Source organism: Terriglobales bacterium (assembly GCA_035764005.1).
Lineage (GTDB): Bacteria > Acidobacteriota > Terriglobia > Terriglobales > Acidobacteriaceae > Gp1-AA112.
Genome location: DASTZZ010000099.1, coordinates 1 through 57671, shown reverse-complemented (window position 1 = coordinate 57671; position 57671 = coordinate 1). Strand labels below are relative to the sequence as shown.

The following is a 57671-nucleotide window of genomic DNA, read 5'->3' as shown; positions in this document are numbered from 1 at the left end:
AGGCTTTTCAGTTCTGGCGCGATTTCGAAAACCTTCCAAAATTCATGCGCAACTTGGAATCGGTGAAAGTTCTGAGCAATGGCCGTTCGGAATGGACGGCGCTCGGGCGCATGGGAATGAACGTCCGCTGGACGGCGGAGATCGTCGATCAGCGTGAGAACGAATGGATCGTCTGGCGCTCGCTCGAAGGTTCTGACATCGATTGCCGCGGCTCGGTTCACTTCCGTACTGCCGTCGGAGATCGCGGCACGATCGTGACGGCATCGATGCAGTGTCGTCCGGTGGCCGGCGCTCTCGGCAAAGCAGTGGCGCTCGCCTTCGGCAAAGATCCTGAGTTCATGATGCGCGAGGATCTGCGCCGCTTCAAAGCATTGATGGAAGCTGGCGAGATCCCCAACATCGAAGGCCAGACGCACGGCCCGCGCTCGCGGCTCGACAAAGCCATTCATGCCGCCTATCCCGAGAAGCGCAAGCCCGCCGAGTTCGAAGCCAATCTCCAACAACTGCAAACGCAAAGGAGCGCGTCATGAAAGCACTGTGCTGGATGGGAATCGAAAAATTAAGCGTCGAAGACGTTGCCGATCCGAAGATTCTGAATCCTCGCGACGCGATCATCCGCGTCACGCGCACCTGCATCTGCGGCTCCGATCTGCATCTTTATGACGGTTACATGCCCACTTTGGAACAAGGCGACATTCTCGGGCACGAATTTATGGGCGAAGTCGTCGAAGTTGGACCTGGAGTTGATCGTGCGAAATTGAAAGTCGGAGATCGGGTTGTGGTGCCGTTCACCATCGCCTGCGGCAAGTGCTTTTTCTGCCAGCAGGAGCTCTGGTCGCTTTGTGACAACACTAATCCGAACGCCTGGATTGCCGAAAAAATGATGGGCTACTCGCCCTCTGGGCTATTTGGCTACACCCACATGCTGGGCGGATACGCAGGAGGACAGGCACAGTACGCGCGTGTACCTTGCGCGGACGTTGGTCCAATCAAAGTTCCTGACGGACTTGATGATGAGAAGGTCGTCTTCCTCTCGGATATATTCCCTACCGGCTACATGGGAGCGGAGAACTGCAACATTCGTCCTGGTGACACGGTTGCCATCTGGGGATGTGGACCTGTGGGCCAGTTCGCGATCCGCAGCGCGTTCATGCTCGGAGCGGGGCGGGTGATTGCGATCGATCGCATTCCGGAACGCCTGCGCTTAGCCGAAGATGCCGGTGCGGAGACGATCAACTACGAGCAGGTAGAGGACGTTGTACAGACTCTCAAAGATATGACCGGTAATCGCGGTCCGGACTCATGCATGGACGCGGTCGGCATGGAAGCGTACGGACACACGCTGCCGTTCCTGGTCGATCGCGCCAAACAGGCCATGAAGCTCGCAACGGATCGTCCAAACGTGCTGCGGCAATGCATTATGGCGTGCCGAAAAGGCGGGACCGTTTCGGTCCCTGGTGTTTATGGAGGCTTCCTCGACAAGATTCCTTTCGGAGCGGCCATGAATAAAGGTCTCACTTTCAAAATGGGACAGACGCACATGATGCGCTACATGCGTCCGCTGCTGGAGCGAATCGAGCGAGGTGAAATCGACCCAACTGTCGTGATCAGTCACCGCCTACCGCTGTCGAAAGCGCCAGAGGCGTACAAAATGTTCCGGGACAAGGAAGATCACTGCACGAAAGTTGTGCTAGATCCTTGGGCAGATGGAGCAAAAGCGGCTTAGGTCGGATCTCCGGTAGAGACGCGGCATGCCGCGTCTCTACTCAGACTAGACACCAAGTCCTGCGGCTCTCTTCTCGCCCGGTTCGAACACCGTCTCCACCGTTGCTGGACACAGAGTCCTGTATCCACAATTCCTGCAATGGAACCCAGGCGTCGGCGCGAAGTTCGCGTTGCGAATGCCTTCGGCGACTTCCATCACCTGTTCATAGATTTTTTCTTTTTTAACGCTGGTCGTTTCAGCAGTTGTATTGTCTTCAAGGTTGTAGAAGGCGGCTCGCTCTACGCGATGGCCTTCGAGCTCCGCCGCCAACGAATAGAGCCCGAGTTGAATGCTGTTCACAGCATCAAGGGTGTTGCGTGGTGCGCCAGTTTTGTAGTCGAGGACGAGGACGCCGCCACCTTCCAAACGATCGATCCGATCGATGCGACCATTGATCACCACGTTTTCGATCGTATAGCGAATTGATTTTTCAGTGCACAGCACGTGCGGCCTGGGTTCGACCGCACGAAGCGCAATAAATTGACGCAGTTGCTCTTCGCCTTGTCTCTCGTACAGCCTTCGCTGGAGCTCTTCATCGATCTTGGCGTGCTCGAACTCGCGCCGGAAGATTTCCACAGTTTCGTCGGCAGTGCGATCGATTCCTCGCGATGCCGCTTCATAGAAATCTTTGAGCGCGGTGTGCATGGCCGCCCCATATTGAAGCGCGGCCGACGGCTCCTCGGGCAAACGCCAGCGCTTCTGCAAGGCGAATTTCATCGGACACGTCGCATACGCCTCGATGGCCGACGCGCTCAACTCGATCTTGCCCGCAACTTTTTCGGCGGCCAGCGTTACCCATGCCGGCGTTTCGACTGTGACTTCGTCACGCTGAACCAAAATGGGATCACGGATGCAGAGCGCCTGCTTGAGGGCCTGGTCCTCACTCATCTCGCGCAGATAAGTCGGTGGAATTTCCGCGTCCTTCTTCTTACTTACGCGCTTCTTGCCGTAGAGGCTGAGCGTGTCGCGCGCGCGAGTCACTGCAACGTAAAAAAGACGCCTTTCTTCTTCCTTATGAATCTGGTCGTCGGCTTTTTCGATGCGGTAGCTTCCGGGACTCAATTCTCGCGGAAATTCGAAAAGTGTTTCCTTATAGTTGGTAGGAAACGACGGACTGACCACCCTCAGAACAAAGACGTTTTTGAACTCGAGTCCTTTTGCCGCGTGGACGGTCAGCAGCTTCACAGCATCGTGTTCATCAGGGGCGGCTTCCTGTGAAGCGCCTGCGAATTCCTCTTCGGGACGCTCAGGTGGGGACAAGGCAAGCGTCCCCCCGCCTTCGCGGTAGAGATCGAGAAATTCGAGAAACTCGCTCAGCTTACCGGTCGCGCAAATCCGGCTTCCCAGCCACTTGCGCGTGAAGTCGAGAAACCTCGTGAGCTCGATCCCATTGCGAGCGATTCCGAGAAGATCGGCTGCGGCATGGACTGTCTGGACCAGGTCCTTACTCTCAGATCCGTGTTGATCCGAAAAGACCTGCAGGACGCGGAGCAGTTCCGGACCACCATTCACGTTTTCAAGCACAGTCGCGACTTTGGTCCCCCGCGCAGCCGACGATAATTTCTCATGCAGCTCAGAAAGATCGACTCCCGATCCCTCCCGCAGAGCAAGCCGGAAGAAGCTCACATCCTCGTTGCGGGAATGCACACAGTGAAGCCATGCCATTACATCACGGAGAGCGTCGCTTTCGAACAGGTCGGTGTCCTGAACTTCGAACGGAATCGAGCGCGCTCCGAGTTCTTCGACGAGACCTTCGGCATTCGAGTGGCTGCGGAAGAGCACGGCACAGTCGCTCCAGCGCGCACCATCGGCGTGCAGCGCCAGAATCCGCTCTGCAACATCGGAGCACTCTTCTTCGTAGTTCCGATATGGAACAACATCAACGGGTTGAGCGCCGAAGAGCAATCCGCTGCCGCGATTGCCTTCTTCGATGTCGCGTGCAGAAATCAACTTTTCGCGATCAAACTGCAGGCGACTCCCGCCTTCGGTCAGCTTCGGGTTGTGGCGAATTGCCGCGTAGCCGCAGTCGAGAATGTTCTGCGTCGAGCGCTGATTCTCTGCAAGGTTGATCAGATGCCGGCGGTCCAGTTTGTCAAAAACATTGGCGAACTCGTTGAAGGCCGCGCTTGACGCTCCGCGGAAATGATAGATCGCTTGATCGGGATCGCCCACCGCGAACACATTTTGTGCTTCCCCCGCAAGCACGCGCGCCAGTTCGATCTGGGCGTGATTCGAGTCCTGGAATTCGTCGATCAGAAGAAAGCGCGCGCTACTGCGCTCGCGCTGCAATAGCTGACTGTCATTTGTGAGCAGCGTAGCAGTACGGGAAACGAGCGCTCCGAAGGTAAGCAGACGATTTTCCGCAAGCAGCTTGTCAACCGTCCTGAAGATCGCCGAGATTTCCTCGCAACGTTCTAAAACTTCGTCGCGCGTCATCACCTCTGCTTGTTTTTTTTTCGCGACTCGCGGCAGACGCAACTCGCCGCGACTCACGCGTGCAATGTAATCGGCATAGACTTCAGCTGTGACAAGTTCATCGGAGCAACGATCGAAAAAGGCGAGCAGATCTTTTAGAAAGCGCCCGGGATTCGCCGCGCGCAAGAATCGATTCAGCGGCAGATCGGCGACGCGTTGACGCAGAAAGGTCCACAGCTCACATTGGTCGAGCAGTTGAAAGTCCTCACCTGCCTCGCGCAGAAGTTGATAGCAGTACCCGTGGAAAGTAGATGCATTCAGACCCCCAGCCGCAATTCCCGCCGAGGACTTCGCCACACGCGATCGAATCTCGCGTGCAGCTTTGTGCGTAAACGTGAATGCCCGAATTTCGTTTGGCCGGGCGTGCTTGCCGAGAATCAGCCGCGAGATGCGATGGACGAGAACACTGGTCTTGCCTGTGCCGGCGCCGGCGAGCACCAGCATGGGACCGTACACATGGTTGGCGGCTTCTTTTTGCTTCGAATTGAGCTGCGAATACGAAATGCCCACGGGTCTGCTACAACGCGCCGTATGATTATGCGAAAGAAAGGCGAATTTAGCAAGCGAGGAAATTGTGGGTCATAAGGTGGAAAATCAACAGATTTGGCCTCTCCGGAGTCAGGTAAGTACGATGTTTACGACAGGAGGAGGGCAATGGCTCATCGCGGCGCAGTCATTATCGTTCGCATACTGGTTGGCTGGGTCTTTCTTGTTGAAGGCATTCTCAAATTTCGCTTGCCGCAGGAACTCGGCGTTGGTCGCTTCGCCAACATCGGTATTCCTGATCCTCACGTTTTAGCGCCGTTTGTTGGAGGCGTAGAGATCGTCTGCGGCGCGCTGGTCATCATCGGTCTGCTCACGAGATGGGCGTGCATTCCTCTGCTGATTGACATTGCCGTCGCGATTCTGTCGACCAAAGTTCCCATTCTGCTCGGTCATCCATTCTGGCGCTTCGCACTTCCTAATGTGAAACACTACGGGATTCTGGGCATGCTGCATGAAGCGCGCACAGATTTCTCGATGCTGCTCGGATTGCTCTTCCTGCTGATTGTTGGACCTGGGAATCTGGCGCTGGATGCGATGCGGCGCGGGTAAATCAAACAGAACCGCCGCCGGTGGGCTGGAGATCGCCGAATGGCGAGCTCCGGGATTTGAAGAGATCTGGTGCTGGCTGCAGACGCAGCCGCAAAAGACGCGGCTGCCCCACCGGCTACCGCCGGCGGTTCTGTTATTGGAACTCTGGCGGACGTCCAGTAAGCCGCTCGATTCTCTTGGCGATGGGCGGATGCGTCGAGAACAGGTTCGCGAGCGTGTCGCCTCCAATCAGCGGAGCCACGATGAACAAATGCGCCGTCGACGGCGTAGCAACCAGCGGACGCCGCTTCGACCAGGCATCCAGCTTTTGCAGAGCGCGAGCAAGAGCATAAGGATTCCCGGTGGTGTTTGCGCCAGTGTGATCGGCCTCGTATTCGCGCGAGCGAGAGACCGCCATCTGAATCAGCAGCGCGGCAATCGGCGCAAGGATCATCATGAGGATAGCCGCGAATCCTCCGCCGCGGTCGCGGTCATCGCGATCGCCGTATCCACCGAACATTCCAGCCCACATCAGCGAGCGTGCCAGGAACGTAATCGCGCCCGCCAATGTTGCCGCGACAGAGCTGATCAGGATGTCACGATTCCTGACATGGCCCAATTCATGTGCTAGCACGCCTTCCAACTCTTCGTCATCGAGCAGATTAAGAATGCCTTGCGTCACGGCAACAGAAGCGTGCGACGGATTGCGCCCGGTGGCGAAAGCGTTGGGCGAATCGGTGGGAATCACATAGATCTTCGGCATCGGCAATCCGACCCGCTGGGTCATGCGCTCGACCACGTTGTACACGCGCGGCAAATCTTCGCGCGACGCCGGCTGCGCGCGATACATCGACAAAGCAATCCTGTCAGAAAAGAAATAGCTGAAGAAATTCATCACGGCGGCAATAGCCAGGCCGATGGCCATGCCATGCTGCGTCCCCAGATGTGCGCCTATCACCTCTCCGACAAACATCAGAAAGAGCGTGAGGCCGGTAAGCAGAGCCAACGTTTTCAGGTTATTTCCCATAAGCTTTGTAGATGTAGATGCTCCAGTCTTTCACGGGATTCGCGGCATCGCAAACGCTGCAACCTGTCGATCTGACAAACACTTCACCTTAGTGATTGATACGCAGCCTCCACAGGGAATGTTCCGCACGTGCACACAAAAAACCCGGCCATGCGGGCCGGGTTAGCTGGAGGAAACGAGTTTTTCAAGCGGCTTTGTGACGGCTCTCGATATTGCTGGATCCCTCGTCAAAGTTCGTAAGGCTGCGCACGGCGGCAAGGGCGATTCCCATGCCTTGGAACAGTTTCGATTCGGTCTCTTCAGAGAATCCCAGCAAATTCGGCAACGAGGCAACGAGAGCTGCCACGCCGGGATCGACATTGCCATGGGTTTCGAAGCTGATCTTCTTCCACACTCCTCCCGGACAATCGGTGAGGAAGATCAAGCCGCCTACCAGATTCCCGCAAATAAAAGAAGACAGGGCAGCCCGTTTGTTCTTTCTCCACAGCAGAGCTCCTGACAAGGCAAAAGCTCCTGCGGTTCCCCAGTCGATGGCAGCATGCATTCCTGGGGTGATCACCTTCGGCAAAGGCTTGGTGACAAGTTCCGTCAGCTTCGTTGAAATTGGCATAGTCCGAGTTCGCTCCTTGTAAGAAGGATGCGGGGCTGCAAGGGCAAGTTGGCACATTCGTTTGTCATTCCGAACGGAGGCTCACGCGTGTGTTCGCGTGAGCAGCAGTAAGGAATCCCCTATTGACGCGAAACTGTTGCGTCGTGCTTCGGGACTCAATGATAGGGATTCCTCACGTCAACCACAGGCGCTCGCAATGACAAATACGAAACCTTAACGAGCAGCTTCGGCCGGCATCTCTCGTGTGGTCACGTCATCGACGCTTGCCAATTCGCGCAGCGACTCTGAATACGGAGCTTTCGCAATGCCTCGCTCGGTGATGATTGCCGCAACATAGCGATGCGGTGTGACATCGAATGCCGGATTCTCGATGCTGACGCCTTCGGGTGTGAGCTGCTTCCCTGCCATATGCGTGACTTCGCGCGCCGAGCGCTGCTCGATCGGAATCGAGTCGCCGGTCGAAGTCGCAAGATCGATGGTCGACCATGGCGCGGCAACATAGAAGGGAATGCCATGCTCTTTGGCTAGTACCGCGACGGTGTAGGTGCCGATCTTGTTGGCAACGTCACCATTTGCGGCAATTCGATCGGCGCCGACAACCACGGCTCCGATCTTACCTTGCTTCATCATGGCGCCAGCCATGTTGTCCGAAATTACCGTTGTGGGAATTCCATCTTTGGTCAGCTCCCATGCTGTGAGACGCGAGCCCTGCAGGAAGGGACGCGTCTCGTCGGCGAATACATGGATCTTTTTTCCCTCTTCCACGGCTGCGCGGATCACGCCCAGAGCACTTCCATAACCGCAGGTGGCGAGGGCTCCGGCATTGCAGTGGGTAAGGACGCCGCCGGAGGAAGGCATGAGCACCGCTCCGTTGCGGCCCATCATTTTGCAGGCAGCGATGTCGGCCAGGTACATCCGCTGAGCTTCTTCGATCAGTTCGCGCTTGATGGTTTCCAATGGCTCCGACGAAAGCTCCTCGAAACGGTCGCGCATGCGCTGAATCGCCCAGAACAGGTTCACGGCCGTAGGACGCGTACTCGCCAGCGTATTGCAGATTTCATCGAACTCAGGCCGTAGCTCGGCGACGTTCTTCGCTTTCGAATTGCGTACGCCAAGCGCCACGCCCATGGCTGCCGAGACGCCGATCGCCGGCGCTCCGCGCACGATCATCTCGCGAATTGCGGTCGCCACCTCGCGATAGTCGCGGCAGATTACGTAAATTTCTTCCGTAGGGAGGCGCGTCTGATCGATGAAGCGCACGCCTGCATCCGTCCATTCCAGGGTTTTGACCATTGTTCTTTGATTCTATTAGCTACCTTGCCTTGCGGGTAGAAGCAAGAGCGAACACGAAGGTCACGGAGTTGAATGAAGAGGTCACTGAGACCGATTGCGGCCTGGAAACGTGCGCTATCTGCTTTGCCTCTTCGGTATTTTCGATGTTATTCGCTGCGCAGTGCTTTCATGGGCTCGATGGTCGATGCACGGTGCGCTGGAACATAACCTGCGACCGCGGCCGCTACCGATAGCACGAACACCGCTAACAACAAACTGATCGGATCCCAAGCGCGCACACCATAGAGTTGCGAGGCTATGAGACGGCCGCCAAGCAGAGCGATTGGGATGCCGATCGCTAGTCCGAGGAGCACCTGCGCGAATGCGCTCCGCATCACCATCCCAATCACGTCGCCTCGGTTAGCGCCCAACGCCATGCGTACCCCGATCTCGCTCGTTCTACGCGCAACAGAGTAGGCAGTAATCCCGTACAAGCCTACCGATACAAGCACGAGCGCCAGGATTCCAAAAAGCATCGTAAGGCGCGCGATGAGGCGCTCCTGATTGAAGTTGCCGGCTACTTGGTAATCCAGCGATCGCAGATCAATGACGGTGAGGTTGGGATCGATGTTTCCCAATGTACGCCGGACTAACGCATCGACATTTTGCGGCTGAGAGTCGAATTGGATAACGATCGAGTTGATGAACATCGACCAATTTTCTCCGGTCGCATCCGAGGGTTTCTCAAATCTCGTATTTCGTTGCGTCAGCGGCCGGTAATAGAACGGGCGATATTCTCCGCGGGGATTGTTGTACTTGGCATCGGCCACGACGCCGACGATCTCATAGCTGCCCGCGAACTGCTGGCCGTTATTCCCGAAATGGCGCCCAATGGGATCCTCATTGGGAAAAAACTTTTTCACGAAAGCCTGATTGACAATGGCGACCATCTGCGAGGATGCGGTGTCCTGGTCTGTGAAGTCGCGCCCGCGGATTACAGGCTGGCCTACAGTTTCAAAGAAGTGGGTGCTCACGCGGTCCCACGATGAACCATTATGGGCATTCGGACCCGGCTCGGGTCTGCCTTCGATGTACACGCCCTCTCCCCAGTTATTCCCTTCAAGCGGACTATACAGCGCAAGTCCGACGCTCTTTACCCCTGGCAATGCTGAGAAATCCTGCTGCAGCCGCTGATACAAAGGCTGCAGCTTATCGATGGTGTACCCCGCGCCATGTGGATCGAGATGCAGGACGTAACGATTTTGCGTTTGAATCCCGAAATTCTGATGCTCGAGATTGCGCAGCGTTTTGGTCAGCAATGAGGCGCCAATCAGCAAAACCAACGACAACGCCGCCTGAAAAATGATGAGTGACTTTTGCGGCAGCGAGGAGCTATCGCGCGTGGACCGGCTGATGCCACGCAACGCCTCCGCCGGATCGGAGCGCGAGGTGATCCATGCCGGCACGATGCCGAAGATGATCCCTGTTACGAAGGAGACGGCAAGAGCAAATCCCAAAACGGGAAGCGAGGGAGTGGCATGGATCGGGAGGTACTTCGAGTCGGGGAAGGCGAGAGCGAGGATCGTTCGGGTACCGCCATAAGCTACCGCCAGGCCCAGCGCACCACCGATACATCCGAGCAACACGCTCTCCACCAGCACTTGCCTGATCAGACGTCCACGTGCGGCGCCTAAAGCAACGCGCAATGACGTCTCGGCGCGTCTGGCTGCGTTCCTGGCGAGCAGAATGTTTGCGACGTTCGCGCAAGCTACTAACAGCACGAGCGCGGAAAGTGCCATCAGCAGATTGAGTCCCTTACCGGTTTCCTGCTGCAGGTTCTGCACGCCGCCGCCGGCTGGAGTCAGCACAACGTGTTGCTTGGGAATCAGCGTATCGCCTCCGCGCTGAACATACGTTGGTTGCGTCGCCAGCCATTGCCGCAGACTCGCCGACAGCTTCTGCTGCAGTGCTGAGATATTTACTCCGGGCTTCAGACGTCCAATGGCATAAAGCCAGTTCGCGTCGGCATGATTCAGGATTGCATTCTCGCCGTTGATAACCAGCTCGGTCGAGAGCGGCAACCACACCTCAGGTGGATGGCTGTCAACGCGATCGCCAAAGAATCCGGGAGGAGCAACTCCCACAATCGTGAAGGGATGTCCCTGGATGTAGAACGTTGAACCCACCACACCGGGATCACCGGCATAGTCGTTCTGCCAGCTTTGATAACTCAGAACCGTCACCGGAGCTGCGCCAGCTTTGTCGTCGGAAGGCAGCAGCATGCGACCGAGAAACGGCTTGATCCCGAAAGTGGAAAAGTAATTCCCGGTTACGAACTCCCCATGACTCGCTCGCGCCGGTTCAGAATTGCGTCTGACGGTGAGATTGTTGTAATCGTACCCAGACTGGAACGCTGCCAGTTCTTCAAATTCAGGCGCCGCCTGCTTCAGATGAAGAAAAAGTTCATAAGAAAAAAGATCGAAATCGCCGTTATCGCTCTGGTAGCCACCATTGACGCAGCAGTTGTCGGTATCGCCGATTCGGTAGAGAGTCGCCGGATCGGCCACGGGTAGCGACTGCAAAAGCACCGCCTGGACTAATGAAAAAATCGCGGTATTCGCACCAATACCGAGAGCAAGCGTAAGAATCACGGTAATCGCAAATGCAGGATTGTTTCGAAGTTGACGGAAAGCGAGTTTCAGGTCCCTCATCGGATGTGAACTCCTGGGATCAATTGTCCTATTTTGGACGGCTCAGGCGGATTTTCGTTTGGGCGAATGGCCAGGCTAAGCGCGGGCGGAGTTGGCGAGGGCTTCGATCGCGTCCCAAACGTTCGGAAAGGTCAAAAACAGATCCTGCACGCGAGTAATCTCAAACAGGTTGGAAACACGATCGTTGACCCCGACCAGCGCCATCCATCGTCCAGCCTTTTGCAGCGAGACATAGGTGCTCACGAGCGATCCCAATCCAATTGAGTCGATGTAGGGAACCTCGCTGAGATCGAGAATCATTTTCGGCGCTTCCTGCCGTTGAACCGCGGTTTTGAACTGGGCGACATTTTCCATCGTCAGAGGTCCCCGCAGGAAAAGCACTCCCTGACCGCGAGGGGTATCTGGCAGCGACTCGATAATGAGGTCTTGCGAGTTCATGACCGGTGATGGAGAAGGATTCTATAACGGCCGGAGCAGCCCTATCAGGGCATGTTGGCGCAGGATGAGCCAAGAACAGCGAGAAATACAGCGATTTTTATTTTTCTGCGCAAGAAATTCGCAAATTCTGCCCATAATTTGAAGTTTTTTGTCGCAGGCAGGGAATTAACAGGGATTCACATCCTTTCGACGCAAACGGCCACATTCGATTGGAGTTAGCCTCGTTTGGCGTAATGGCGGAAAAAATATCAGGGATTTTGCAGGGATTTTTTTGTACCAAATTGGAACTCGCAATCTCCGTCATGACTGTTTCGTGGGAAACTCCGGCGAGCATGGGGAAGCCTTGCCGACGAGCCCATCGCCCACGCTGGATCGATCAAGCCTGCCGCTCCAGCGCCGAGCGATCCCATCGGCCGAGCGTTGCACCGGCGTCGTAGGTGCTTTGCAGGAAGTCGAGCAGCGCCCGCTTCGGATCCGGTGCTTGCCGCACGTCCTCATACATCAAAATGTATTCTCCGAGTGTCTGGTTGTAACTTGCGGAAGCGGGCAGCACGCGCGCAGTGCGGAACCCCTGCGGCTCGGGAACGGCGTAGGCGTAGAACGCAGCGTCATTCACCGCGCCACCGCCCGGCCAAAAGCCTGCGCTGATCACCTCGTGCGAGTACGCTTCGCGTGTCATGGCGTCGGCGCCCGGACGCTCCGGTGCGCGCCTCCCGGAAAAACGCGTGCAGCAAAGGTCGAAGCTGCCCCAGAAGAAATGCACCGGACTGCACTTACCGATGAACCGTCCTCGAAACTCTTTCAGCACCGAATCGATCGCAACCAGCACCTGCCAGTGCCGACGCGCATATTCCGGATCGTACGAGCGATGGGTGCGGTCTTCCGCAAACGGAATCGGCTCAGCAACTTCATCGGGCTTGCCGTGGATCTTCACCTGAATGGCCAATTCGCCGAGCAATCGCATGAATTCGTTGTAGAACTCAGCGACGGATTTCGGCTCCAGCTTTAACGCGCGCCATTCGTTACGACTGGTCGCGATCACCAGCCGATGATCGAGAAAATCAAAGTGAATCTCAAAGGTATGATCCGCGTACGGAATCGGCGAGGTCGTCAGCCCGCGTGATGTGACATAAAGCGTGATGTGCCACCAGTGATTCACAGGCGGCGACAACACCATCCGCACATGGCCGACAATCTGCGTCCACATGTGTAAGGTATCGCGCGTATCCGCCCAATCGGCCAGATGCAGCTCAGGCCAGAGTTCTGCGGATGTGAAAGACAAAGGAAGAGCATTCACGAAGCACCTCGCAATGACGATTGTGCTCCGCGGATAGGGAATTGTTCAAACAGGGCAGCGAATCAACTTTGTTGCTGATTCCAGGGTGGCATCATTGCTTTCGGCGAAAGGCTACGACGAAAGAAGGCGCAATCCCATATTGGGATTGATGGGGCATCACTCACTCCTTTCTTGCTATTCGACCCAGTCCCCTTTTCTGCTTTTTTCATCCTTTTTTGTCGTTGCCGAGCCGCAACACAGCTAAAATCGGCAGCTTCGAGGTGCATGTGATTGCTCCACTCGAGTTCTGGCCCTCTGTCCTGGGAGGCGGCTTCTTAGCCGCCGGACTCTGGACTTACCGGCGCGATCTCGCGTCCAGTTCCTCGCAAGATGGATTGATTTTCGCTGCGCTCGGGCCGGTATTTGTGGCCGCATCGCTGGCGGCGTTCGGAGGAGAGCACTTTGCCGATGCCAAAGACCTGGCGCGACTCGTCCCGAAATGGATGCCGGACCGCGTCTTCATCGCATATTTTGTCGGCGCGGCCCACGTCAGTGCCGCACTGAGTATTGTCGCCAGAAAATACATCCGCTGGTCCGCGATCTGCCTGGCTATTATGTTCGGTCTCTTCGTTGTGCTGCTGCATCTTCGAGGAGTAATCCTGCAGCCCACAAACCGCCTGTTTTGGATGATCTCGCTTCGGGATTCCACATTTGGGATTGGCGCGGTTGCTCTGTATGCATATGAGGTGAGGGAGCGCTGGCCGCAACGGGCGGGGACGCTAGCAACGATCGCCCGATTTTGGAGCGCAGTCGCTGTCATTGTCTTTGGCCTGCATCATTTCGTTCATCCGGAATTTTCGCCCGGCGTGCCTGATAGCCGTCCGACACCAGCCTGGGTCCCTGCCCCGCATGTGTTCGCCTATCTCGTCGGCATCATTCTGGCTGCCCTCGGAATCGCCATGCTGTTCAAGAACCGAGCCAGACTCGCAACCACCAGTGCGGGCGCGGTGATGACGTTTCTTGCCATAGCTCTCTTCGGTCCCGATCTTTTCCTGGCCAAGGACGTATCGCAATACATTACTGGCATCAACTTCGTCTTCGATACTCTGCTATTCGCCGGAACGCTGCTGGTGATCGCCCGAGCGATACCGTCTTCGACTGCGCGGCCGAATCTTTCGGTCGCGGCGGGACATTCTGCGGCGCTGGGTCAGTAAACAAAACGTTAGAGGAAGGTCGTCGCGCGGGAGAGCGACCAATTCATTTCGTCTCCGCTGTGCGGCTTGGCACAACGTCATCTATGTAAGCAAGATAGGCGGCCAGCAGGTGATAAGCGTTGTAGTAGTCGTCTTGGTTGATTTGGGAAACCTGGTCCTCTGGTGAGTGCAGCAGATTCCGCGTCGCTTGCGTTAACGCACAAAATTCAATGCTTGGAATCTTCTTTCCTCGAAATGTTTCGGAGTCGGTGCTCACGTGTTCCAATTTGAGGCCTTCGATGGGCAGCTTCATCGTAGAAGCCACTGCGACTGCCGCATTCTCCAGCATTGGATCGGAATGGCCGACCCAAAATTCGGTCGGCCCTGCAGCGAACGTATCCATGTTCACCATGGCATCGATGCTCGCAAGATCCTCTTTCCCTAGCTTGCGAACGTACTGCTGAGATCCGAGCAGCCCGCGTTCCTCTCCCCAGAAACCAACGAAGATGAATCTGTGCTTCCGCGGAGTCGCGGCGAGCGCCTGGTACAGCGAGGGCAGAAGCGATGCTCCGCTCCAGTTGTCGACAGCGCCCGAGCCCCGCTCCGCATGATCAAAGTGCGCGCCGACAATAATCTTTTCGATCGAACTACCCGGAAGCGTGCAAATTACATTGGCAAATTTTGAATGCCGCGCCGCATCGAGAGTGAGTGCCGGCCCGGTACAGCCAACCTCAGCAAAGTAAGCCGCGAGCTGGGCCTGCCGGTCTACATCATTTTTCGGGCAGGAGCGCAGTCGGGTAAGCACCGTATTGCGATCGAGCAATTCAAATCGTATCGCGGCGATCACGCTCTTTGCGCCGAACAAGAGCAGCAACGCCAACATTACCGAGCAGCTTCGCTTCATACCTCTTTCATCCACTCTGTCGGAGGGAAAACCTCGCCCGCAGCAGCTTTATTTGGGCTTCACATCCAGCCTCAGAAACCGCACAGCATTGTTGTACAGAATGTCGCGTTTCTGTTCGGGACTGAGGTAGTCGGCGTTCTGGATGATGCTGATCGAATATGCCATCAGCTTTGGCCACTGTAGTTGGTCGGTGCCGTACATCACCCTGTCCTCGAATCCTGCTTCGACCAGACGCTGAATGTAGCGATTCACTTCTTTCAGCGGATAGCTCCAGATCAGTCCGGCCACATCGACGTACACGTGTGAGTTTGCCTGCAGCAGGGTCAGCATATTGTCGATCATCGGATAGCCGGCATGCATGACTTGCACGCGCAGTTTCGGATGGCGTGCGAGCAGGTCTTCGAGCAGCAGTGGATTGCCCATTGACCCGCGAAACTTCGGGGAGGTGATGTTCGCGCGGCCTGATCCGCCGGTGCCCATATGGATCGCAACCGGCACGTCGAGTTCCTCGGCCAGCGCGAAATACTGGTCGACCGAAAGATCGCTCGGCGACAGACCTTCGTACTGTAGTCCGATTTCGCCCATGACTTTGAAACCGTCCTGAGTGAAGTCCTTGCGCAATTCGGGGAGCGCGATACGCTTACTCGGCGCCATTGGATCACTGAAGCTGGTTCCGGGAATCACGCGGCCGGGCGCCGCGTCCTTCCACTTCTGTACGCTTTTGGGATCGCCGAAGACTACAGCAGTTACGTTGAGTCGTTCCATCTCCGCGACCACATCTTTGATGTACTCGCCTTTGGCCGCGGGATATAGCTTGGGCGTGCATTCCTCCTGGCTCCATCCGATCGGACCTTCCTTCGTGGCAGGATCCGAGGCCAAGAACTTCGACTCATTTGGGCACATGGGACCGCCGGGAAAGGACTCGTCCATCGCGTGCACGTGAACGTCGATGATTGGCGGCGTGTTGGTCGTAGTGTTCTGGGCCCATATTCTCCCAGCAAGGGCTCCAACGAAAAGTGCACAGCAAAGCGCTGACTTGCGAGGCATCATGACTATCTCCCTATCAGTGACGAATGAGGATACATCGGGAACCGCGGTGTGGGTTCACCTCTCTCGCTGCGTATAATGCTCGGCCATGCTTCAGTGTTCAGCGCGTTGGTTGCGACGAGTTGCGTGGTTGTCCTTTCCCCTTCTTCTCGCCGCAAGTTTGCTGGCTCAGGCCGACCCCACGTGGACGGAGCCTTTTCCTGCATTCAAGATCGCCGACAACGTGTATTACGTCGGCAGTCGCGGGCTGGCGTCTTATCTGATCACGACGCCGAAGGGGCACATCCTCATCAATAGCAACCTGGTCAGCTCTGCGCCGCAGATTCGCGAGAGCGTCGAGAAGCTCGGATTTCATTTCTCCGACGTAAAGATTTTGCTCATCAGCCACGCGCATTGGGACCACGACGCCGGCAGTGCGGATTTGAAGAAGCTCACGGGCGCACGGTACATGGTGATGGACGCTGACGTGCCGGTGGTCGAGTCAGGCGGCAAGACCGATTTCCAATATGGGAATAATGCGAGCATGCTGTATCCGCCGGCGAAGGTCGATCGCATTCTGCACGATGGCGATCAGGTCACGCTCGGCGGCGTTGTGTTGACGGCGCATCTCACGCCAGGACACACGAAGGGCTGCACCACCTGGACGCTGAAGGTCAACGATGGCGGCAAGACTTACAACGTGGTGATCGTCGGAAGTCCGAACGTGAATCCGGGATACAAGCTGGTGAATAACGCGAAGTATCCAACTATTGCCGCGGATTACGAGAAGATGTTCCGCGTGCTCAACCAATTGCCCTGCGATATCTTCCTCGGCGCGCACGGCGCCTACTACAACATGGAAGAGAAGTTCGCGAAGCTGAAGACCGGCGGGGCGAATCCGTTCATCGATCCTGAGGGATATAAAAGTTTCGTTTCGGAAAAGGAAGAGGCTTTCCGTTCGGAATTGGCAAAGCAGTCCGCCGCTCACTAAGGCGTCCTACTAATCTCCCTTCGAGCCTTTCAGCTTCACGATTTTCTCTTCTGCGGCCTGACGCAGTTGCGCTTTGAATTGATCATTGCTTTTGTCGTTCGGCAATAGCTCCAGGCATTTCTGCTCCGCTGCGAGCGCTTCCGCTTTTTGGCCGTTGAGGACATACGCGTCGGCGAGGCTGTCCTGCGCGTTCGCCGATTCTGGATAGGCTTCTGCGTTCAGCTTAAACAGCGTGAGCGCATCAGACTTCGCTTGAGCTACATCCCGGGCAGAAGGAGACGCGGGCTTCTGAGTGGGCAGATTAAAGCCAGCGACGTGGACTCCGCCCGCCTGCAGCCGCTCGTAGGCAAGCACGTTCAGCATTGGTTCTGGAAAAACGAATGCATTTGGATCGCGTTTGCGCGTCTCGTGAAAGATCTGCGCGGCACGTGCAGCGCCGCCGGGTTCGGAGGCTGCTGCCCAGAATTGTGAGGCCGCCGTTGGCCTGGGCGTGAACTTCGCATTTGCGTTCGCGGGCTTCTTTTCCAGGGTGTCCACATAGAACGCGACGATCTGCTTCGGTAGTTCAGGATGTGGTCCAAAGATCTCGGTGCCGTGGCGTCCATCTTTGAAGCCGACGAACTTGTTTCGAGGATTTCCATTGAGTTCAGCGAACCACTTCATGAGCTGCGGCGCGTCGCTCATGTATTCGTCATCGGCGGCCGCCGAAGTGAAGAGTGGGATCCAGGCATTCTGCTGCAGGTAAGTTAATGCGCCAGGATCGACCGGTCCCGCCAGAAGCACCAGAGATCGAATCTCTCCGTGGCGGCTGGCGAGCTTCACAACATTATTCACGCCGCATGAACCTCCGCCTGCACCGAGTCGATTCTTGTCTACACCAGGTCGCGAGAGCAGCCAGTTGAACGCGGTATCGAAATCACCGGGCCATTTGTCGCGGACCTCTCGCTGCACTTCCGGAGTGGCATCCTGAAAGCGCGGCCCGCCACTCTCGCCAAAGCCGCGATTATCGATGGTGAGTGCGCTGATGCCGGTTGCGGCGAGTTGCTCGGCTACCGGCGTCCACGACGTGCGATCGGTGTTGCACATATGCAGCAACATCACAGCGGGAGCGGACTTCGCGTTTGCAGTGGCGGGGTAGAACGTCGCTTTCAAATGAGTGCCGTCGGATACGGTGAGGTCAACATCCTTCGACTTGGACTGGGCGACCGCCGCAAAGGACGCGCAGATGACACAAGCAAGCAGCAGGCGATTCATGGTCGAAATGGTACTCCTGCTGGAGCCGCTGGCTGAACGGGCTGCGAAAAACGCCAAACAGAACCGCCGGCGGTAGCCGGGGGGTCGGAGGGCGCCGGAAGGCGAACTCCGAATGCGATGATACTGCCAGCAATTGCGCAGAAACACAGCCGCAACACACGCGGCTGCCCCAGCGCCTATCGGCGCCGGTTCCGTTGCCTCGTCGCGCCGCCTTTCTCCGCAGCCTGTGAAGTCGGAAACTATCGAGCGCAACCTACGCATGGTGGCAGGCTTGCTGCTGGATCGATCGTGTGGGGAATTGCTCCGAGATCGTAAAAATTGCTCTCAACTGCCGACCCGATGCGAACGAGGCGAAATCCAGATTGGCTTCCGCCCATGGGCACGCCTACTGCTCCCGTGGTGATCATCTCTAGGTTCCCGTCAGTTCCCGACGCGTTGCGGTGGTAGTGACCGGCGAAGATAGCTTCGACGCCGTATTGGTGAAACAGTTCGAGGTAGTGGCGCCGGATCGTGAGCGGGATATTGAAGTACTGGTCCGGCTCATCGGCTCGCTCCAGAAAATATGGAATGTGCTGGAAGATGAAGATGTGCTTCACCCCTTCGCGGCGCGCCCGCTGCAGTTCGGTAACTAACCATTGCTCTTGTTGCTGGGACTCCTGCGGCACATTCTTCGGGCTGGCGATCAAGTTTGAATCGAGCACGATCCCGCGAACGTCGCCGGAATCGAAGGTGTAATAGTCGCGCCCAAAACTCTTTCGATACTGCGCCAGAGTTTCCGGCGTCGGTTGATTTCCGACATCGTGGTTCCCTGCCACGTTATAAACAGGAATATGAGAATCAACCTCGCCGATGATGCGTTTGTACTGGCTGATCTGTTCCGCGTCGGCAGTGCGATTTACGAGGTCGCCGCACACCACCACGAAAGCAGGCCGCAAGCGGTTGATGCTGGCGACCACGAAGCTGAGGTTTGCCTGCTCCTGCAACGTGTCCTGATTTTTCGCGAACATTCCCATTTGCGGATCGGACATATTCACGAAGAATTGCGGGCCGCTGGCGTGCGCAAAATGGCACGCCAGCAGAACACCGATCAGAAGGAAGCCTTTGAGTTTCTCCAAGATCTTCAGAATTGGTACCTCAAGGCAAGTTGAAGAATTCTCGGATCTCCGGCCGAAGTAATTTTCCCAAAGGTGGATGCGCTGCTCACGTTCGCTCCCGGCGCATTTAGGTGGACGTTGTTGAACACGTTGAAGAAGTCAGCGCGGATGGATGTCTTGCGAGTCTCACCAAACGACTTCTGCACCGACCAATCGAGATTAAAGAAGCCGGGGCCGCGAAGCAGGTTCCGAGGAGAGTCTCCAAACGTTCCAATGGCGTTGAGTGCGAAAGCAGCCGTATTGAAATACTGAGCGATCGTGGCTGCGCGTGAACGATCTCCGGAGAGAATCGGATCGCCCACTAGATCGGCGCGGTCCTGGTTAACACCGCTGAACGAGCGATCCTGTCCAGAGACGACCGTGAACGGCGTGCCGCTCCGCCAGGCGAATGCACCAGCGGTCTCCCATCCACCTGCCACCGCGCGGACGAGCCACGGCGCAGCATTCAATGTCGGGAGATCGTAGATTCCCCAAATGGAAAGGTTGTGAGGAGTGTCAAAGTCGGAACGGCCGTAATTGAAGTGTGAATCAAACGGGTCAGGGTCAGACACCGTGAACTGATTGTCTACCGATTGATTATCCAATGACTTCGAATAAGTGTAGTTAGAGATCAAAGAGAATCGTGAACTAAAGCGCTTCTCTAGAGTTAACTGCAAGGAGTGATAGTTGGAGACGCCATCGTTGGTCATCTCCATCAACGAGGCATAAGTTGGAGCCAACGAGCGACGCGCATTGGTATTGCTGACTGTCGCGCCGGTTTGGTAGATCGCGGGATTCCGTTCCTGAAAGTACTGAAGATCACGTCCTTGTGTTCCCACGTAAGCTGCGCGAAATACCAGGTCAGAGGCTAACTGCTGCTCGACCGTGAGATTGAAAGCGTTGGTGTGGCCAAGTCCCCAGTGCGTATTGAAATACTGATATTGCTGGGGTAGCACGAACTGAGAGTTGGCGTCGGCGTGTACGGGAGCAAACGGCGGAAACGGATTGGTAACACCGGCGCTGGTGTAGGGATCGAAGAGATTCGTGCCGAACAGAGTCACCGACGGACTGAAGGGAGCGTTCTGCACAAAGTTGTTGTATAGCTTCATGAAAGGCATGATGTAGAACATTCCCCATCCGCCACGAATCGTCGTGGGATGCTGGCCCTGACGCGCTGCGTAAGAGAATCCGAGACGCGGCGCAAAGTTGTTGGTGTCTGCGAATACACCGCCGTCGGGGAATCCGGGATCGCCCGCGAAGGCAAGCCCAACTGGCGCATTCGGGAATCTTTGCGACTTAAATCCCGGAATGAAACCACCCACCTGATTTTCGACTGGATCAGTGTAAGGAAGAAACGGCTCCCAACGTAGGCCGAGATCAAGAGAGAGTCTCTGAGAAACGCGCCAGGTATCCTGGAAGAACGTGCTGATTTGCGGACCGCGGGTAAACTTCGCTTTGCCTGCGGTCTGTGTGAACGAACTTACATATCCAGTCATCAGATCGACGAGGGCATTGCCCGAGCCCGAGCCGTCAAACTTCAATACCGGATCTTCCTGAAATCCCGTTTTGGAATCGAACTTTTGATAAGGGTCGTATGTAGCTCCCATGTGCATCATATGGTTCCCACGAACCCAGGTGACGACATCAGACACTTCATAGTTGCCGCGTATCCATTCACCCGGAGGCTGCGAACCGCCGGATCCCCAACCGGAGAATCCAGTTACCGACAAACCAGTCTCAAGGAATTGCTGGGCAGGCTTGCTCGCATTGATGTTGGCAAAATCAAAAATCGAAAACGGAGCAGTGCCCGTCTGAATGGAATCGAGGTTCAGACCGTCAAAGGTGACGGAATTCAGCAGGCTCGAACTCAGGGTCCAGGTATCGCTGACCTTAAATTCTTTAGTCGTCTGGAGCTGGCCAATCTTGTAGTTCAGCAGAGTATTGTTCGCGTTCCAACCGGGATCACTGTAGTGCACGTAAAAGAAACTTCCGGAAAGCTGATGCTTACCAGCGTTGTAGTCCAGCTTTGCCAAGCCCTGGTGATTGCGAGTCTCTGTTGGAACTGCGTAGAGAAGCTTTCCTGTCGGATCAGCTGAGGTCGGAACTTTGCTGAATAGCGCACTCGCGAAACTCGATACCGGCACCTGATTGCCGGCAAATGGGGTCTTTGTGAACGGATCCACGAGTTGTTTCTTGATGGCAGAAAAATCCCCGCGTCGCTCGGCGTCGGTAGGAACAAATGCGGTGTTCGCGTTGGACGTACTGGCGATAGTCGTGCCCTGGTAGGAACCGAAGTAGAAAAGCTTGTCATGAATGATCGGGCCGCCGATTGAACCGCCGAACTGGTTACGCTTCAGAGCGTCTTTCTGTGATGCGAAATAATTAGTCGCGTTCAGGGCGCCATTGCGAAGGTACTCGAAGAGGGATCCGTGAAGAGAGTTTGTTCCCGATTTGGTAACGATGTTTACCACTGCGCCGCCGGAGCCGCCGTAGCGCGCGTCGAAGTTATTGGTTTCGACGCTGAACTCGGCCAAGGCGTCCGGATTGGGAAAGGCCGCGTTCAGGTTCGTGATGTTGTCTTCATGCGTGGCGCCGTCGAGCTTGTAGGCCACCTGATTGCCATATGTGCCGTTCACCGACACTGCAATGGTGTCACTGGTGCTCGCATAGCCCGCTCTATCCGTGCCCTTGCCGGTCACCGTTCCCGGAGCCATGAATACGAGCGCCGCCGCATTTCTGCCCTCCAGCGGCATCTCGTGAATGTACCGCTCGTTCACCACCTGGCGCAGTGTTCCCGATTCGGCGTCGATCATGGGAGCGTTCTCGATCACATTTACCTGCTGCACCGCGCCGCGCACCGTCAGCTTCACTTTTAGATCCGCCGGCACGTTTACATCGAGTTGAATGCCGCTCTGATGAAATGTGGCGAAGCCGTTTGCGGAAACGTTCAACTCATAGCTGCCCGGAGGCACGAGATCAAAGATGAAGCGGCCTTCGCCATTCGTGGAAGCATGCCTCACGGCTTGCGTGCCCGACATAATTAAATCGACCTGTGCGCCGGGGACATATGCGCCGGAGCTGTCCATTACCTCGCCGGAAAGCCTGGTTGTGGGCGCCACCTGAGCGATCAGGAGACCGCCCAGTATCAACGTCATGCTTAGAGCGCTTGCAAGCTCGGCACAACGGTGAATGAGAAATCTGGTAAGCAACTGAGGGCAAAAGCGGAGGCAGGCACGGCGAAGGGCTTTCATCGAAGAACTCCTTGGGCAAGGCAGCCCTGAATCGTTCTCCTGAGTTTTGGGGCCGCCTTCATATTGCTCCGACAACGTTGTCGGTCAGCAGGCGACGGATGTTAGTACGGTCCAATCGCAATAGTCAACCCGATTTCCGGCATTTTCTTGCGGAAAATCAACGCCTACGACAAAAGCTGTATGCGACAGTAAGGTTTTTGCTTGTGTCTTTGACAACGTTGTCGGAAGATGAAGCATTCGCTCCCGGAGATCGCATTGCATTTGCAGAATGGCAGGAATGGAAAGGCGACACTCGTCGACGTCGCGAAATACGCCGGAGTATCCCTGAAGACGGCCTCTCGCGTCCTCAATAACGAACCCGATGTGAGTGACGTCACTGCCGAGCGCGTGCGCGCGGTGATGGACCGTCTGGGTTACCACCCGAACCTGCTGGCGCGCGGCCTCAAGACGCGCGCTTCGTCCATTATCGGAATGATTGTTCCCGACATCTCCGACCCGTTCACGGCCGCGGCCATTCACGCCGTCATGCAGGTTGCGCGGGAAAGGAACTACACAGTCGTATTGACATGCTCGGATGGTTCTCCGCAAACGGAACAGGCGCAGATTGAGATTTTGCTGCGCCGGCAGATCGAGGGTCTGATCGTTATGCCGGCGGATCAACGCAGCGCATATCTGGCAAATCTCAACACACACAACCTGCCGGTCATCGCCTTCGATCAGCCGATTCCGAATAGGGAAATACCCGCGGTGGCGGTCACTAACCGCGAGGGTGCCCGCCTAGCGGTCGAGCATCTCCTCGGTCATGGCTACAAAAGAATTCTTGCAGTGGGAGCCAAGGCTCATCTTCACACGATCTCGCGGCGTCTGCTCGGGTATCGAGAAGCGGTGGATCGTGCTGGGTGCGCGCGAATGGAACTCATCGCGGGCATCGAGCAAGATATTGAGCACCCTGCCCTGCATAGATTCTTATCGGGAAAGAACGGAGCTGAAGCGATCTTTACGCTTAACTCCGTGGCTACGGTCCGACTCCTCCACCTGCTAGGCGAAGAGAACTTACAAATTCCCAAAGATGTTGCCTTAGCTTGCTTCGATGACTTTGATCTCGCATCTGCATTCTCGCCGAGCTTGACGGTCGTGAAACAGCCAGTCGCATTATTGGGTCGACGCTCGGCCGAACTCCTCTTTGACCAGAAAGAGAATCCCCGCACGTCGGTCCGAATCAAGCTGCCTACGGAATTGACCATTCGAAATTCTTGTGGCTGCGGTTCATGAGTACGCGCGAGCGCCAGTCCAGCTCACGTCCTGAATGGCGTGAACAGCAACGAAATGGCACAAACTGTCACTTGAGAACTGTGCAACATTGCTCTTTGCGAGCACATCCCTTCTAGCACTCGCAGTAGGTTCCCGGGGGATGAGATGGATCGTGAGTGGCTTGCCCGACTTCTTCTGGCCGTACTTTTTCTAATCAGCCCATCTCTAATTGCACAGGAGTATTTCGGACAAAACCAGGTTCGATATCGAACCTTGGATTTCAAAGTTCTGAAGACGCAGCACTTCGACATCTATTACTACGATCAGGAAAAGCCTGCGATCGACGAAGTTGGACGCATGGCCGAGCGCTGGTACACGCGGCTGTCGGGAATTCTTGGGCATCAGCTCTCATCGCGCCAGCCGGTCATCGTATACGCGAATCATGCCGACTTCTCAGGAACGACCGTCATTCCTGAGATGCTCGGCGAGTCCGTTGGCGGCGTAACGGAGCCGCTGCGACGACGCGTTGTTATGCCTCTTGCCGGGCCTCTCTCCGACACCGATCACGTCCTCGGCCATGAACTGGTTCATGCTTTTCAGTACGACATCACGAAGAGAGGCTCTTCCCTTTTTGGGCAAATGCCTGCCGCTTCCAACCTGCCGCTTTGGTTTATTGAGGGCATGGCCGAGTATCTGTCGATTGGTCCGGTCGACCCCAACACGGCGATGTGGCTGCGCGACGCAGTGCAGGAAAACAAAATTCCACGTATTAAGGACCTCGACAATCCCAAGTATTTTCCCTACCGCTGGGGCCAGGCATTCTGGGCTTTTGTCGGCGGCAAGTACGGCGATCGCGCCGTCGGGGAAATGCTGCGAGCTGCCAGTCGCGGTGGAGCAAAGGCTGCCATCGCAGCCGTCGCGCATGAAGGCGAAGATGCGCTTTCTGAGCAATGGAAATCGGCAATGATCGATGCCGAGCGGCCGATCCTCGCAGCTACGACTCCCGCGGATGAAGAAGGACGACTGCTTATCTCTCCGAAGAAGCACGGAGGCCCCTATAACGTAAGTCCGGCGATCAGTCCTGACGGCAAGCAGTTGATGTTCTTTTCGGCGAAGGGGCTCTTCTCCATCGATCTCTACGAAGCCGATGCCGAAACGGGAAGCGTACTTCGCAAGATCACCTCGACTGCGATCAGCCCCCACTTTGTGAATCTTGAGTTCGTGAACTCCGCAGGCGCATGGAACTCCGATGGGCGCCAGTTTGCATTCGCGAACGTCACCGGCGGTAAAGCCGAGTTGTCCATCTACGACGTGCAGAAAGGCAAGATCACGCGGCACATTCCCTTCACGCACTTGGGCGAGGTGCTGAACCCGACGTGGTCGCCCGACGGCAGCCAGATTGCGATCTCAGCCAATGTCGGGGGACTCGCGGATCTTTTCACGGTTGATGTGAAAACTGGAGCGGTGAAGCAACTGACGAAGGATGCTTACGCCGATCTTCAGCCGGCGTGGTCGCCGGACGGTCGGACGATTGCTTTCGCGACCGATCGCTTCACCAGTCAACTCGACGATCTCGCCATGGGCCGCTATCGACTCGCGCTGCTCGATGTAGCCTCTGGGAACATCCGCGAGCTTCCCACATTGCAGACCGGCGACAGCATGAATCCGCAGTGGTCGCCCGATGGATCGTCTGTCTACTTCCTCTCGAACGCGAATGGGATCGCCAACCTCTATCGTGTTCCCGTTTCGGGAGGCGAGGCGGCGCAGGTCACAAATGTCCAGACCGGCGTAAGCGGAGTGACTGGAACGAGCCCCGCGTTCACGGTCGCGGCAAAGTCGGGCACGCTTGTGTACAGCGCCTTCGTGAAAGGCGACTTCCACATCGAACGCATCGATTCGCCGCAGTCTCCTTCAACGAGAGAAATAAAGGCAGTCGCGGACCTGCTTCCGGCGCTGCTGCCGCCTCACGCGCGCCGGCAGAGCAATGTCGAGGCGTATCTGCGCGATGCAGGCACAGGTCTCGTCGCCTCGGCGAACTTCCGCAGCGTGCCTTACCATTCACATCTCAGTCTTGACTACGTGGCGCCGCCCAGCTTTTTCGCCGGTCAAAGCACCTTCGGAACCAGCTTTGGCGGCGGCACACAGCTTCATTTCAGCGACATGCTGAACTATCACCAGGTAAACGTCGTCGGCGAAGCCATCACCGACAACGGCACGCAGAACTTCGTGCGCAATCTCACCGGATTGGTGAACTACGAAAACAATCGCCATCGTTTCACCTGGGGACTCACCGGCGGACAGGTTCCGTACGTCAGTGGCAGTGCTGGCGTCGCGCAGGGAGTTGCATCTGACGGAACTCCCATCTTTTTTCAGCAGGTCATTACTACATGGCAGGAGAATCGGCCCGCAACGGCCTACCTGCAGTATCCGTTCAACCGCGCGCAGCGGCTGGAGTTCAGCGGCGGATACGAGAACATCGGCTTTGCAGCCCAGGCGGATACTGAAGTGTTTGACGTGTTTGGGAATTTGCTGGCTCGTCAGACGCAGGATATTCCCACTTTGGGAGCACTGAACGAGGGCACGACCTCAGCGGCGCTAGTCTATGACACGTCGATATTCGCCGGCGTGAGTCCTATCGCTGGACAGCGCTATCGCTTCCAGGCTGGTGTGAACGGCGGCACATTGAACTTCTCCAATCTCCTGCTCGACTACCGCCGCTACTTTCATCTGGCGCGTTCAGTATCTCTGGCCGGACGGGTGCTGCATTACGGCCGTTACGGCGGCGATTCCGAGGACCAGCGCCTGCAGCCTCTTTATCTTGGTTATCCGGAGTTCGTGCGCGGCTACAACATCAATTCCATCTCGCCAAACGAATGCGGCGCCAGCTTCAGTCAAACCGGGGACTGTCCTGTGTTCGATCAACTCATAGGCAGCCGCATCGCCGTAGCCAACGCGGAGCTGCGGACGGAACTCCTCGGTCCTTTGGGGTTGATCCCACACACAACGGGAGTACCGCCGGTGGAGATTGGTCCGTTCTACGACGCGGGTGTTGCCTGGGGCAAACTGCAAGATCTGGGCTTCACTGGTGGTCCAACGAAAACGGTGAGTAGCATTGGCGGATTCCTGCGCTTCAATATCCTTGGCTTTGCTGTTGGTGAGGTCAGCTACGCCCGGCCGCACAATCGTCCGCTGCAGGATCACGTGTGGCAGTTCACGCTGCTTCCAGGGTGGTAGACAGGCTCCAGCACAGCACTACTCTTAGCTCGACCGCAGCTTTCCGGAACGCACTACGAAATAGGGCTGATTGTTGAGCTGCATGCCGAGCCCCGGATAGAGCCACGATCTCTGGTTTGTTCTTAACTCAAAGTAGTACTGAATTGGAAACACTGAGTCTGTATAGCTCGCTGGAATTGCCGCCTCGCGATTCTCACCATTGAGCCGCATTTCGAGCGACTGATAACGCTCCGCCTGATTCACATGTCGGTAGCGCAGTAAGACCGAAATGGGAACCTGCGACTGTGCGATCGTGACGACGATCGGCAGCTCCTGTCTCGGGACAAAGTTCGGCGGAGGAACGTGGTTGCACTGAATTACGTCCCTGCGCGGCCGGCCAAGTGCCTCGGCAACGGCTGCGCTCACGTTCTCCGAACTGTTGGTCGTTGACGACGCTCCTTCGAGCCGCTTGGCCATTTCCACAACATCCTCTTCGATTGCGGCGAGACGATCACTCCAGTGGCCGCGCTGATATGGGCGAGGACCGTAGGTGATGTCCTTCACATAGACCCCCGTCGCGTCATTGGTGAAACCTTTCCATGTATCACGCGCCTGGCTGTACATCCTCACCGCGTGTTCCAGCGCAGTGCGACTGCCCGATTGCTCGTAGATCGCGTACAGCGTAGCCGCGCGGAGTTTGGCGGCGAAGAATGTTCCAATCCCAATTTGGATTTTCACGTCTGCCGAGAGCCGGCGGAGCTCCGGCGTGTTTCGAGCGCTTCCCTTCTCCGCTTCAGCCAGATGTGTCGCGGCGAGGGCGGCTAGATCCTCAAGCCACTGCGCGACTTCGATCGGACTGTACTTCGCTCCATGCTCTCCTTTGAGAAGCTCGGCTGCGAAGTCGTTCGTGCGCGCGAACAGTTCTGGATCGAGCGGGCTGACGTTGCCGAATACTTTCGGAGCAGGAGTATCTCCGTAGGGAGAGTACTTGTTCGCGTCGACGATCGATTGGTTGGTGTAGAACTCCGGACCGTACGTATCGTTTGCGGCTGACGGCAGATGCGCAGTCGTGATGAGTGGAATGATACGAGTGGCGGCGCCCAAAGCACCTTCGACGGCCGTGGCACGCTCTGAGAAATCTTTTCGCAACTCGCGGCGCCAAACGTCGGGATCGGCGTTGGGGTTGTAAAGCATTCGTCCCCAGACACGATAGGTATAAAGATACTTTTGCCAATCTCGGTCTGGATTAAGCGAGGCTTCAGCATAAGCACAGCGGCTTCCCGGCAGGCCGGAGCCGCGCCGGCCTTTGAACGACAACGGCTCATACAGTTCCACTCCATTGCTGCCGCAGAATTGGAACGCTTGGGCGTGCGCTGCCGTCGAAACCGGATCACCCCACAACAAAAACCGGTGGGTGCCCGGCCAGATGCGGTAGATCAAGCTATAAGGGCGGTCCTCGCGCAGGAAATCAGCGTAGCCATAACGCGTGAAAATTCGCGAGCCTGTGCTGAGCGCGAAGAACGTGCCATCCTTGGGCGCCTCCCGTGGCATTTCCAATTCGCGAATCGCGGTCTGCTGGTAAGGCAGCCCCATGTGCTCGGCCCAGTACTTTGGCGAGAGCCTAACCGGCATGCCTGTGGCCAGCGCCGAATCGATCATCTTCTGATCGAGGCCTTTAGGATGGAGATCGATCTCGACGCGGCGTCCTGATTTGGGAACTCCGTCGAATACCGTTCGCCAGAAGTCATAGCTGCCTTCTCGCACGCCGCTCTCGCCGTGAGTTCGGAGCGTGACGCCGCTGATATCAGGGCATGCCTTCAGCAAAGCGGCGAGCGCGTCGCGGGAATAGGCAGCGTGATTATCTGGAGTAAGTCCCGAAATGGTGTAGTTGGACTGCGGCGTGTCGGCCCACTGGTAGCCATGCGTCCAGATGCCGAGTTGAAAGTCAATTCCGTGAGCTACCGCTTGGCGCGAGATGAACTGCAGCATTTCGAGATTGTGATCGCGCTCAGAGTCGGGCAGATTCACAGCACGCACTTCATAACCGGGAACTTGTAGAAGAAACGGATAAGCAAAGAGGAAATACGAGTCCGTAACATACTGCAGAAAATCAAAGCCGATTCCCAGATTGAGACTAAAGCGATTAATGCGCTGAGTTGCCAGCATTGAAAAGTACGCCGGCCACATTTCGCGATCGTTGAACCAGGGTTTGTCCTGCACATCGCTAACGAACAGACGCCCAATGCTGCGGACCTCATTGAAGGGCTGTTCTATGAGCGTCTTCTGATCGGCAATAACACCGATTGGATTCTCGCCGTGTCGAATTCGGTCAGCGAGTTCGAGCAGCGCGTACATAACTCCGCGCGCGTCGGCTCCGCTGACGAGCAGAATGGGGCGGTCTTTATATTTCGCTTGCACGACAGCGAGAGATTCCGGCGCAGTCGGTGGAGTCACACCTACCTCCTTCAAGGCTTCTCCGACAAGGGCAGAGCGAACTCCTGCAGCAACCACGATGTGGTCCGATTGCGGCGCTTGAGCGAAGGAGGAAAACTGCCGGACGGAAGTTCCGGCCTGGGAAACGGCTGCGGTTAACTCCTGCCGAGCCCATGCCACTGGCTGACTCGCGGCAATTGGATCGTCAGGATCAGAGATGAGCGAGATCCCTTCCTGTGCGGCTGCTGATAAGGCAGGAGAGCGGAGTCCAACAGCTCCGACCGAAAGTGCCCCCAGTTCAAGAAAGCGTCGCCGAGTCAGACGATTGCGTTTCACGGGAAAACATCTTAAACGCACAGAAAGCCGACCCGGCGAAAACGTTTATCTAGGTATCTCTCGTGACGTGCTATTCCATATCGCGATCATTCTCATTGATCGACACTGGCCCGTTCACCGTGGAAAGCCTGACTACCGTGGGGCCAGTTCCGAATTGGACACTCTTGTTGTCATCATCGAAATCCTTGCGTGCCGATTCACAGCCGGAGCAGTGAAATGGCGAGTAGCCTCGGGTCTGGACCAGCACTCCGGACATATAGTTGTTTGGCACCTTGAGAGCCAGCGGACCGTTAGTTGATGCGGCGTCCAGCCCCTTCCCATTCCAGGAAGTGCCGGCCAGCTTCACGGCAATGGGGCCATTCTCGGCGCGCAGCCTGACATCGCCCGAATTGCCGGCATAACTGATAGGACCGTTTGTGATATCAGCGCTGATCTCGCCCGAGGAGTCTTTGATCGACAGCGGACCGTTCGTGTTCTGCACTTCGACTTTGCCGCTCATTCCAGAAAAGGAAATCGGACCATTCAATCCGCTCAGCGACAGTGAACTGGTACGCGGCGCCTGCACGATGAGGTACGAGGTCCAATCGCCATCCTCGGGTCCGCTCACGCTCAGCTGTCCGCCTTCGAACGAAGTCTTGACAGTCAGCAATCGCTTTTCCGCCGTGGCCTGCTCGTCGCCCATGGCAAGCTTGCAGTTGAGCACAGCAAAATCCTTGCGATCGCTTCCGTACACAAAAATTCCGCCGTTCTGTGCTGCGCGGATGCGCACTGTGGACGAAGTCTCGGGCAGGTTGAGCCGGTCTTCCGACCGCGCAACTTCGCCGTCGTCGGGACGCACATGGATCTGATCGCAAGTGGTTATCGGCTCATTGCCGTCGATGTTGACATTTAATCCGTGGTGGCTGGCGTAGACGCGGCCGCTGAGAGTTCCAAATGAGAACAACGCGAGTGCAACCAGAGTACCTGTTCGGAGCATCGAACTAGACCTCCTGTCTCTGCGAATAGACTTCGGGGCGCAGTCGGGGTTAGCAGAACTTTTTTGGAACTGTTGGTTTTATTGTTGGCGCAAAGCGGCGCTGGCTTTTTTGTAAAGAAGCTTTGCCGGACAGCCGCTTGCTTTTCAGCACGATAAACGATGCTGTACAATTTCCGTTTCAGTCTGGGGTCTCGGGCTCGCTATCTGCCGTATCGGTCTCTCTTGAAACTGTTCTCGTGTTGTTTCTTTGGAGGAAACGCGCATGTCACCTCGCTTTTCGAGTTTTATAGGCCGTCTATTGCTGGCAATCGTTGCTGCGTGTGTGGGGTTGGCGGCGCAGCAATCTGATCAAGGGACGGCGACGCAGTCAAATAATGCAGCGGCGCAGACCGCTCCCGCACCACCCGCGAATCCCGCTCCCAGCACATACTCCGATGAGAACCAGCCGTCCAAAGTGGACGTTTTCACCGGGTACTCATGGCTGAGTCCCAATGGAGCGGTGAATGGGAATAAGGGTATTCCCGCCGGTTTCACGGTTGCGGCGTCGTACTGGTTCAACAAGTACTTCGGCGGCGTGGTGGAGACGGGCAACCACTTCGGCGATATCAACACCATCAATACGCTCACGGCCGGCCCAACCTTCCGCATTCCCTTGGAAGGGCTTACCCCGTTCGGGCTCGCGAGCTTCGGAATTAATCACGAAGAAGCCCGCGGATTCGGTCAGTCCATAGGATTTGGATTCACAGGTGGCGGGGGCTTCGACTTGCAGGCATTCAAGAAGCTCTCGATTCGTCTCTTTGAGGCTGAGTACGAATATGGCCACCATAATTTTGGTTTCGTAAATGGCCCCGGCGTTGGCTCCGTCCGCGACAACATGGGCGCGGTAAAAATCAGCGGCGGTCTGGTATTCCACTTTGGAACCCTCGGTCCGCCTCCTGCTCCGCCGACCGCCTCCTGCTCGGCACAACCAACGGAAGTGATGGCCGGCGAGCCAGTCCAGATTACTGTTCAGCCTTCCGGATTTAATCCCAAGCGAACGCTCAGCTACACCTACACCGCGACCGGCGGAAAAGTGAACGGCAATGGTGCGACCGTCAATGTCGATACGGCGGGACTTGCGCCTGGTTCGTACACCGTCACCTCCAACATCAGCGACGGCAAGAAAGGTACCGCGAGCTGCAACGCGACGTTCAGCGTGAAGCAGAACCAGCCGCCGACGATCTCCTGCTCGGCCAACCCGACTACGGTTCGTCCTGGCGATAGCGTCCAGATTAGCTGCCAGGGCCAGAGCCCCGACAATCGTCCGCTGACCTACAAGCACGAGTCGAGTTCCGGCAACCTGACGCCGAATGGACCGAATGCTACGCTCAACACCACCGGCGCGCAGCCTGGTCCAATTACGGTGACAAGCACAGTAACCGATGACCGCAACCTGAGCGCGAACACGCAAACGACTGTGACGGTCGAGGCTCCGCCACCGCCGCCACCGCCGCCGCCGCAGGCGAGCAAAATCAATCAGATCGAGTTCCCGAATAAAGCGAAGCCGTGGCGCGTCGATAACACCGCGAAAGCTGTGCTCGACGACGTGGCTCTCCGTCTCCAGCGCGAACCCGATTCAAAACTCGTCATTGTCGGCTCGACCGATCCGACCGAGAAGCGTCCGAACCTCTCCGCCGAGCGCGCGGTAGATGCAAAGTTCTACCTCACGAACGACAAGGGCATCGACCCGAATCGAATCGAAACCCGTTCGGGCGGGACGGCAGGCAAGATCGCTGAGTTCTGGATCGTCCCGGCCGGCGCTACTTACCAGGGCACCGAACCGACTGTGGATGAGAACAAGATCAAACCGATCCCGGATCATCCAGCAGCGAGAAGGGCTCCGGCTCGCCGGCGTCCAGCGGCTGCGGCGAAGAAGCCCAGCTAAATCGAAACCTCAACTTCAACACTCGGCCGAAGGAGCGATCCTTCGGCCTTGTCATTGCCCTTGTCATTCCGAGCAAAGCGAGGAATCCCTACCGTGCCCAGAATGCATGCGTACAGTAGGGATTCCTCACTGCGTTCGGAATGACGATCCAGAAGAGCTATTCAGCTCCCAGACATGTCCGTCGAATCCCCTGCCGCTTCCATTAGACGAAAGTTGCTCCTTCTCACCCCTCGACGGCACTATAATTTTCCTTTCCCACTGCTCAGATTGCTCGCAGTACGGAACTAATCGCTCAAGGACTATTCATGGCATCAGGGGACTTAGCCGTTCAGGACCTTGCACAAGGTTCTGAGCGGAACCGCATCGTCAACGACTTCAGCATTCAGGTAGCAACAGTAAACGGATCCGGATCGCAGTCGGCCAATACCGTTCTGCTCCGCAGCCTCTTCCGCATGGGCATCCCGGTTTCCGGCAAGAACCTCTTCCCGTCGAACATCGCCGGCCTGCCTACCTGGTACACCATCCGCTGCAGCAAGCACGGCTACATCGCCCGCAAGAAAGAGATCGACATGCTGGTGGCGATGAACCCGGAGACCGCAAAGGACGACGTGATGTCGCTCGACTCGGGCGCTGCCGTCGTGTACGACGAGCCACTCAAGCTTGACGCGCTGCGCTCCGACCTCATCTTTTATTCGGTCCCATACGACAAGATCGTCGTGAGCGTTTGCTCCGAGGCCAAGCTGCGCAAGCTGGTCAAGAACATGATCTACGTGGGCGTAGTGGCGCAACTGCTTGGCATCGATATGAAGCAAGTGGAAGCCGCTCTGCGCAAACAATTCGCAAAGAAGATCAAAGCCGCTGACCTAAACATGAACGCCGCACGCGCGGGCTATGACTACGCCGCTGCCTCGCTCACGAAGAAAGACCCGCTCTGGGTTGAGCAAATGAACGAGAACGAAGGCAAGGTCATCATCGACGGCAACGCCGCCGTCGCTCTCGGAGCCATGTTCGCCGGCGTAACCGTGGTCACCTGGTATCCAATCACGCCTTCGTCTTCCGTCTGCGAGCAATTGATCGACTACATGAAGAAGTACCGAATCGGTCCGGACGGCAAAGCGACCTTCGCGATCGTGCAGGCAGAAGATGAACTCGCCGCCATCGGTATGGTCCTCGGCGCAGGCTGGGCAGGTGCACGCTCGATGACCGCCACCTCAGGGCCCGGCATCTCGCTCATGACGGAATTCACCGGAATGGGCTACTACGCGGAAATTCCCGGCGTAATCTTCGACATTCAGCGCGTCGGCCCATCTACGGGATTACCCACGCGAACTTCGCAAGGCGATGTTCTATCGACCGCCTTCCTTGGCCACGGCGACACCAAGAACGTCATGCTCTTTCCCGGTAGCGTGACCGAGTGTTTCACCATGGCTGGCGAAGCCTTCGACGTTGCCGAGCAGTTGCAAACTCCGGTCTTTGTGCTGTCCGATCTCGACTTGGGAATGAATAACTGGATGTCTGCTCCATTCCCGTATCCGGACAAACCGTTCAACCGGGGCAAAGTGCTTACTGCCGAAGACCTGAACCGGCTCGGTGGATTTGGCCGCTATAAAGATGTAGACAACGACGGCATACCCTATCGCACGTTGCCCGGTACCGATCATCCTGCAGCGGCCTACTTCACGCGCGGCTCCGGACACAACGAGAAGGCGCAGTACAGCGAGCGTCCGGATGACTATCAGAACAATATGGAGCGTCTGGCGCGCAAGTTTGAGACAGCGCGATCGATTGTGCCGCGACCCGAAGTAGTCGCAAACAACGGATCGAAAGTCGGAGTGATCGCCTATGGCAGCAGCGATTTCGCCGTGCGCGAGAGCCACGACCAACTCAAGCGCGAGTATCGTGTCGACGTCGATTACCTCCGCATTCGGGCGTTCCCGTTTAGTCGCGAGGTACATGAGTTCATCGAGAAGCACGATCGCGTGTACGTCGTGGAGCAAAATCGCGACTCGCAGATGCTCAGCCTGCTGAAGCTCGACATCAATCCGTCGCACACTCCCCGGCTGCGCAGCGTGCGGCATTTTAATGGGCTGCCGATCGACGCACGCTCCGTGACCGACGACATCATCTCTCAGGAAGGTAAGTAGTTCATGGCCTCGACTCCAACCTCTATCCCCGCACCAAAGACAAACCGCCTGGGCCTGCAGGTGCTCGACTATCGCGGCGGCAAGACCACGCTGTGCGCCGGCTGTGGGCATAATGCCATTTCGGAACGCGTCGTCGATGCGCTCTACGAGATGGGCGTGAAGCCTGAGCGTGTACTTAAGCTTTCCGGCATTGGCTGCTCGTCAAAAACGCCGGCATACTTCGTGAGCCGCGCGCACAGCTTCAACTCCCTGCATGGACGTATGCCGTCCATCGCCACCGGCGCCGTTTTAGCGAATCGCAGCATGCTCTCGCTCGGTGTGAGCGGCGATGGGGATACGGCTTCGATCGGCATGGGACAGTTCGTCCATCTCATGCGCCGCAATCTACCGATCATCTACATCATCGAAGACAACGGCGTGTACGGACTTACCAAGGGCCAGTTCTCCGCCACCGCGGATTTGGGATCGAAACAGAAGACCGGCGTCATCAACGATCTTCCCGCGATCGATACGTGCGCGCTGGCAATTCAGATGGGTGCGACTTTCGTTGGGCGTTCCTTCTCCGGCGACAAGAAACAGTTGCTCACTATGCTGAAGGCAGCCATAGCGCATCGGGGGACGGTCATGCTCGACGTGATCTCGCCGTGTGTCACTTTCAATGACCATGAAGGCTCGACCAAATCGTACAAATACGTGCAGGAGCACGAGGAGGCTATCTCCGAAGCTGGATTTGTCCCGCATTTCGAAGACATCTCTGTTGAGTACGATCCCGGCACAACCTTCGACGTGCGTATGCACGACGGCTCGCATCTCCGGCTGCGTAAGCTGCACGAAGGCTATGACCCGACCAACAAGATCAAAGCCGTCGAGTCGTTACTGGAAGCGCACGAAAAAGGCGAAGTCCTCACCGGCGTTTTCTACGTCGATACGCAAAAACCGAACTTCGTCGACCTGCTGCACATGACCGATACGCCGCTTGCCCACATGCCTCAAGAGGCTTTGCGCCCGCCAAAGCGCGTCCTGGACGAAGTAATGGAGAGCCTGCGATAACCGGAGTGAAAACAAGGCCACGAAGTCGGAAGGGGAGGTCAGGAAGACCTTGTTTGTGACCTTCCCTTTCAACTTCGTGATCTTCGTGTTAACCTCCGGTTTCTTTACCGCATGAAAGCCTTCGTCACAGGCGCAACCGGATTCCTAGGCAGTCATATCGCCGAAGCCCTTCAGCAGCAAGGCGCGGAACTGCGTCTTCTGGCACGCGCGAACAGCCGGACCGAAAACATCGACTTTCTTAACGCAGAGCGCGTCATCGGCGATCTAGGCGATTTTGAGTCGCTGCGCAAAGGGATGTCAGGATGCGAGGCAGTGTTTCACGTCGCCGCCGATTACCGGCTTTGGGTGCGCAATCCGGAAGAGATGTATCGTGCCAATCTTGATGGAACGCTGGCCATCATGGACGCAGCGCGCCAGGCTGGAGTGAAGCGCGTGGTGTACACGAGTTCTGTCGCGACCATGGGATTTTTCTCCGACGGAACGATCGCTGATGAGAACACGCCAGTCGACATCTCCCAGATGATCGGGCACTACAAGAAATCAAAATTCATGGCCGAGCAGGTGGCACTGGCTGCGGGACGTGCAGGCTCGCCCGTGGTGGTGGTGAATCCTACGACTCCGATCGGCGAGCGCGACATCAAACCAACTCCCACGGGGCGGATCATTCTGGATTTCCTGAATCGGAATTTTCCAGCATACGTCGATACGGGACTGAATTTAGCCGATGTGCGTGAAGTCGCACGCGGGCATCTGCTCGCGCTGGAAAGAGCCACGCCGGGCGAACGCTACATCCTTGGTGGAGAGAACCTCACCTTAAAGCAGATTCTCGACAGACTTGCGGCGATTACCGGTCTGGCGTCACCCACAGTGAAAGTGCCTCATGCTGTCGCGTTAGGATTTGCCGCATTCGATCAATTCTTTATGGGCATCGTCCTTCACAAGGAACCTCGCGCCACGATTGAAGCCGTCCGCATGGGCCGCAAGAAGATGTTTGCATCATCCGCGAAGGCGGAACGAGACTTGGGATATCGCGTATTGCCGGTCGAAGATGCGCTGCGCCGCGCTTGTGGCTGGTTCATCGGACACCAGTACGTTCGCGAGCCGGTTCCTCTGGCGCTCGGAGCTGCTAACTGATGGCACGCGTCGGAATTGTTGCTGCCATGTTTCGCGAAGTGCATCCGATGCTTCGCACCATGAAGCCGCTGAAGTACCTGCCCGATAAACGCGTTCGCCTCTACGAAGATGATCAAAAGGTCATCGCCTACGCCGGAATGGGAAGCAGCTCGGCGGCAGTCGCATGTCGGGCTGTGCTGGCTACCGGTGAGTTGAGTGCCGTTGCCTCAGTCGGGTGGGCCGGCGGTCTAAATCCGACCGCATCTGGCGGACTGGTGGTCGAGCCATCCGTCGTGATCAGCGGAAGTTCGGGTGAGCGCTTTTCCGGAAATGGAACTAATGGCACGCTCGTCACAGTTGAACGCATCGCCGGGTTGGAAGAAAAGCGTCAGATCGGCGAGCGATTCGGCGGCGACTACGTTGACATGGAAGCTGCCGCGATCGCCGAATGCGCGCAGCAAGCAGAGCTTCCTTTCTACTGCTTCAAGGCCATCTCGGATGCCCACGATGCCCGCCTTCCCGATATGAACCGCTTCAGTCGCAACGGCAAATTCAGCGTCTGGCGATTTCTCGCCTACGTCGGAGTGCGCCCAGCTATCTGGGGAGCGATCTCCGACATGAGCCAGGCTTCTCTGCAGTCACGCGATGCATTATGCAAACGGTTGGAGGAGTGGGCGAAGAACATGACCCGTGAGAAGAGCGAACACGAAGGTCACGAAGTCGCAAATCAGAGGCCACGGAGTCCGTCTTCGTGACCTCCAGTGTTCAGGCTTCGTGACCTTCGTGTTCGCTCTTCTGGTTTACTTCGCCCCTGCATTCAGCAGCGCCAGCGTGCCCAGCATCGTATCGCCCGAAATCTCGAGACTTTTGGGGCTGAGCTTGTCGATGGTGTCTTCGACGGTGTGGTGAAAGGAATTGTTGTAGCCGTAGTCGAGGTCGATGAAATCCATTACGGGAATACCAACTTTTGAAAATGGCAGATGATCGTCTTCAATCGCGCTTTGGCGAGCGAACAGATGCGACTGATAGCCGTAGTGCGATGCGGCGACATATGCGATGGCCTGCAGGCGCGGTGAGGAATTAGCGTCCTGCTCGATGTTGAGATCCGCATCGCCAAGCATATCTGCGAGCAGGAGAGCTTTAATCTGCTTCGCGGTTCCATCCTGCTGCCATTTTTGCGCGAGGTGCTTGCTCCCGTAGAGACTGTCGCTCGACCACTCGCGCTGCATCGCTTCTTCGCCATCGGTGAATACCAGCCAGACGCTGTATCCCTCCATGGGTCCGTTCTTCACACGCTCACGTAACAGATTCGCGAATTCGAGCAGAAGGGCGGTCGATGAGCCGCCGTCATTGGCGCCCACGTACTTTTTCGGCAGCCAGGAGTTTGTCTCGTAATGGGAGGCGAAGACCACGATGCCCGGCTTCTTCCCGGGATACTTAGCAATGATGTTCCGAACCGGGAAAGAACCGACCGGGGTTTGTTGCGTAAAGGCGTCATCCTCAACCTGATCGCCTTTGACGTGTGCGTGGATGAAATCTTCGGCTTTCTTGTGTCCAGGACTGCCGAGAGGACGCGAGCCGATCGCGACGAACTGCTTTAGCAGCGTCCAGCAGCGTTGGGGGTCGAGCTTGAGCGCGCTATCCATTGCAGAATCGATCTGCTGCTGGGTGAGACCGATCTCGGTGCTTGAGTTTGAAGCGGCTGGCTGTGCAGTTTCAGCCTGAGGGCTAGCGGCATCGCTCTTGGCTGTGTTGCAGGCCATTAGGAGACAAGCGGAGAGGCAGATTATGAGCACGCGCATTGAAGCATTCAATGTTACGCCATTGCTTTGTCATTCCGAGCGGATGCTCACGCGTGTTGTTCGCGTGAACAGGAGAGAGGAATCCCTACCGGGGCTATGCTCTCAGCAAAGATCATAAGATGTTGATAGGGATTCCTCCGCCAAAAGCGGGCGTTCGGAATGACAGAAAATTTACGACGTTTTCTGTTTTGCCTCTCTCGCCTTGCGCCTGCTCGGATGTACCAGCCAGGCTACGCCTATGCTCAGCACGTAGAGTCCTACCATCGGCGCGGCGAAGATGCACATGTTCAGGATGTCAGTCGTAGGCGTCACGATGGCTGCGATCGTGAAGATGATCAGGATCGAATAGCGCAGGTTCTTCCACAGCCATTTGGCGTTCACAATCCCCAGTAACGACAGGAAGAATACCAAAATGGGAAGCTCAAAGATGATCCCCATGCCGATGATCAGCGTGAGAAACAGATCGGTGTACTCGCCGATCGTAATCATCGGTTTGAACTGCGAGCTGTAGCCCACCAGGAAGTCCAGCGCGGCGGGAAAAGCCATTTTGTAGGCGAAGAATCCGCCGGCGAGGAAAAGTCCGACAGTCGCGACCATGAAAGGCACTACGTATCGCTTTTCGTGCTTATAGAGTCCGGGCGAGATAAATAGCCATACCTGGTACAACACAAGCGGCGACGCGACGAAGATGCCTCCGATCAGCGCCATCTTCAAATACATGTTGAACGGATCGGTGGGATTGGTATAGACGAGCTGCGTATCAAGATGATGATTCTTGAGCGCAAACGTGATCGGGCTTTCCATCAGCTCATAGATCCGTTCACGATACCCGTAGCAAACGCAGAATCCACCGATGACGGAAATGATGGAATAGATGATTCTGCGGCGCAGCTCTTCGAGATGCTCCAGCAGCGACATGCCGGGAAGCTCTGCCCGGCTCACTACTTCGCTGCGTGCTCGTTCTGTGATGTCTTCGATGTCTCTAGGCATTTGCCGCTGAATCAGCCTTGGGCAATGACGATGAAGCCGGCAAATGCTCGACCGTGTAATCCGGATGCGCTGCTGCCGCCGCTACTTCCGGCGTAGAAGCGCTAGAAGCGGTTGTGGTCTCTGACGCGCTCGGGGCGCTGCCGACGGTAAGCGCCGGCGGCTGGGAGGAAACCGTATCAGTGAGAGAAATGGGCGCGATGGTGTTCTTGATGTCGGCTTCGAGTTCCAATTTGCGTACTTCGTCTTCGATCTGCGATTGGAATTCGCGGCTGGCGCGCTTGAATTCGGCCAGTCCTTTGCCGATTTGCCGTCCGATTTCCGGCAACTTCTTCGGCCCAAAGATGATGAGGGCCAGAATGAAGATGAACATCATCTCTGGGAAACCGAGATTCATGGGTTAATCATATCCTTGAGGTTGATGTGGAGCAATGGACTGCAGCTTCTGAGCTGCTAAGCTCCTGAGCTTCTAAGCCTTTGAACCCGAGTTTGCTGAATTCCATTCCCCCTGAAGCACAAAATCTGAATAGCAGCGCGGCGAACTCTTGGAAGTAAAGAGTGGGGCGTCTCGCAGATTTCCACAGCGAGCGACGGTACAAACCTTGACTTGTGCGTGTTTCCGTCATAGCAAGGAAGCATGGCGAATTTGGTTTTAAGCACGGGCGACGGGCAGCATCCAGGGATCTCGATGGAGCTGCGGGCTTGCTCCCGAAAAGCACGGAATTCGAGCAGACTTGAAATTGCTCAATCCCAAGATTTTGGGATTTCGAGTTTCGGAATCCCAAGATGTTGTATTTAGAAATGCCGAAATTGCTCCCAATTTGCGTGTAAGTCGTTCCTTCTGAGTGTTTTTTCCGGAAAGGGCACGGGGGGAGGGGGAGGGGAGGGTAAAGCGGGATCGTTAACGACCGGCTTTGGAAGGGTTCCTGCTTCCCAGAGCACCTGCTCAGCATCCAAATCTACGGTGGTTTGTTGTCGGTTTTCCATGAGAGAAGCTGGAGAACCGATGCTATACTCAACTAAATACTGGCTTCCGGCCGATTTTCGTCCCCGTAGTCTCCATCCCCGAGGTTTGCGGCGGCTGATACCGTCCGGCGCTCAAGGACGTCTAAAAACAGCATGGCGCGTAGCTCCCGTCGCTCTCTCTTCCTGGTTCTATTTGTTCTTCTTCTTTGCGGTTTCATGGGTGCCGTTTTCGGACAGCGGAGTTCGGCTGTCGAAGGCTCCAGTGATGGCGAAATTCGCGACAACCTGAAGGAATTTACGCAGGTTTACGACCTGGTCGAGAAGAACTATGCCGAGCCGGTCAATCCGGATAAGGCCATTTACAACGGTGCCATTCCGGGAATGCTGCGCGTGCTCGATCCGCACTCGAACTTCTTCGATCCCAAGCAGTACGCGCTGCTGCGCGAAGATCAACGCGGCAAGTACTACGGCGTGGGCATGTCGGTTGGACCTCGTAATAACAAAGTCATCGTGATTGCGCCGTTCGTGGGCACGCCGGCGTACAAAGCCGGTATTCGTCCCGGCGACGTGATCGCCGCCGTCGATGGCCATGCCACGGACAACATGACCACGAGTGAAGTTGCCGATCTGCTTAAAGGCGCTAAAGGCACGACCGTTCATATCACGATTATTCGTGAGGGCGCGGACAAGCCGATCGAGTTCACCGTTGTTCGCGACGAGATTCCGCGCTACAGCGTCGATCTCGCGTTCGAAATTCGTCCGGGCATCGGCTACATGCACGTGAACGGATTCACCGAGACCACGGAGCACGAAGTCGCACAGGCACTCGATAACTTCCAGTCACAAGGTGAGATCAAAGGGCTCATTCTCGATCTCCGGCAAAATCCTGGCGGACTGCTGAGCGAAGGCGTCGGCGTTGCCGATAAGTTCCTGCACAAAGGCCAGGTGATCGTTTCCCACCATGGACGCAATTCGCCTGAGAAGGTCTATCGTGCGGCGCACGGCAATGGCGGCAAGGATTACCCCCTGGTCGTGCTGGTGAACCGCGGCACTGCTTCCGCTGCTGAAATCGTCAGCGGAGCGATCCAGGACCATGATCGCGGATTGGTAGTCGGTGAAAACACCTTCGGCAAAGGTCTGGTTCAGACGGTTTATCCGTTATCTGAAAACACCGGCCTTGCTCTGACTACAGCCAAGTACTACACGCCCAGCGGACGCCTCATCCAGCGCGACTATAACGGTGTTTCGCTCTACGACTACTACTACAACCACGACGATCAGGAAACCACCGCAGGCAAAGAAGTTAAGCTGACCGATAGTGGACGCACTGTGTATGGCGGTGGCGGAATCACGCCCGACGTGAAGATTCCCACGCCTAAGCCGACGCGCTTCGACGACGAACTCCTGCAGCATTACGCGTTCTTCAACTTCACGAAGAAGTACCTGCTGAATCGCCACATCAACAAAGACTTCCAGGTGAACGAAGCCGTGCTTCAGGACTTCCGCAAGTTCCTCGACGAAGAAAAGATTCCCTACACCGAAGCGGATTTCGCAGCGGAGCAGGATTGGGTCTCGTCGCACATCAAGGCGGAACTGTTCGTCTCCGAATTTGGACAGCAGGAAGGTCTGAAGGTCCAGGCGGAGAGCGATCCGCAGGTGATCAAAGCTCTGCAACTGCTGCCGCAGGCGAAGGAACTGGCAGACAACGCGAAACACATCATTGCCGAACGCGCCAGCGCCAGAGCAACCGCTCCTGCGAATAACGCTTCCGCCAGTGCGCAGCCACAGTAATCAATGCGCGTAAACGGTTGAAAGGCGAGGCCGCAGGTCTCGCCTTTTTACATTTGCTTTTACGCCAAGTAGCTCTCCATCGAATGCATGCAAATAGCGCAAACATTCTCGCGAACCGAGGTAAGCTACTCTGGTTCAGAGTTCTAACTCAGGAGTATTTATGCGGTTGGTCGTTCCCGTCCTGCTTGCGACTTTCGTTGCCGCAGGTCAGCAAACCCCTTCTCCGTCGACGCAAGCCCAGAGCACGTCTCAAAATGGAACTACTGCGGGGAGATCATCAACCATGACGCCGGCGACTGCAACTGAGCAAAGCCAGTCCGCAGCGCCGACCGCACCGAATAACCCTTCGACATCTAGCCAGAGTTCGTCCGCCCCGAACTCCACTAGCCAGCAAACTCAGTCGGCGAATCCTCCCGTCCTGAAGGTAACAACGCGGCTGGTTTTAGTGGATGTAGTCGTAACCGACGGCTACGGACGGCCAGTTACCGATCTGAAGCAAGCCGATTTCGCGGTGAAGGAAAACGGCAAGCCACAAAAGATCGTTGCTTTCGCGTTTCAGCCTCCACCGCCTCCTCCCGTTCCGGGAAAACCAGCTTATAAGCCATTCACGCTGGCTCCGGGCGTTTTCACAAACCTGCGCAATCTCAACGGCGAAGTGGGTCCGCCGACAATCCTGCTGATCGATGGTCTTAACACGCCATTCAAAGATCAGCCCTACATGCGTCAGCAGCTTGTGAAGTACCTCGAACACCTCGAGCCTGGACGCAACGTGGCCATCTACACGCTGGGCAGGCGGTTGCGCATGATTCAGGACTTCACCAGCGATCCCGACCTGCTCCATGAAGCGCTGAAAAAAATCACACTGCAAAGCTCGATGTTTAATCAGGACCAGCAGGACTTAAGCGACGAGTTCCCCGGATTGGATCCAGACTCGAGCGATCAGAGCATCGCGCAGATGGCGCAGCAAATGCAGGAATTCGAGTCGGAGCAGCAGGCATATCAGCGCGACCTGCAGGTGCGTATCACACTCGACGCCATGAAAGAGTTGGCACACAACATCGCCGGCTATCCAGGGCGGAAGAATCTCGTATGGCTTTCAGGTTCGTTCCCGCTGACGATCTTCCCCGACGAGACTTCGAGCAATCCGTTCAACGTCGCGCGCCAATACGGCGATGATCTGCGCAACACTGCAACTGTGTTTGCCAACGAGCAGATTGCTGTGTATCCAGTGGATGCACGTGGGCTGGTTGGGAGTTTCATGCCCGACGCTTCGCAGAGTGGTGCTTCTCTTGCCGGGCCGAGAGGAGGGATGCGGGGAATGCAGCAGATGCAACGCGCGAGCGCACAACTGGCTGCCTCCCACGACGCGATGAACGAGCTCGCCAGCCAGACCGGCGGACGCGCCTTCTACAACCGCAATGACATCGATCGTGCCATTGGGCTCAGTGTCGCCGAGGGCTCGACTTACTACACGCTGGCCTACTATCCCGAAGACAAGGGCAACGATGGCAAGTTCCGCAAAATCGAAGTAAAACTTGACCGCAAGGGCCTGCAGTCCCGTTACAGGAAAGGCTACTTCGCGACGGACACCCAGCCACCAGATGAGAAAACCGCTCGCAACGATTTTCTGCGCTCATTAGCCCCGGACGCTCCCACGAGCACAGCGCTTCCGTTCCTCGTGCGCGTGACTCCGCCCGATAAAGAGCACAAAGAGCTTTCGCTCGATTTTAGCGTTGTACCGCAAGCTATCAACTTCGAGCCGCAAAACGGCCTAGAGCACGCGGAAATCGAGTTCCTTACGCGCATTTATGACCTGAAGGGCAAACCAGTGGGTTCCACCAACGCCGATCTCATCAGCACGCAACTAAAACCCGAGACCTATAAGCAAATAATGACCCACGGTTTGCGCTACCGTCAGACGGTCAGCCTGCCCCCCGGCAAGTACGTTCTCAAAATGGGAGTGCGCGACCATCGCAGCAACGCGATCGGCACGCTCGTGGCCAAAGTAGAAGTACCGCAGGCGTAAGTTCTTCCGAAGAATGTTGACATTAGACCGAATTTAAAATCTTCACGCCTCCCTGGAAGAGCACAGGTGCAGTCGTGCGTCCGACGCAAGATTATTCCTATTTTAGTAATTCCTATTTTAGTACTCTGGTCTCTGACATACTCGGGGAAGACAATTCGATTACACATAAATTGTTTGAGTTGTCCATGAGAAGCGGTGAACGGAATATTACCCAACGAAATGCGGGCCAAGCGCCCAGACCGAAGAAACTCTTTTCGACGCACCGGCTGAGACCCGTGCTCTCCACGTGCAGCAAAGTCTCTCTGAGGCATACAATGTCTGTATGCCGCAAACGAGAAAACCTTCTTCGAGGCAAACGTTAAGCGCGCCCGAACGGTTATTCAAAGCCGCATTTGGAAGAGAGATGACGCGCGCCGAGCGCAACCGGTTCATCTGGGAAAAACCGCTCTCGCTTGAGGAATTAAGGAAGCGCGAGCGGCGCGATTCTTATGATTTCTTGCGCCAAACGTAGAAATAATCGTCGTCGATCGAAGTCCCAATCTTGAGCGTTGTTTTCTTGATTTCCCGCGCCAATGCCGCGCGGATATTCTCGACCTTCTGCGACCCCAAAACCGCGACTGGAATCTTTAGCGCAACTCCAGGTTGAATTCTCTGCAAATCATGAAGGATGCGGCTGATGAGCGCGTTGTGTTTGCCTTTGCGCTCATGCGGAACGTCGGTGACTCCAACTGTCTCGAAGTTCAGCTCTTTCTCAACCAGTTTAAGGCGATTCGACGGCATGCATGGCCTATAACATCGGTACTAACGTCGTTACTATCATACAACTTTTTCTGCCCTATGCAGCATCTTCTTTTCTGTAATTGGTAGTGGGCCCCAAACAAAAAGCTGCGGACATGCGGGCACGTTTGATGACTGAACGATGCGCCGCACGAAGGCAGGACATACGCTTCCTGCTTTCCAGACGCAGTCTGTGTGCGAGCGAAACGAGATGAAGAACGACGGCAACCCACGTACAAGAGTCGCCAGCAAGCTCCTGCACGAGCAGGAATTCGTCAAGAAAACCCCCACCGGCACTGCAGGCTTAGACGAGATCACTAACGGCGGAATCCCCACCGGCAGAAACACTCTGGTGTGTGGCGGCCCCGGATCCGGAAAAACCCTATTTGCCATGAAGTATCTCCTTTGCGGCGCGCTGGAGTTCAACGAGCCAGGCCTCTGCATTTCCTTCGAGGAAAACGCAGAAGAACTTGCGCAAAACATGGCGTCACTGGGCTATGACTTGGTTGGGCTGGAAAAGAAGAAGATGCTGGTGATCGATCACGTGCAGATCGCGCGCCATGAGTTCGAGGAAACCGGCGAGTACGATCTCTCCGGGCTTTTTGTGCGTATTGAGCACGGCATTCGAAGCATCGGTGCGAGACGATTGGTACTCGATACTGTTGAAGTCTTGTTTACGGGACTTCCCAACGAAGCAATTGTCCGTTCCGAACTGCGGCGGCTGTTTCGCTGGCTGAAAGAACAGGGCGTCACGACGATCATCACTGCCGAGACTGGCGCACGCGGCGGCACTCTCACACGATATGGGCTGGAAGAGTACGTGGCTGATTGCGTGATTCGCCTCGATCACCGGGTAACCGAACAGGTTTCGACGCGGCGATTGCGCGTGGTGAAATATCGCGGTTCGGCGCACGGAACCAACGAGTACCCGTTCCTGCTCGATGAAACTGGGCTCTCGGTAGTGCCAATCACTTCGGTCGGACTCACGCATCTGGCATCCACCGATCGTGTCTCCAGCGGCGTGCGGGGACTCGATCGCATGCTGGGAGGAAAAGGATTTTTCCGCAACAGCAGCATTCTCATTTCGGGAACCGCAGGCACTGGCAAATCAAGCTTTGCCGCGCATTTTGCGAATGCTGCCTCGGAGCGCGGAGAACGCTGCCTCTACTTCGCTTTTGAGGAGTCGCCGAGCCAGATTCTGCGCAACATGCGCTCGGTTGGCCTCGATCTGGAGCCATGGATGGATCGCGGCCTGCTACGCATCGACGCATCGCGTCCAACCAGCACAGGCCTTGAAGGCCACCTGGCGAGGATGCATCGCGAGGTCGTGGCCTTTAAGCCGGCCATCGTTGTCGTGGACCCAATCACGAACCTGGTGTCGGTTGGAGAGGCATTGGCGGTGAAGTCGATGCTCACGCGCCTCATCGATTTCCTCAAAATCAACAACATCACGGCGTTATTTACAAATCTAACCATCAAGGGAATGGTGGAAGAGACAGCGGTCGGAATCTCCTCGCTGATGGACACGTGGATTTTGCTGCGAGAAATGGACATCCTGGTTCGCGATGTAAGCACGGCGGCGCCCGAACGGCAACGCGCGATCCATCTGCTCAAATCACGCGGCATGATGCACTCGCGCAAGATGGAACCATTTGAGATCACCGATGATGGAATCCACATGTTATTGCTCGATGAAAATGCGCGGGCAGCAGCGCACTCGGCCGGAACTCGAAGGAAAGCGCGATGAGTAAGAACAAGAAGAGTTCAAAAACCAGGCGCACCCAGAGCTCTAGAAATGGAAGCGCTGGTCGGCGCAGCGAGACATCAAAGCGAGGCACCAAGGAAAAAGTTATGGAATGGGAGCTGCGCCTCTACGTCGCCGGCAACACGCCCAATTCAATCGCAGCGTTCAGCAATCTTCAGCAGCTCTGCGAGAAGCACATGGGCGGGCGCTATCGAATCGAAATCATCGACCTGTTTGAAAATCCGCAACTGGCGCGCGGCGATCAGATCGTCGCTGTTCCCACTCTGGTTCGCCGCCTGCCCACTCCGATCAAGAAGATTATCGGAGACTTGTCGAACACGGAGCGAGTGCTGGTCGGTCTGGATTTGAAACCGGCGCGAAGCTTTGCTGCAAGCAGATGATTTCGAGGGAGCAATCGAGCGATGCCACGGGCAGTCCGCGCCAAAGAACGTGAGCCTGGGGGAAATGGCGTTGCGCCTGGCATGACGGCGTACTGGCTCCGGCTCTACGTGGCTGGATCAACTCTGAAATCATCGCAAGCGATTCAGATGGTTCGCAGGGTCGCTTCCATGTTCCCTGAAGGACGATGCAAGTTTGAGGTAATCGACCTCTACCAGGAGCCGGGAATGGCGCGTGAGGACAATATCATCGCCGCTCCTAGCCTGATTAAGGTCGAACCACCTCCTCGTCGCGCTTTCATCGGCATCAGCGAGGACGCGACTCACGTCCTGCACAAGCTCGGAATCCCGATTACCCCGTATGGCAGTAGCAAAACAAAAAAGAACTGACCCTGGCGCAGCCGAAGTGAACCGTCTCTCCGAAGAACTGAGAGAGCTGCGGGTGCGTCTGCAGGAATGCGAGGACACACTTGCCGCCATCCGTGGCGGCGGAGTCGATGCCATCGTTGTCTCGGGCACCGGACATGAACAAGTTTTTACTCTCGCGGGAACCGAGAATGCTTACCGGGTCTTCGTCGAAGCAATGGACGAAGGAGCGATCACCGTAAATTCCGCGGGAACCATTCTGTTTGCTAACAAAGCGGCTGCCAATCTGCTGGCGCGTCCTCTGGGAATGGTAATTGGAACCTCGATCTTCGGCTTTGTTCCCGAATCGGAACGCAGCCAGTTCGATGCCATCTTCCGTGAGGCCAGCAACGATTCCGGCGGACGCTGCGAGCTCACGCTCACCCGCAGCAGTGGTGAACAGGTCCCTGTGTTTGTTTCGGCGCGCAGTTGCGTCGAGTTCGGCGCCCGAGCGATTTGCATGGTGGTGACGGATCTCTCCGAGCAGAAGCGAAACGAACAAATTGTCTCTGACGGCAAGCTGGCCAGGCTTATCCTCAGCCATGCCAGCGAGCCTATGGCCGTGTGTGACGGCAATGGCGTCATCCAGCACTGCAATCGCGCGTTCGAAGGCTTATCTGCCGGTAATCCGCTGTTGCGTCGTTTCGATGATGTCGTTCGCCTGGAGATCATCGATCATCATCGGCCCGGCGAGGAAGAGCAGGACGAGCGATGGTTCGACATCGAGCAGGCTCTTGCCGGCAACGAATTCCGGGGCACCGAAGTCTGCCTCCGTCGGGATAATCAAGCGATCCATCTTCTCCTGAGCGTGAGCCCGCTGATACTTCCCAATATGGAACGAGCAGGCCTGCTGATCACGCTTTTCAATATCGAAGAGCGCCTCCGGACCGAGCAAGCCCTGCGCAGGTCAGAGAAACTCGCCGCCACCGGACGGCTCGCTGCTTCGATTGCCCACGAAATTAATAATCCACTGGCTGCGCTTACAAACCTGATTTATCTGATCGAAACCGAAGCAATCTCGGACATCGTTCGCAATTACGCTCACACCGCGCAAGAGGAGCTTTCGCGCGTCGCGCACATCACCAGGCAAACGCTCGCCTTCTACCGTGACTCCGGCACGCCGAACGACGTAAATCTCACAGAGTTGATCGACTCAGCTCTGTTCCTCTACGCTGGTGCGATCCGCAGCAAGAATCTCGCGGTGAAGCGCGAGATTCGCTTCAGCGGCAGTATTCACGGATATGCCAGCGAATTGCGTCAGGTTTTTTCAAACCTCGTCGGCAATGCCGTAGAAGCAATGCCCAAGGATGGATGTCTGCGCATTCGTGTGTATCGATCACAAGAGTGGTGCAACTCGCGCACGCTTGGTGTCCGCATCGTGATTGGCGATACCGGAGAAGGGATACTCCCGGATCATCGCGCACATCTCTTCGAACCGTTCTTCACTACGAAAGCGGAAAAAGGAACCGGACTCGGTCTCTGGGTGTCGCAAGGCATCGTCGAAAAACACGGTGGGTTCATTCGACTAAAAAGCAGCACGGGCCCACATCATCGTGGAACCGTGTTCAGCATCTTCCTTCCTGCCGAAGAAAGTAGAATGCCTCGCCACACTGCGGCATAACCCGGTACCGGCGCAAGTAGGTTCCTGACGTGAGTCTGTCGCGCCAATGTCTCCTGTCTTTCGTTCCGCGACGACAGCCCGGGCGCTTCGGTGCATAATGCCCTTGTGACGACCGAAGTATTTCTCGAACCCGTTCCCGACGCCGACAGCAGCATCGCGCGCTGCTCAATTTGCAAGGAGCAGTTCCACTCCTCTCCAGTAGGACCACGCAAGTGTATGAAAGATTTTTCCCAGCATGTGCGGGAGCGTCATCCGGAAGCTGCATTGAATCGAAAGCCCTGGGAACTCTTCCGTCACCGCGATACCCGCTGAATTGTATGAGTCAACTGCAAGCTCGCTGAGGCTAATCAGGCGAGTCAGTCGATCCGCGAACGATTGCTACATGAAGACCTCGCCCGTTCGATAAGGAGGATCAATGAAAATCGGAATCGTTTTGTTCCTAGTCGTAGGCGTCACACTTTGTGCTGGTCAAAACAAACCCGATTCGGGTACAGGAGCCAAGGGCCGTCAACGATCGTTCTTGGGAGACGTTCCCACGACGATTGCAGATAGCGTCGGAGAGTCGTTGAAGTTCGTCGAAGGCAGTTTCCTCGGAGTAGTCGAGGCGATGCCGGAGGACAAGTACGGTTTCATTCCTACAACAGGAAAGTTCGATGACGCTCGCAGCTTTGGTGAGCAGGTGAAGCATGTGGCGTGCGGGCAATTCGCGTTCTTCAATGAATTCGAAGGCAAGAAGCCGCCCGATGATTGCGAACGAGGCGGACACGATCCGGCGAAAAGCAAGGCGGAGCTGATTAAATATCTGAAAGACTCGTTCGATTATTCGAAGCGCGTGATCGCAACACTTACCGCAGAAAACGCGGTCGATCGCGTCGAGGGGCGCTACGCCGGACCGAATACGAAGCTTGGAATTTCCGTTGTTTCAGTTTGGCACGTGACCGATCACTACGGACAGTTAGTCGAGTATCTGCGCATGAAGCATTGTCCCGCCGACGACGCAGAAGTATGGGTTGAAGGTGAGATAGACAAGTCACGTAACTACGAAGCTGCGGAGCCTCGAGCTGAACAGCAAAGCCACGCGGGACGCTAGTTTAATCATTTTTTTAGTGGTCATTCTGTACTTCGCCTACGCCTACGATCTTCGAGTCAGTTCGGAATTTCTTGTAATCACGGAAGTTCTGTTCGGCGTCCATGTTGAAGCTCTTGAGCAGGGCGAGCCGAAGATTGATTTTGAAATCGAGTTGACGCGGCAACCAGACTTCGTCGTTAATCCGTGTTTGCTCGATCATGAAATGCGACCCTTTGTGAAAACGCGCCAGGAATAAGCCCCAAGAAACGGTGTCAAGCGCCTCGATATCCATTTTCGACATCTGTACGTCGGCTTTATCAATCCAGACGCGACCGTGGAATTTCGATAGATAATTTGCGTACTTCATGTGGGGAACAAATCCAGGACGGGGCTCGGCTGAGATCACCCAAGCTTCGCGTCCGCCAACCGGTTCTGTGCCAAGCAGAGTGAACGTGTAAGCGTCGGCGATCTCACGTTCAAACTGGCGGCCCTCTTCTCGGTCCTTCGCCTCACGTTGTTCTCGCTTCTGGCGGTCCTTCTCAGATTCGTTCCGGCGCTTGTTGATGATCTTTTGGATTTTCTCTTCTTCTTTCGCTGCTTCTTTTTCTGAAATGGGTTTATCGTTCTTCTCGATCAGACGCTGAACCTGCTCGCCGTAAATGTTCAGGACCTCGTACGTTTTCGTCTCCGTAGATTTGGTGCGTCCCCTGCCATCAAGGCTGTTCTCGACATCGCGTTCGATGTAGGTGTAGTCGCGTTGCCGCTTATCATTCTCCATATCATTGGCAGCGACTTTCTGGATGAGATCGCGAATCTGCTCCGCACTTAAGGATCCTGGAGCGGATGGTAAGGCGGAAGTCGCAGGCCTGGATGTCGCGACTGCAGCCGTTTCTGCAGTGCTGGTCGGCTGCTGAGCATTTGCGTCCAGCACGACTGCAACCGCCGACAATACCAAAATGGAAACCCGCAACGTTGCGCGTCCAGTCGTCATATTCTTCACAACCCGCATACCGGATTAATGTTCCTGAACTCCCGCCAGTTGGCAATCAGCGGTAAGCATTAGCTGCAGCTGATTGTTAGACGAGCGCTCAGGCTCAGAATTAACGGATCGTCTGGATGAATAATGGCGGCGGCGCACCCGGCGGGATGACAGAGTCTTCGCTCCTATTATCATGTGTTTGCGTGATTTCAGTTCAGGAGACCAAATTGGGGCCAGAGATTATAAAGAGTGTGGCAAAAGGCTTGGCGCGGAATCTTCGAGGGTTGCTCCCCGCCCTTGTGATTTCGGGGATGATTTTTTTTATAGCCACCGCATGGGGGCAAGTAGCCTCAAAACCGCCACAGCTTGCGATCACCTTTGACGATCTGCCTGCACATGGTCCATTGCCGCCTGATGAGACGCGAATCGAAGTTGCCGCAAAAATTCTAAGAGCGATGCACGACGCCAAGCTGCCGCCGATCTACGGCTTCGTAAACGGCGTCGCGATCAGCAAGAATCCTGGAGACGCAGCGGTGCTCGACGCGTGGCGCCAGACCGGCAATCCGCTTGGGAATCATGGCTGGTCACATCTGAACCTGAATCAGACTTCGGCGAGCGACTTCGAGCAGGATGTCGTGCGAAACGAGCCGGTGTTGAGTGAGCGCATGAAAGGCGCGGACTGGCACTGGTTTCGGTATCCGTTTCTCGCGGAAGGAGAGACGCCGGAAAAAAGAACAGCGTTTCGGGAATTTCTCTCTGAGAATGGATACAAGGTCGCTGCAGTCACGATGAGCTTTGCCGACTATGAATGGAACGAACCCTACGCACGCTGCAAAGCCAAAGGAGATGCTGCAGCAATTGCTGCACTCGGGGAGAGTTATCTCAAAGCCGCAGACGAGAGTGCCGACTACTATCGAAGCTTGTCACAGAAATTGTTCGGACGCGACATTCCTTATGTACTCCTCATGCACATAGGGGCATTCGACGCGGAGATGCTTCCTAAGCTGTTGAGCCTTTACAAATCGAAAGGATTCCAATTTGTCACGCTTCAGGACGCCGAAAATGACGAATTCTATCGGTCTTCCGTAGATCTCCGTCTCGCCGCTCCCGATTCCCTGGAACGAGCGATGGCGGAACGGCATTTGCCGCTGCCATCTCGTCCAGCTGCGGCGACTCAGTTGGAAAGCTTGTGTCGATAATGAATGGATATCCACGGGGCGGGGTTATCCACCTCCGCGGATTCGGCCAAAAGAATTCGCCCGGCGTTGTGACTTACTAGTTGAAGGTGGCAAATGAATACCGTCATGTCAGACATACGCCTTGCTCTTCGGATGTGGAAGAAATCGCCGGGGTTCACGTGCATTGCGGCACTGACTCTCGCTCTGGGCATTGGCGCGAACACTGCGTTATTTTCTGTTGTGAATGGTGTTCTGCTGAACCCATTGCCTTATCACCACTCAGGACAACTCGTGGCCCTCTACGGGCGGTATGGACACGCCCCAGGATCCGATAAGCAGCCAATCTCCTATTTGAACTTCCTCGATTGGCAGCGCGAATCGAAGCTGTTTTCGTCGATGGCTGTTTACCGCAACGAGGACTACCTCCTCACGGGCACCGGCGAAGGCGAGCGCCTGACCGGCTACATGATCTCCTCCAGTTTCTTCTCAACGCTGGAGGTGAATCCCATTCTGGGAAGAGACTTGAGGGCCGATGACGATCAACCCGGCGCGTCGCCGGTGGCAGTCATCAGCGGAGGGTTGTGGAAGAGAAAGTTTGGATCCTCTTTCGAGGTAATCGGCAAAACGATAACGCTGAACGGATCGTCGTACGAGATTGTGGGCGTGGTCCCCGCGAGCTTCACTTTCTACGGCAACAGTCGAGATGTCTACACGCCCATCGGTCAATGGAGAGATTCCTCATTTCGAGACCGCCGCATCTCAGTCGGCGCACGTCCTTTCGGCCGCCTTCTTCCCGGAGTGACACTCGCGCAGGCGCGGGCTGAAATGGATGCCATCGCCAGAAAGCTGGAAGCAGCATATCCGGAAGCGGACAAAGACCTTGGCATCACCCTGCTTGCGATGAAGGAAGATATCGTCGGCGATATTCAACCGTTGCTACTCGTGCTTCAGGCTGCCGTGGGATTTCTTCTGCTCATCGCATGCGCGAACGTCGCGAGCCTCATTCTGGCGCGATCCATAGGACGGTCTCGAGAGTTTGCGGTCCGCGCGGCATTGGGGGCGAGCCAAGCGCGCATTATTCGCCAGCTTCTCACCGAGAGTGTCCTGCTTTCGAGCCTTGGGGGAGTACTGGGCCTGTTGTTTGCATTTTGGACTACGCGGGCACTGCCAGGCGTACTGCCTGCGGCTGTTCCGCGAGCGACTGAGATACACATCGATGTGCGAGTGCTGTTGTTTACGACCGCCGTTTCCCTGCTTTCGGGAATTGCGTTCGGCCTCACGCCCGCCCTTAAAGGCAGCCAAGTAAGCCTGCAACAGACGATGAGCGAGGGTGGCCGCTCCATGACCGGAGCTCGTCATCGTGTGCATGGCATGTTCGTCGCTAGCGAGGTAGCAATGGCGCTGATTCTGCTCGTCGGCGCAGGATTGATGGTACGAACGCTTGCGGCACTGTGGCGCGTGGATCCCGGTTTTAATCCGAGCCACGCGATCACATTCAGTGTCACTCTGCCGTCAACACCTACAACCACCTCCGCCGATACGCGCGCTCGCTTGCGCGCATTCGACGACAAGTTACGTTCTCTTCCCGGAGTACAAGCCGTATCGGTAACGCTGGGCTCAAGGCCAATGATTCACGATTCCTCGTTGCCATTCTGGATCGAAGGCGAGCCTAAGCCGGCACACGACAATGACATGCATCCGGCAATCTTCTACCTTGTCGAGGCAGGCTTCCAGCAAGCCATGGGAATCACTCTCGAACGCGGAAGATTCATCACGCCGCAAGACAATGAGCGGGCGCCCAAGGTGATCGACATCGACGACGTTTTTGCGCGTACTTACTTCCCTAATCAGGATCCAGTAGGAAAGCGCGTGAACCTGGAGCAATTCGACGTACAGGCTGAGATCGTCGGCGTAGTCGGACACGTGAAGCAGTGGGGACCTGGCGCCGACGAGAAATCCGTCATCGAAGCGCAGTTCTTCTACCCGTTCATGCAGCTTCCCGAGAAGGTTATGCCCCTGGTAGCAAGCGGAGTAGCCGTAGTGGTGCGGACGAACGGTGATCCAGCGGCGATCATAGGCCAGGTTCGCGCTGCGATAAGAGATCTCGATCCGGGTGAAGTGATCTACAACGTTCAAACCATGGAAGACCTCTGGTCGAGTTCGATGTCCGCACGAACATTCTCGATGATCCTGCTGGCGATTTTCGCGGGGCTTGCGCTGGTGATGGCGTGCGTTGGAATCTACGGAGTGATTTCGTACTTGGTGAGCCAGAGAACGCAGGAAATTGGGGTGCGCATGGCCTTGGGCGCTCAGCCGCGGGATATCCTGCACCTCGTGCTCACCCATGGAACAAGGATGACAACCCTGGGCGCACTGATTGGAATTATTGCTTCGCTGGGCCTAACGCGTCTTATGGCTAGCCAGCTTTTCGGCGTCAGAAGCTACGATCCTGTCACCTTTGCCACCGTTGTAGTCTTGCTGATGCTCGTCGGGATTGCTGCATCCTGGATTCCTGCGAGACGAGCAATGCGCCTCGATCCGATAGTGGCTTTGCGACACGAATAGCCTTTGGCTTGATCGAAAGGCGTCGACACGAAGAAAAAAGCGGGACCTGGTCAGGTCCCGCCTCGGAAACTTAATCAGCAAATCTTACTTGGTGATGTTGGCGCTCAGCTTCGCATTGAGGTCGCTGGCGTCGGAGTTGATGATGCCATCGTACTTCGTGACCACCAGCAGGTTGTTGCCTGCGGGCACGAGTTCCTGCACCTGATAGCCGCTTTCGTAGACCGAGGTCCAGTGGCGGCCGTCGTTGCTGGCAAACACTTCGTTCGACGAATCCACGACTGCGTACATACGACGCGTACGCTGGTCGTAGGTGAGAGCCTTGATGCTGTGATCAGGCAGGTTGGTCTTCACTGACTCCCATCCGCCCACTGACTTCTCACGGAACAGGCCTTCGGGGGATGAAACCCAAAGAGCTGAATCCTGATCGAGGAGCATTCCCGTGATCACGGAAACCGAAGGAGCAGGCATCTGAGCGAAGCTGCGGCCGTCGCTGGAGGTCATGATCGTGCGATATCCAGCTGCGGCAATGCGATTCGCGCTGCTGCGAACGATCGCGATTGGTTCTTTGCCAGTGTTGCGCTGAACCTGCCACGAGCGTCCGTTGTCATGAGAATAGAGGAGTCCCGAAGTGGAACCCGCAAACCAATTCTCGCCATCGATGCGAAGATCGGTTACATCGGGACGCCACGCCGCGGTCGTGAATACGTTGCTCCACGTGCGGGTTGCAGCATCCATGCGATAGATTCCCGTATTGGTTCCGGCGACGAGCTGGCCGTTGCCGTCCTGCGCGAGAGCGAAGACGTCGCTGCCGTTGAGGCCGCGGCTGAGCTGTGACCAGTGCGCGCCGTTGTCGGCCGACATGAAGGCGCCGCCAAACGACTTGTCGTTCACAACGCCGGCATACATGGTTTCGTTCTGGGACTTGTCGACGAGCACCGCGCGAATCTGTCGATGCGCGAAGCCGTTGTTAGAAGACAAGAAGGTGAGTCCGCCGTCGCTGCTGGCCATAACGCCGCTGCGATCGGTAGCAAGAAGAACGCGCTTGGAATTGCGCGGATCGATCATCACATCATTGATGATCAGATTCGCAGCCGAGACACGACGCCAGGTCAAACCGCTGTTCACGCTCTTCCACAGGCCAGTCGTGCTGCCCGCGTAGATCACGCTGCGATTGCTCGGATCTTCCTTGATCACGCGCACGCGGCGCGAGTTCACTGGAATCGCTTCCACTTTGCGGAAAATCTGTCCACCGTTCACGCTCTTATACACGCCAGTGCAGGCGCTGGCGTAAACCGTGGCCGGAGTCTTCGGATCGATTGCGATCGAAAAGACGTCGGAATCTTCGTCCATGCCCTTGGCGAGCTTGGTCCAGCTCTCGCCGCCATCGCTGGTCTTGAAGGCCAGACGCCAGGTTCCCGCATAGATCACGTTGGAATCTTTCGGATCGATCGCGAGCGACTGAACGTTGTGAATCTGCTCAGTCGAGATGCGAGCCCAGTTGTGTCCGCCGTCGTTCGAGCGATAGACGCCGTCGAGCGCGCCGGCAACGAGCATCTGCGGATTCGAAGGAGCGATCGCCAGCGAGCGAATCGACTTGCCCTTCATCTGCCGGAGCGACTGCCAGCTACGTCCACCATCTTCGCTGCGGAACAGTTCGCCGTTCTCGCCGTTGACGCTCCATGCAGCAACGTAGATGATGCGCGAATCGCTGGGATGAAAATAGATGTGATCAAGAACGTAATCGCTGCTCTCGCCAATACGAGCAAAGCGCGACCAGGTCTTTCCATTGTCGATGGACGAATACATCTGACCAGTGCTGGTGCTGAGCAGAATGTGGTCCGGGTTTTGAGGATCATAAGCAAAGGTGCGAACGTCGCCACCTTCGGGTCCGATCGTCGGTTGTGCGGCATAGAGCGAGCTCACTGCGAGTAGGGTCACTACCCCGAGAGCCCACACTGTGGGTAAAAATCTCTTGTTAAGTTGGAATTTCATTCTCCCCTCGGTGGCTATCGAGATGTGCTGGATGTGCAAGTGCTGAATTTGCCACCGATAGCGCGCGAAATGTAGATGACTAAAGTGCTCGCTACCTTCAGAAAGAACCCGATTCGTAACTCAGAGCGCGCGATTGCAGCAGATCCTGTGCAGTTTTTAAGAGGAACTGCTTAGATTTCGGGAGACATCGCCGTTTGCCGAGCGCCGATTTGCGTCGACGGAAATAGAAAGGACACTCTCATTGACAAGATCGCTGTAGTCGACTGCCGAGCGCGGATCCCGCTGTCCTTTTCGCAGTAACAGGGAATTAAACAGCGAACTCGAAAATTGGGCGCGAAAAATCTTCGATGTCTGCCCAAAAGCCGCGAATTTTCGTTTTAACCAGCGAAATGCGGTGCCCCCCTGAGGTGAGACAGAGCAAGAATTCCCTGGTTGCCGTTCGCTGAGATTTGCTCGACGAACGAAGGTTGTAGGTTGCAGCATGAGCGTGGCTGAGGAAGCGGAGGCGAGCAATGCTGGAGAGCAACTCGC

At 56.3% G+C, this 57671-nt stretch carries 42 protein-coding genes (1 of these 42 running past the window's edge); 21 read left to right on the top strand and 21 right to left on the bottom strand.

Going from position 1 to position 57671, the window contains the following annotated elements; genetic code table 11:
* Nucleotides 1–530, top strand: partial view of an SRPBCC family protein gene (locus VFU50_16230; GenBank protein HEU5234410.1) — the 3' portion only. It extends 247 nt beyond the left edge of the window; 530 of the gene's 777 nt are visible here — the last part of the coding sequence; its start codon lies beyond the left edge, outside the window; it ends in the stop codon at nt 528–530.
* Nucleotides 527–1726, top strand: coding sequence for a zinc-dependent alcohol dehydrogenase (locus VFU50_16225; protein ID HEU5234409.1), 1200 nt, complete (start codon nt 527–529; stop codon nt 1724–1726). Before VFU50_16230 ends, VFU50_16225 begins: the two co-directional genes overlap by 4 nt.
* Before the next feature lie 45 nt (nt 1727–1771).
* Here the strand turns inward: VFU50_16225 and VFU50_16220 are convergent, their stop codons facing one another.
* Nucleotides 1772–4750 (bottom strand): ATP-dependent DNA helicase, encoded by a 2979-nt coding sequence (locus VFU50_16220; protein ID HEU5234408.1) that lies wholly within the window; start codon nt 4748–4750, stop codon nt 1772–1774.
* 144 nt (nt 4751–4894) lie between these two features.
* On the opposite strand from VFU50_16220, the gene VFU50_16215 reads away from it, so the two are divergent.
* Nucleotides 4895–5335, top strand: coding sequence for a DoxX family protein (locus VFU50_16215; GenBank protein ID HEU5234407.1), 441 nt, complete (start codon nt 4895–4897; stop codon nt 5333–5335).
* 133 nt (nt 5336–5468) lie between these two features.
* Here VFU50_16215 and VFU50_16210 read toward each other — a convergent pair whose 3' ends face one another.
* The 6 genes from VFU50_16210 to VFU50_16185 all read right to left on the bottom strand — a co-directional run bounded on the left by VFU50_16210 (nt 5469) and on the right by VFU50_16185 (nt 12654).
* Nucleotides 5469–6341 (bottom strand): zinc metalloprotease HtpX, encoded by an 873-nt coding sequence (locus VFU50_16210; protein HEU5234406.1) that lies wholly within the window; start codon nt 6339–6341, stop codon nt 5469–5471.
* Between the two features lie 184 nt (nt 6342–6525).
* Nucleotides 6526–6951: a hypothetical protein gene (locus tag VFU50_16205; protein HEU5234405.1), complete on the bottom strand. Its 426-nt coding sequence runs from the start codon at nt 6949–6951 to the stop codon at nt 6526–6528.
* 213 nt (nt 6952–7164) lie between these two features.
* Complete coding sequence (gene mtnA, locus VFU50_16200) at nt 7165–8244, bottom strand: S-methyl-5-thioribose-1-phosphate isomerase (GenBank protein HEU5234404.1); 1080 nt, start codon at nt 8242–8244, stop codon at nt 7165–7167.
* Between the two features lie 146 nt (nt 8245–8390).
* Nucleotides 8391–10934 carry an ABC transporter permease gene (locus VFU50_16195; protein ID HEU5234403.1) on the bottom strand — a complete coding sequence of 848 codons (2544 nt, stop codon included), beginning with the start codon at nt 10932–10934 and terminating at the stop codon, nt 8391–8393.
* Nucleotides 10935–11009: 75 nt separating this feature from the next.
* Nucleotides 11010–11372 carry an STAS domain-containing protein gene (locus tag VFU50_16190; protein HEU5234402.1) on the bottom strand — a complete coding sequence of 121 codons (363 nt, stop codon included), beginning with the start codon at nt 11370–11372 and terminating at the stop codon, nt 11010–11012.
* A 376-nt stretch (nt 11373–11748) separates the two neighbouring features.
* Complete coding sequence (locus VFU50_16185; protein ID HEU5234401.1) at nt 11749–12654, bottom strand: DUF5996 family protein; 906 nt, start codon at nt 12652–12654, stop codon at nt 11749–11751.
* Nucleotides 12655–12884: 230 nt separating this feature from the next.
* Here VFU50_16185 and VFU50_16180 point away from each other — a divergent pair, with 230 nt between their 5' ends.
* Nucleotides 12885–13862, top strand: a complete 978-nt coding sequence (locus tag VFU50_16180) for a hypothetical protein (protein HEU5234400.1) — start codon at nt 12885–12887, stop codon at nt 13860–13862.
* 43 nt (nt 13863–13905) lie between these two features.
* On the opposite strand, the gene VFU50_16175 is transcribed toward VFU50_16180, so the two are convergent.
* Nucleotides 13906–14745, bottom strand: a complete 840-nt coding sequence (locus tag VFU50_16175; protein ID HEU5234399.1) for a M28 family peptidase — start codon at nt 14743–14745, stop codon at nt 13906–13908.
* Between the two features lie 48 nt (nt 14746–14793).
* Nucleotides 14794–15795, bottom strand: a complete 1002-nt coding sequence (locus VFU50_16170) for an amidohydrolase family protein (GenBank protein ID HEU5234398.1) — start codon at nt 15793–15795, stop codon at nt 14794–14796.
* A 127-nt stretch (nt 15796–15922) separates the two neighbouring features.
* Between VFU50_16170 and bla the strand changes: the two genes are divergently transcribed.
* Nucleotides 15923–16762, top strand: a complete 840-nt coding sequence (gene bla / locus VFU50_16165) for a subclass B3 metallo-beta-lactamase (GenBank protein ID HEU5234397.1) — start codon at nt 15923–15925, stop codon at nt 16760–16762.
* A gap of 9 nt (nt 16763–16771) precedes the next feature.
* Here the strand turns inward: bla and VFU50_16160 are convergent, their stop codons facing one another.
* The 3 genes from VFU50_16160 to VFU50_16150 all read right to left on the bottom strand — a co-directional run bounded on the left by VFU50_16160 (nt 16772) and on the right by VFU50_16150 (nt 22304).
* Complete coding sequence (locus VFU50_16160) at nt 16772–18016, bottom strand: acyl-CoA thioester hydrolase/BAAT C-terminal domain-containing protein (protein ID HEU5234396.1); 1245 nt, start codon at nt 18014–18016, stop codon at nt 16772–16774.
* A 239-nt stretch (nt 18017–18255) separates the two neighbouring features.
* A complete protein-coding gene (locus VFU50_16155) occupies nt 18256–19131 on the bottom strand; it encodes a metallophosphoesterase (protein HEU5234395.1) in 876 nt (291 codons plus the stop codon).
* A 5-nt stretch (nt 19132–19136) separates the two neighbouring features.
* A complete protein-coding gene (locus tag VFU50_16150) occupies nt 19137–22304 on the bottom strand; it encodes a carboxypeptidase regulatory-like domain-containing protein (GenBank protein ID HEU5234394.1) in 3168 nt (1055 codons plus the stop codon).
* A gap of 324 nt (nt 22305–22628) precedes the next feature.
* On the opposite strand from VFU50_16150, the gene VFU50_16145 reads away from it, so the two are divergent.
* Together VFU50_16145 and VFU50_16140 are read left to right on the top strand one after the other, a co-directional pair.
* Complete coding sequence (locus VFU50_16145; protein ID HEU5234393.1) at nt 22629–23672, top strand: LacI family DNA-binding transcriptional regulator; 1044 nt, start codon at nt 22629–22631, stop codon at nt 23670–23672.
* Nucleotides 23673–23816: 144 nt separating this feature from the next.
* Nucleotides 23817–26885 (top strand): hypothetical protein, encoded by a 3069-nt coding sequence (locus tag VFU50_16140; GenBank protein HEU5234392.1) that lies wholly within the window; start codon nt 23817–23819, stop codon nt 26883–26885.
* A gap of 24 nt (nt 26886–26909) precedes the next feature.
* On the opposite strand, the gene VFU50_16135 is transcribed toward VFU50_16140, so the two are convergent.
* Both VFU50_16135 and VFU50_16130 read right to left on the bottom strand, forming a co-directional pair.
* Entirely contained in the window at nt 26910–29633 is a 2724-nt protein-coding gene (locus VFU50_16135) for a hypothetical protein (protein HEU5234391.1), read from the bottom strand.
* A 70-nt stretch (nt 29634–29703) separates the two neighbouring features.
* The gene (locus tag VFU50_16130) at nt 29704–30609 is read right to left on the bottom strand and encodes a hypothetical protein (protein ID HEU5234390.1); all 906 of its coding nucleotides are present in this window, start codon (nt 30607–30609) and stop codon (nt 29704–29706) included.
* 262 nt (nt 30610–30871) lie between these two features.
* Here VFU50_16130 and VFU50_16125 point away from each other — a divergent pair, with 262 nt between their 5' ends.
* The 5 genes from VFU50_16125 (at nt 30872) to VFU50_16105 (ending at nt 37595) form a co-directional block, all read left to right on the top strand.
* Nucleotides 30872–32533 carry an OmpA family protein gene (locus VFU50_16125; GenBank protein ID HEU5234389.1) on the top strand — a complete coding sequence of 554 codons (1662 nt, stop codon included), beginning with the start codon at nt 30872–30874 and terminating at the stop codon, nt 32531–32533.
* 305 nt (nt 32534–32838) lie between these two features.
* Complete coding sequence (locus tag VFU50_16120) at nt 32839–34677, top strand: 2-oxoacid:acceptor oxidoreductase subunit alpha (GenBank protein HEU5234388.1); 1839 nt, start codon at nt 32839–32841, stop codon at nt 34675–34677.
* Between the two features lie 3 nt (nt 34678–34680).
* The gene (locus tag VFU50_16115) at nt 34681–35727 is read left to right on the top strand and encodes a 2-oxoacid:ferredoxin oxidoreductase subunit beta (protein HEU5234387.1); all 1047 of its coding nucleotides are present in this window, start codon (nt 34681–34683) and stop codon (nt 35725–35727) included.
* A gap of 111 nt (nt 35728–35838) precedes the next feature.
* Nucleotides 35839–36861, top strand: a complete 1023-nt coding sequence (hpnA, locus tag VFU50_16110) for a hopanoid-associated sugar epimerase (GenBank protein HEU5234386.1) — start codon at nt 35839–35841, stop codon at nt 36859–36861.
* Complete coding sequence (locus VFU50_16105) at nt 36861–37595, top strand: hypothetical protein (GenBank protein HEU5234385.1); 735 nt, start codon at nt 36861–36863, stop codon at nt 37593–37595. Before hpnA ends, VFU50_16105 begins: the two co-directional genes overlap by 1 nt.
* A gap of 45 nt (nt 37596–37640) precedes the next feature.
* On the opposite strand, the gene VFU50_16100 is transcribed toward VFU50_16105, so the two are convergent.
* The 3 genes from VFU50_16100 to VFU50_16090 form a co-directional block, all read right to left on the bottom strand.
* Nucleotides 37641–38603, bottom strand: a complete 963-nt coding sequence (locus VFU50_16100) for a M28 family peptidase (protein ID HEU5234384.1) — start codon at nt 38601–38603, stop codon at nt 37641–37643.
* 210 nt (nt 38604–38813) lie between these two features.
* Nucleotides 38814–39632 (bottom strand): twin-arginine translocase subunit TatC, encoded by an 819-nt coding sequence (tatC, locus tag VFU50_16095; protein HEU5234383.1) that lies wholly within the window; start codon nt 39630–39632, stop codon nt 38814–38816.
* Nucleotides 39625–40026 (bottom strand): TatA/E family twin arginine-targeting protein translocase, encoded by a 402-nt coding sequence (locus tag VFU50_16090; GenBank protein HEU5234382.1) that lies wholly within the window; start codon nt 40024–40026, stop codon nt 39625–39627. The genes tatC and VFU50_16090 overlap by 8 nt, the downstream gene beginning before the upstream one ends.
* Before the next feature lie 722 nt (nt 40027–40748).
* On the opposite strand from VFU50_16090, the gene VFU50_16085 reads away from it, so the two are divergent.
* A complete protein-coding gene (locus VFU50_16085) occupies nt 40749–42386 on the top strand; it encodes a S41 family peptidase (GenBank protein ID HEU5234381.1) in 1638 nt (545 codons plus the stop codon).
* A gap of 160 nt (nt 42387–42546) precedes the next feature.
* Nucleotides 42547–44412: a VWA domain-containing protein gene (locus VFU50_16080; protein ID HEU5234380.1), complete on the top strand. Its 1866-nt coding sequence runs from the start codon at nt 42547–42549 to the stop codon at nt 44410–44412.
* A gap of 486 nt (nt 44413–44898) precedes the next feature.
* On the opposite strand, the gene VFU50_16075 is transcribed toward VFU50_16080, so the two are convergent.
* Nucleotides 44899–45192, bottom strand: coding sequence for a hypothetical protein (locus VFU50_16075; protein ID HEU5234379.1), 294 nt, complete (start codon nt 45190–45192; stop codon nt 44899–44901).
* A 139-nt stretch (nt 45193–45331) separates the two neighbouring features.
* On the opposite strand from VFU50_16075, the gene kaiC reads away from it, so the two are divergent.
* The 5 genes from kaiC (at nt 45332) to VFU50_16050 (ending at nt 50447) form a co-directional block, all read left to right on the top strand.
* The gene (kaiC, locus tag VFU50_16070) at nt 45332–46936 is read left to right on the top strand and encodes a circadian clock protein KaiC (GenBank protein HEU5234378.1); all 1605 of its coding nucleotides are present in this window, start codon (nt 45332–45334) and stop codon (nt 46934–46936) included.
* Nucleotides 46933–47334: a circadian clock KaiB family protein gene (locus VFU50_16065; protein ID HEU5234377.1), complete on the top strand. Its 402-nt coding sequence runs from the start codon at nt 46933–46935 to the stop codon at nt 47332–47334. Before kaiC ends, VFU50_16065 begins: the two co-directional genes overlap by 4 nt.
* A gap of 21 nt (nt 47335–47355) precedes the next feature.
* Nucleotides 47356–47721 (top strand): circadian clock KaiB family protein, encoded by a 366-nt coding sequence (locus tag VFU50_16060; GenBank protein ID HEU5234376.1) that lies wholly within the window; start codon nt 47356–47358, stop codon nt 47719–47721.
* Between the two features lie 16 nt (nt 47722–47737).
* Entirely contained in the window at nt 47738–49357 is a 1620-nt protein-coding gene (locus VFU50_16055) for an ATP-binding protein (protein ID HEU5234375.1), read from the top strand.
* 415 nt (nt 49358–49772) lie between these two features.
* Nucleotides 49773–50447, top strand: a complete 675-nt coding sequence (locus tag VFU50_16050) for a DinB family protein (GenBank protein HEU5234374.1) — start codon at nt 49773–49775, stop codon at nt 50445–50447.
* A 13-nt stretch (nt 50448–50460) separates the two neighbouring features.
* Here VFU50_16050 and VFU50_16045 read toward each other — a convergent pair whose 3' ends face one another.
* Nucleotides 50461–51417 carry a hypothetical protein gene (locus tag VFU50_16045; GenBank protein HEU5234373.1) on the bottom strand — a complete coding sequence of 319 codons (957 nt, stop codon included), beginning with the start codon at nt 51415–51417 and terminating at the stop codon, nt 50461–50463.
* A gap of 299 nt (nt 51418–51716) precedes the next feature.
* Between VFU50_16045 and VFU50_16040 the strand changes: the two genes are divergently transcribed.
* Nucleotides 51717–52604 (top strand): polysaccharide deacetylase family protein, encoded by an 888-nt coding sequence (locus VFU50_16040; protein ID HEU5234372.1) that lies wholly within the window; start codon nt 51717–51719, stop codon nt 52602–52604.
* A 93-nt stretch (nt 52605–52697) separates the two neighbouring features.
* Complete coding sequence (locus VFU50_16035) at nt 52698–55148, top strand: ABC transporter permease (GenBank protein HEU5234371.1); 2451 nt, start codon at nt 52698–52700, stop codon at nt 55146–55148.
* A gap of 84 nt (nt 55149–55232) precedes the next feature.
* Here the strand turns inward: VFU50_16035 and VFU50_16030 are convergent, their stop codons facing one another.
* Nucleotides 55233–57140 (bottom strand): transcriptional regulator, encoded by a 1908-nt coding sequence (locus tag VFU50_16030; protein ID HEU5234370.1) that lies wholly within the window; start codon nt 57138–57140, stop codon nt 55233–55235.
* Between the two features lie 307 nt (nt 57141–57447).
* The coding region (locus VFU50_16025; GenBank protein ID HEU5234369.1) for a hypothetical protein at nt 57448–57671 on the bottom strand (224 nt) is incomplete at its 5' end.

Coding starts and splice junctions, on each gene's coding strand:
- VFU50_16225 (HEU5234409.1), top strand. CDS start 527: ATGAAAGCACTGTGCTGGATGGGAATCGAAAAATTAAGCGTCGAAGAC.
- VFU50_16215 (HEU5234407.1), top strand. CDS start 4,895: ATGGCTCATCGCGGCGCAGTCATTATCGTTCGCATACTGGTTGGCTGG.
- VFU50_16210 (HEU5234406.1), bottom strand. CDS start 6,341: ATGGGAAATAACCTGAAAACGTTGGCTCTGCTTACCGGCCTCACGCTC.
- VFU50_16205 (HEU5234405.1), bottom strand. CDS start 6,951: ATGCCAATTTCAACGAAGCTGACGGAACTTGTCACCAAGCCTTTGCCG.
- mtnA (HEU5234404.1), bottom strand. CDS start 8,244: ATGGTCAAAACCCTGGAATGGACGGATGCAGGCGTGCGCTTCATCGAT.
- VFU50_16195 (HEU5234403.1), bottom strand. CDS start 10,934: ATGAGGGACCTGAAACTCGCTTTCCGTCAACTTCGAAACAATCCTGCA.
- VFU50_16190 (HEU5234402.1), bottom strand. CDS start 11,372: ATGAACTCGCAAGACCTCATTATCGAGTCGCTGCCAGATACCCCTCGC.
- VFU50_16175 (HEU5234399.1), bottom strand. CDS start 14,745: ATGAAGCGAAGCTGCTCGGTAATGTTGGCGTTGCTGCTCTTGTTCGGC.
- VFU50_16170 (HEU5234398.1), bottom strand. CDS start 15,795: ATGATGCCTCGCAAGTCAGCGCTTTGCTGTGCACTTTTCGTTGGAGCC.
- VFU50_16160 (HEU5234396.1), bottom strand. CDS start 18,016: ATGAATCGCCTGCTGCTTGCTTGTGTCATCTGCGCGTCCTTTGCGGCG.
- VFU50_16150 (HEU5234394.1), bottom strand. CDS start 22,304: ATGACGTTGATACTGGGCGGTCTCCTGATCGCTCAGGTGGCGCCCACA.
- VFU50_16145 (HEU5234393.1), top strand. CDS start 22,629: ATGAAGCATTCGCTCCCGGAGATCGCATTGCATTTGCAGAATGGCAGG.
- VFU50_16140 (HEU5234392.1), top strand. CDS start 23,817: ATGGATCGTGAGTGGCTTGCCCGACTTCTTCTGGCCGTACTTTTTCTA.
- VFU50_16130 (HEU5234390.1), bottom strand. CDS start 30,609: ATGCTCCGAACAGGTACTCTGGTTGCACTCGCGTTGTTCTCATTTGGA.
- VFU50_16125 (HEU5234389.1), top strand. CDS start 30,872: ATGTCACCTCGCTTTTCGAGTTTTATAGGCCGTCTATTGCTGGCAATC.
- VFU50_16120 (HEU5234388.1), top strand. CDS start 32,839: ATGGCATCAGGGGACTTAGCCGTTCAGGACCTTGCACAAGGTTCTGAG.
- VFU50_16115 (HEU5234387.1), top strand. CDS start 34,681: ATGGCCTCGACTCCAACCTCTATCCCCGCACCAAAGACAAACCGCCTG.
- hpnA (HEU5234386.1), top strand. CDS start 35,839: ATGAAAGCCTTCGTCACAGGCGCAACCGGATTCCTAGGCAGTCATATC.
- VFU50_16105 (HEU5234385.1), top strand. CDS start 36,861: ATGGCACGCGTCGGAATTGTTGCTGCCATGTTTCGCGAAGTGCATCCG.
- VFU50_16100 (HEU5234384.1), bottom strand. CDS start 38,603: ATGGCCTGCAACACAGCCAAGAGCGATGCCGCTAGCCCTCAGGCTGAA.
- tatC (HEU5234383.1), bottom strand. CDS start 39,632: ATGCCTAGAGACATCGAAGACATCACAGAACGAGCACGCAGCGAAGTA.
- VFU50_16090 (HEU5234382.1), bottom strand. CDS start 40,026: ATGAATCTCGGTTTCCCAGAGATGATGTTCATCTTCATTCTGGCCCTC.
- VFU50_16085 (HEU5234381.1), top strand. CDS start 40,749: ATGGCGCGTAGCTCCCGTCGCTCTCTCTTCCTGGTTCTATTTGTTCTT.
- VFU50_16080 (HEU5234380.1), top strand. CDS start 42,547: ATGCGGTTGGTCGTTCCCGTCCTGCTTGCGACTTTCGTTGCCGCAGGT.
- VFU50_16075 (HEU5234379.1), bottom strand. CDS start 45,192: ATGCCGTCGAATCGCCTTAAACTGGTTGAGAAAGAGCTGAACTTCGAG.
- kaiC (HEU5234378.1), top strand. CDS start 45,332: ATGCGCCGCACGAAGGCAGGACATACGCTTCCTGCTTTCCAGACGCAG.
- VFU50_16065 (HEU5234377.1), top strand. CDS start 46,933: ATGAGTAAGAACAAGAAGAGTTCAAAAACCAGGCGCACCCAGAGCTCT.
- VFU50_16060 (HEU5234376.1), top strand. CDS start 47,356: ATGCCACGGGCAGTCCGCGCCAAAGAACGTGAGCCTGGGGGAAATGGC.
- VFU50_16050 (HEU5234374.1), top strand. CDS start 49,773: ATGAAAATCGGAATCGTTTTGTTCCTAGTCGTAGGCGTCACACTTTGT.
- VFU50_16045 (HEU5234373.1), bottom strand. CDS start 51,417: ATGACGACTGGACGCGCAACGTTGCGGGTTTCCATTTTGGTATTGTCG.
- VFU50_16040 (HEU5234372.1), top strand. CDS start 51,717: ATGATTTTTTTTATAGCCACCGCATGGGGGCAAGTAGCCTCAAAACCG.
- VFU50_16035 (HEU5234371.1), top strand. CDS start 52,698: ATGAATACCGTCATGTCAGACATACGCCTTGCTCTTCGGATGTGGAAG.
- VFU50_16030 (HEU5234370.1), bottom strand. CDS start 57,140: ATGAAATTCCAACTTAACAAGAGATTTTTACCCACAGTGTGGGCTCTC.